Raw genomic sequence first — 45,932 nt, 5'->3', positions numbered from 1 at the left:
CCCGGTTCCAGAACGGCAAGATCGCCGCAAAGGTGCATGTCGTCTTCGACCCGAAGGCGGCGCTGCCGGTCTTCTACGAAGTCACGGCCGCCAACACCAACGACATCACCGTCGCCAAGGAGCGGCTGCCGGTCGAGAACGGCGCCACCTATATCTTCGACCTGGGCTATTACGACTTCGGCTTCTGGGCGGACCTCGACACGAAAGGCTGCACCTTCGTCACCCGCCTGAAGAAGAACACGTCCGTCACCGTCCTGGAGAACCGGGTCGTACCCAGCGGCAGCAATGTCATCGCCGACCAGGTCGTTCGCCTGCCCATGCGCATGGCGCGCAACCGCCACAACCCTTTCGACAGGCCTGGTCGGATGGTCACCGTCACCCTGGACACCGGAAAGGTCCTGCGCCTGTTCAGCAACGACCTGGAAAGTCCGGCCGCCGAGATCTCCGAGCTCTACAGGACACGCTGGCAGATCGAGCTGTTCTTCCGGTGGATCAAGCAGAACCTCAGGATACGGCACTTCCTCGGCCGATCCGAAAACGCCGTCCGCCTCCAGGTTGCCACGGCGATCATCACCTACCTCCTGCTCAAGCTCATGCACCGCGCCTCCAGGACGAAAAAGGCGTTCGGTCACTTCACCAGAAGCATTCAGCATGCCCTATTCCACCGCATCGAGGTGGCGACACTCGTCAATCGCATCGAACGAAGAGACAGGAAGCGAACACCCGAAACCGGCCCGCAACTCGAACTCAAACTCACATGAGCAAGCAATGTGCCGGACAGCACTGGGCCTGACCCGAGGATCGTGGCAAGACGGTGAAGCCGCGCGGCGTCCCTGTCCCGTCGTGCCCCTCGGGCCAAGCCCGAGGGCGACGGCAACAGGGAGGCGCGTCGAAGAGAAAAGATTATGCGAACCCTGTCGGCCTTGAGGGCGAGGGAGTGGCCCGGGCCGTCAGAGCTGGTCGGCGCCGGCGACGAAGCCGCCGCCATCGATCACGACGGCCTGGCCGGTGATGAACGAGGCCGCATCCGACGACAGGAACAGGACCAGCTGCGCGATTTCCGCAGGGTCGCTGATGCGGCCCATCGGGATCATCGGGATCACCGTGTCCCGCGCGCCCTGCGCGCTGCCGAACATGTCGGTCAGCAGCGGCGTCATCACCGACCCCGGCGCGATGGCGTTCACCCGGATGTTCTTCCGCGCCACCTCAAGCGCGACGGAATTGGTGAGGCCGATCACCCCCCACTTGCTTGCGCAGTAGACGGCGGTGGTGGCGAAGCCCATCACGCCGAACAGCGACGAGGTGTTCACGATCGCGCCGCCGCCATGCTCGATCATGTGCGGCACCTGGTGGCGCAGCCCGTTGAAGATGCCCTTCAGGTTCACGTCCATCAGCAGGTCGTAGTCGGCATCTTCCAGGTCCTGCACCGGCGCGGTCTTGCCCGATACGCCGGCATTGTTGAACGCCACGTCGACCCGGCCCAGCCGGTCGAAGGCATTGCGGTGCAGGGCCGCCATGGCGCTGCCGTCGCGGACATCGGCTTCCTCGAACACGGCGTCCGCCCCCAGGTCGCGCAACTCCGTCAGCAGGCTTTCGCCCTGCGCCGCGCCGATCCCGGAGGTGTAGAGACTGGCTCCCGCCCTGGCGAAGGCCAGCGCCGTGGCGCGGCCGATGCCGGTTGTCGCGCCGATCAACAGGACGCCCTTGCCGGAAAAATCGTAAGTGACCTGCATTGCCTGCTCCTCCATCGCCTCCGCCGGGACGGCATCGGGTCCCGGCGCTTCCTGCCGACCCAGATAGCGCGAAGCTGGTACCGATAACAACCACAATGATGGCGGATCGCCCTGCGTTGTGGCGCTTGCCCCGCCCTCTCGCTGCGGACCGCAGGCATGGCGAGAGACTCTTCTGCCCCCGCTGAGCCTCGCCGCGCGGCGGTTCTGCGGGGAATCGGCCGAACGCCGTCAGGGGCGGAGGCAATGACCGGGCTGCCGGGCCGCAATCCTCCCGTCGCGGCCGCGTCGAGACGTCTTGTTTCCTTCGATGATTTGCGACATGATACCGGTACCAAGCGCGACCGGGAGCGACACGGAAGGCTGCCGGAGGAACCGGGGCAGGCCGCCCCGTTAACAGCCGATAGGGGGAGAAACCGGACATGAACAGATTGCTGCGTGCCACCGTGCTGGCCGGCGCGATGCTGGGTGCCACGATCGCCACGGCACAGGCGAAGACGCTCGGCATCGTCGCGCTGCTGGCCAACGATGCCCTGAACATCGCCGTCATCAACGGCGCCACCGATGCCGCCGAGAAGGCCGGCTGGGACGTCAAGGTGATCGACACCCAGGCCAGCGCCGACCAGGCCAATGCGGCGATGCGGACCTTCGTGACCCAGGGCGTCGATGCGATCTTCACCCTGGCCTTCGCGTCCAGTGCGCTCGGCTCCGGCATCGCCGCGGCGCGCGAGGCCGATATCCCGGTGGCTGCCTGGGGTGGCGAGATCGTGGACGGCATCGTGGTCACCACCAGCGGCCAGCAGGTGGGCGACGATTCGGTGAACTACCTGCTGGAAAAGGTCGGCGACAAGGCCAAGGTCCTGGCGCTGACCTTCCACCCCGGCAAGCTCTGCATCGACCGCGGCGTCGGCTTCGACGAAGGCGTGAAGGGCAAGGACGGGATCGAGGTCGATTATGCAGAGGTGGTCGTGCCCGGCCAGGTCCAGTTCGGCAATGCCACGGCCGCCGCCTGGCTGACCGCCAATCCTGGCAGCGACGGCACGCCGCTGGCGATCTGGTCCTGCTGGGACGAGCCGATGTCCGGCGCCGTCGCCGCGCTGCGCCAGGCGGGGCGCACCGACGTGGTGACGGTGTCGATCAACGGCAGCCTGCAGGCCCTCGACCTGGTGAAGAACGGCGACATGACCGCCACCGTCTGGCAGCCCGCCTATGAGGAAGGCAAGCAGGTGTTCGAGGCGATCCTCGCCGCCGAGGCGGCCGGCGATGCCTGGGAGCCGAAGGTGATCTCGATCCCCGGCGTCGTCGTGACGAAGGAGAATGTCGAGCAGTTCCTGGCAGACCATCCGGATGGCATGTGAGGTCGCGCCGGCACGCATGGTGGCCGAAGCGACGGATCCGGGGGGCGCGCCCGCGTCCCCCGGCGCCTGGCTGCAGATCCGCGGCCTGACGAAGCTCTTTGCAGGGGAACTGGCGCTGGACAGCGCCGATCTCGATGTCGAACTGGGTCGGGTGCACGGCCTGGTCGGCGCCAACGGTGCCGGCAAGTCGACCCTGATCCGCTGCCTGGCGGGGGTGACGGTGCCGAACCGCGGCAGCATCACGATCGCCGGGCAGGAACTGCACAAGGGCTCGCCGCAGGCCTCGGAGCGGGCCGGCCTGGCCTTCATCCACCAGGAACTGAACCTGATCCCGCATTTCAGCGCGCTGCAGAACATGCTGCTCGGCGCGCCGAAGAAGACGCGGTTCGGGCTGATCGACTGGCGCCGCTCCGGTGTCGCCGCGCGGGCCGCGGCGGAGCGGGTGGGCATCCGCTTCCCGCTGGAGACCCGGGTCGCGGACCTTTCCGTGGCCGAGCGCTGGCTGGTGATGATCGGCAAGGCGCTGACCCGCGACGCCTCGATGATCGCGATGGACGAACCCACGGCCTCGCTCTCCGGTCCGGAGAGCGAGCAGCTGTTCGCGATCATCCGCGACCTCGCAGGCCAGGGGGTCGCCATCCTCTATGTCTCGCATCGCCTGGAAGAGGTGCTGGATCTCTGCGACCGGATCACCGTGCTGCGCGACGGCCGCATCGCCGCCGAGGCTGACCGCGGATCGATCGACAAGAAGGGCCTGGTGCACGCGATCATCGGCCATGACGTGCGACCGGTGCGCGACACCGACCGCTTCGCCGCCGATCGCAGCGCGGCGCCGGTCTTCTCCGTCCGCGGCCTGTCCTGGAAGGACCGGGTGCGCGATGTCAGCCTCGACCTCTATCGCGGCGAGGTGCTGGCGCTGGGCGGGCTGGTCGGCGCGGGCCGTACCGAGCTGGCGCATCTCGCCGCCGGGGTGGCCCGGCCCGACGGCGGGCATCTGGAACTGCATGGCCGGCCGCTCCGCCTGTCGAGCGAGGCCGCGGCGGTCGCCGCCGGCATCGCCCTGGTGCCGGAGGAACGCCGTTCGCAGGGGCTGATGCTGCAGCAGTCGGTGGGCTTCAACATCAACGTGGCGACCCTGGACCGGATCCTTTCCGTGCCCGGCCTGCCCTTCGTCTCCGGCCGCAAGGGACGGCAGCAGGCAGACCGGCTGATCGGCGAACTGGGGATCAAGACGCCGTCGGCGGCGGCGAAGATCGGCGGCCTGTCGGGCGGCAACCAGCAGAAGGCGCTGATCGCGCGCTGGCTGCCGGCCGGCCTGAAGCTGCTGATCCTCGACGAGCCGTCGCGCGGCGTCGATGTCGGCGCGCGCGAGGAGATCCATGCCGCGATCCGGGCGCTCGCCCGGTCCGGCGTCGGGGTCCTGGTGATCTCGTCGGACGTCGAGGAACTGGTGCTGCTGGCCGACCGGGTCCTGGTGATGCGCGAAGGGCGGATCACCGGCGAACTGACCGGCGCGGGCATCACCGAGGCCGCGATCATCGAACTCAGCTACCACGACATGCAGGACGCCGCAGGGCCGGCGAGAGGGGGAGAGACAGCGTGATGGCCGATCAGGGCGCGACTTCCGGACAGGGCCCGAACTCCGGACAGGGCCCCAACTCCGAACAGGGAGTGGCGGCGATGGAGGCGCGCGCGGCGCGGCGGTCGTCGGCGACACGCACGCTGCTGGTCCTGCTGTCGCGCTACGGCACCATCGTCGGCCTGCTGGCGATGATCTTCTTCTTCTGGCTGAACGCGCCGGACATCTTCCTGTCGCGCGCCAACATCATAAACATCCTCAGCCAGGCTTCGCTGACGGCGATCATCGCCTGCGGGCTGACCTATGCCCTGGTGGTGGGGGAATTCGACCTGAGCATCGGCTTCGTCGCCAGCTTCGTCGGCCTGATCGTCACCGGGCTGATGGCGCATGAAGGGCTGCCGATCTGGCTGAGCATCATCCTGGCGCTGATGATCGGCTGCGGGATCGGCGGCATCAACGGCGTGCTGGTGACCAAGATCCGCATCAATGCGGTGATCACCACCCTGGGCATCGGCACGATGCTGAGCGGCATCGGCTTCACCTACAGCCGCTTCCCCATCGCCTCCGGCATCCCGCGCGATTTCACCGAGATCGCGCTGAGCCGGCCGATCCTCGACCTGCCGACACCGGTGCTGATCATGGCGGCCGTGCTGGTGCTGCTCTGGGTGATCCTGAACAGGACCGATTTCGGCCAGCGCATGCAGGCCGTCGGCGCCAATATCGAGGCGGCGCGCCTGTCGGGCATCCGGGTGGACCTGGTGAAGATCCTGGCCTTCGTCACCGCCGGCTTCTGCGCCGCGATGACCGGCATCCTCCTGTCGGCGCTGCTGGGCAGCGGCACCCTGGGCGCGGGCGACGGCTACCTGCTCGACGCCTTTGCGGCCGTGTTCCTGGGCTCGGCGACCCTGAAGGAGGGCGAGTTCCACATCGTCGGCACCCTGGTCGGCGTGCTGATCCTGGCCGTCGGCTTCAACGGCCTCAGCATCTTCGGCGCGCCGACCCATTTCCAGCCAATCTTCAAGGGCGGGATCCTGATCCTGGCCGTGGGTATGTCGGCCCTGGCCCGGCGCTACGCGGCCAACCTGTAGCAACGGAACCGCCGGCCTGCGCTGTCCGCCCGGCGGACCTGCGGCCGCGCGGCCGGGGCGGGCATCGCCCACCAGGCACCGATGGCGGCGGCGGGCTGGCGCGCAGATGGAGGGCGACGATCCGTTCCCGGCCGGCACCGTCGCGTTCCAGGTGGGCCAGGCACAGGTGCAGCGCAAAGGGCAGGCGCTCGTCGCAGGCTTCCCGCAGCCCGGCTGGCACATGCGGCGAGCAGCGCCAGTCGCACATTGCCCGGCAGCCGGCTTCCAGGTGGGCACCGGTCTCCGCCAGGCGTCCGGCCCGAAGCAGATTGCTGGCGGCGTTCTGCCCGGCCACCAGCAACGGAGCGGCGGCGCGCCTGGGCTTCTGCGCCAGCGTGACCCGTGAGGTCCACCTGCCGCTATCCCCTGTCTCCCACATTCTCCGCTGTGCCCTCATCCGCGCAGGCGCCTCATGGCGTGCGCCCGCGCGATCGGCGTGCCCGTCGCTCACCGCTGCCGGGCATCAGCAGAAATTGTCGATATATGAAATCATATCAAAATATTGACAATATGAGATTTGGCGGCCTAACCTTCAGAGGTCAGGGTCGAATGGCCCCAAGGGTGCCGGAGAAGGCGCCAGGCGATGCTGCGGCAGCGCGACAGAACGAAAAGAAAAGAGGGAGGGAGGTTCCCATGGCGACCATCACGCATGTCCTGTTGGGCGGGCTGGCTGCCGCCGGTATCGCGCTGGCGGCGCTGCCCGGTACCGCGGGCGCCGATACCCTGGCCGATTTCAACGCCGGGGCCGCGCGCCTGTTCGCGGAGAAGACGGCGATGCAGGACCGGCTGCCCGACAGCGCGCCGATCGGCCATGCGGAAGGCCGGCGGATCGTCGTCGTGCCCTGCCTGATGGCGGCCGAAGGCTGCGCCCGGCAGACCCGCGGCATCCAGGAGGCAGGGCAGGCCCTGGGCTGGGAGGTGACCGTCATCGACGGGCAGGGCGATCCGTCGAAGATGGCCAATGCCGTGCAGCAGGCGATCAACCTGCAGGCCGACGGCCTGGCGATCCAGGTCATCGATGCCGCGGTGATCCTGGGCCCGCTGAAGCAGGCGCGCGCCGCCGGCATCCGCGTCGTGGCCTCCGGCTCGATCAACGCCGAGGATGTGATCGAGGCGAACTATCCCTCCAACGACACCATTGCCGATGACGGCTATGCGCTGGCGGCCGCCGCCTACAGCCTGGCGGGCAACCGGCTGAACCTGATCGAGATGCGGGGCGACGAATTCGGCGCCTGCGTCCTGCGCGCCGAAGGCACCCGCCGCTTCATCGACGAATGCCAGGCCGCCGGCGGCGATTGCGCCGTGATGGCGTCGGAGAACTTCCTGGTCACCGACCTCGCCACCCGCCTGCCGCAGCAGGTGGTCGGTCAGGTGCGCCGCAATCCCGGCTTCGACGTCCTCTGGTCCGCCTATGACGCCGGCCTGAACTTCATGATCCAGGGCCTGAAGGCGGCGGATCTGACCGACGAGGGGTTTGCCGTGGGCTTCGATGCCAATTCCGCCAATCTCGATATCATCCGCGCTGGCGGCTATCAGAAGGCCACCATCGGCATGCCGATGGAATGGCTCGGCTGGGCCCAGGTCGATGCGCTGAACCGGATGTTCCTGGGGCTGGCGCCCAATGACGGCGGCCTGCGTTCGAAGGTCCTGACCGCGGCGAACGTGCCGGCGGCGGGCGGCTGGGAAGGCGATGTCGACTTCCGGTCTGCCTATCGGAAGAGCTGGGGCGTCGAGTAGCCGGCCCTCCATCTGGCGCGAGGGCAGGGCCATGACGAAGCGGCTCGAGATCCGGAACCTCTCGAAGAGCTTTTCCGGCACCAGGGTGCTGAAAGGTGTTTCCTTCGACCTGATGCCCGGCGAGATCCATGCCCTGGTGGGCGAGAACGGCTGCGGCAAGTCGACCTTCATCAAATGCCTGGCGGGCGTCCATGACCCCGACCCGGGGGCTTCCGTCACCCTCGACGGGGCGGCTTTGACCCTGCCGCTCGACCCAGCCCGGGCGCTGGCATGCGGCTTCAGCTTCATCCACCAGGATCTGGGCCTGATCCCCGACCTGACCGTGATGGACAATATCGCGCTGGTCCGCGGTTTCAGCACGGGCATGGGCTGGCGGATCGACCGCAGGGCGGAGCGGCTGCGTGCCGCCGAGGCGCTCGCCGCATTCGGCGCCGGCATCGATCCGGAGGCGCGGATCGCCGACATCCCGCAGGCGGACCGCACGATCGTGGCGATCGCGCGCGCCTTCGCCCGCTCCGGACGGCAGGGCAGGGTTCTCGTCCTCGACGAACCGACCGCCGCCCTGCCGGCGGCGGACGTGGACAGGCTGTTCGACGCCCTGCGCCGCATCGCAGCCCAGGGCGTGGGCATGATCTACGTCTCGCATCGCCTGCAGGAGATCCTGCGGATCGCCGACCGGGTCACGGCGTTCCGCGACGGCGTCAATGTCGGCACCGCGCCGGTCGCCGGCATGGCCGAGGGCGACCTGGTGCGGATGATCGTCGGCCGTTCCCTCGATGCCATCCATCCGCCGGTCGCGGCGCGGCGGCGGCCGGCGCCGCTGCTGCAGGTGCGCGACCTTGCCGGGCGCAGGAACCGTGGTGCCAGCTTCGCCGTCGGGCAGGGCGAGATCGTCGGCCTGGCGGGTCTCCTGGCCTCCGGCCGCAGCGAGATCGCGCGCATGCTGTTCGGCCTGCAGCCGCCCGCCGGCGGCGAGATCCGCTTCTACGGGCATACCGTTGCCATCCGCGGCCCCGGCGAAGCCCTGGGGCTGGGGATCGGCCTGGTCCCGGAGGACCGGCTGACCCTGGGCGGCTTCCGCGAGATGAGCGTGGCGGCGAATATCAGCCTGCCGGACCTCGCCCCGTTCTGGCGCCGCCTGCGGCTGCGGGCCGGCGAGGAGCGGCGGGCGATGCAGGCGCTGGCCGACCGGTTCGGCGTGCGTCCCCGCGATGTCGGCGCGCGCTTCGGCACCCTGTCCGGCGGCAATCAGCAGAAGGCGATCATCGCCCGCGCCATGCGCCTGGAACCCCGCCTGCTGATCCTCGACGAACCCGTCCAGGGCGTCGATATCGGCGCCAAGGCGGAGATCCACGACCTGGTCCGGCAGGCCGCGGCACGGGGCACCGGCATCCTGCTGGTCGATTCCGACTTCGAGGATCTGGCACGGCTCTGCCACCGGGTGCTGGTCCTGCGCGACGGCCGGATCGCGGCGGAGCTGAGCGGCGATGCCCTGACCCGGCGCCGCATCCTGGAATGCGTCTTTGCCGGCCAGCCGCCCGGCGCCGCCGCAGACGGAGATGTCGCGGCATGACCGGAACCCCCTCCAGCAGTGCCGCCGCCCTGCCGGCCCCGGCGCGGCCGCTCGGCATGCGCCTGGCGGCCTGGGCGCTGCCGCTCATCCTGCTGCTGTTCGCGATCTTCTTCTCATTGGCGGAACCGCAGATCTTCCCGACCACCCGAACGATCGTCACCATCCTGCGCACCGAGTCGGTGGCGGCGATCCTGGCCATCGCCCTGGTCTTTCCCCTGGTGGTGGGCAAGTTCGACCTGTCGGTCGGTGCGGTCCTCGGCCTCGGGGCGATCCTCACCACCGGCCTGCCGTCGCTGCAGGGCCTGCCGCTGCTGCCTTCCATCGCCATCGCCATTGCCGCCTGCGGCACGATCGGCCTGGTCAACGGGCTGCTGGTGGCGCGGCTGGGGGTCACGTCGCTGGTGGCGACCCTTGGCAGTTCGGTGATCGTGACCGGCTGCGTGCTCTGGTACACCGGCGGCAACGTGCTCTACACCGGCATCCCGCGGGATCTGCCGCGGCTGGCGCAGGCCGACCTGGCCGGCATTCCGCTGCCGGCGATCTTCCTCGCCATTGTCGCGATCGCCGCCTGGTACGTCCTGGAGGCCACGCCGCTCGGCCGCTACTTCCATGCGGTCGGCGGCTCGGCGGAGGCGGCCCGGCTGTCCGGCCTGAAGGTCGAGCGCCTGACGATCATCGCCTTCGTGATCTCCGGCCTGCTGGCGGGCTTCGCCGGGGTGCTGCAATCGGCGCAGCTGGGCTCCGGCAACCCGAATGTCGGCCCGCCCTTCCTGCTGCCGGCCTTCGCCTCCGCCTTCCTGGGCGCCACCGCGGTGAGGATCGGCACCTTCAATGTCTGGGGAACCGTGATCGCCGTTTTCACGGTGGCCGTCGGTATCAACGGGCTGCAGCTGATGGGGGTCGAGTTCTTCGTCGGCCCGATCTTCCAGGGCGCCGCGCTGCTGGCCGCCGTGATCGCCACCCGGCAACTGATGCGCAAGAGAAGCTAGAGAGGCACCGATGAAACGGGAGGAAGCAATGGGCAGGACAACGGGGATCAGGGTTCGCGACACGATCCTGTGGTTCGACGATTCCGGCGAGAGCGACCTGCCGGTCGTGCTCTGCCTGCATTCGCTCTGGCTCGACCGGACGATGTTCGACGGCTTCGCAGCGGCCGCCAGGGGCCGCTTCCGTGTCGTCCGGCCCGATTTCCGCGGCCAGGGGCAGAGCGCGCCCGCCACCGAGGAGGTGGTGACGATGGAGGAATGCGCCGACGATATGGAGGCCTTCATCGAGGCGCTCGGGCTGAAGGAGGTGCACCTGCTCGCCCAGTCGATGGGGGGCGATGTCGCGCTGCGGCTGGTCGCGAAGCGGCCGGACCTGTTCGCCTCGCTCACCATGGCCGGCTCCTCCGCGCGCGGCGAGCCGGAGGAGCAGATGGCCTGGATCGAGAGCTATATCGAAAGCGCCCGCCGGCAGGGCGGCTTCAAGGGCGAGAATCTCGACACCCTGATGGGCATCATGTTCGGCGAGAGCACGCGCAACGACCCCAGCCGGCAGGCGATGCTGCAGCACTGGCGCGACCGGATGTCGGCGACCAACCTGTCCCTCTGGCCGGCGATCCTCGGCGTTGGCTACCGGAAGGGCATCCTGCACCTGCTGTCCGGCATCGCCACGCCGACCCTGATCATCTCCGGTGCGGAAGATCCGGTGCGGCCGCCGGCCTGGTCGGACGAGGTCGCCGCCGGGCTGCAGAACGCGCGGCTGGTGCGGGTGCCGAAGGTCGGGCACAGCCCGACCCTGGAAGCACCGGAGCAGGTGCTGCCGCAGATCCTCGACTTCATCGGCGAGCGGGCGCTGGCCGCGACCGCCTGACCTCGCCGGGCGGCCGGCACTTTCGCAGGCCGGGCCCCGCTGATAGAGGAAAAGCGCCCGGCCGGGGCGCAGGTCTTGGGGGAGGGGAATGGACGGTACGCCGGAAAGTGAGCCGCGGCGCAAGGGTACCGCGCCGACATTGCAGACCGTGGATCGGGCGCTGTCCTTCCTGGAACATGTCGCCGCCTGCCAGGAGCCGCCGACGGTGCAGCAGGTCGCCGATTCCCTGGGCCTGAACATCACCACCGGCTATCACATGATGCGCACCCTGGCGAAGCGCGGCTATCTGCGGCGCCTGAGCGGCGGCAAGCTGGTGGTGGGGGAGGCGATCGGACCCCTGTTCCGGTCCTACCGGCTGCGCCTCAACGTCAACCAGGAACTGACCGACATCGTCCGGGCGCTGTCGGCGGCGACCGGCGAGACGGCCTTCTATTCGGTACCGGCCGGCGAGTCCGTCCTGCTGGAGATCCTGGTCGAGGGCTCCCATCAGCTTCGCGTGGGCGGCCTGTTCGTCGGCTCCACCGGCAATGAGCATCGGCGCGCCTCCGCCCGGGCCATCCTGCCCTTCCTGGACGAGGCCCGCCGCGAGGCGATCCTGGCCAAGAGCCTGGCGAACCTGCAGAAGAGCGAGGCGCGCCAGGCCCGCAAGGCCTTCGACGCGGCGATCGCCGAGACCCGGCAGCGCGGCTGGTCGTCCGATGGCGGCGACATCGTGCAGGGGATCACCAGCATCGGCTGGCCGGTCTTCGACGGCTATGGCGCCATCGCCGGTTCCATCGGCCTGATCGTCCCGACCCTGCGCCTGGAGCGGTCCGGCGAGATGCTGATGGCGGAGGGCGCGAAGGCGGCCGGGCGGGTCATGGACGTGCTTCGCAACTCCATGACCGGATGACCGTGCCGGCCGGTGCCGGCCCCTGGTGCATGGCAGCGGGCCTCATTCGGCGACCTGCGGCCGTACCTCCTCGGCGAAGCGCTGCATCGCCTCAAGGCTCTCCGCCAGGCTGCCCCGCCGGAAGTCGAGCACCAGTTCGCTGACGCCGAGGGCGGCCAGACCGGCGATATCCTCCGCCAGCTGCGCGTCCGTGCCGGTCAGGAGATGCCGGTCGACATCGCCTAGGTCCAGCGGATGGGTGGCGCTGAACCACGGCGCCCAGTAGGCGAGGGTGATCGTCGCCGGGTCGCGGCCGGCCTTCTCCGACAGCGCCCGAAGCCGGTCGAGATGGGCGGCATAGCGGTCCAGGCTGTTGAGCGGATGCTTCGGATTTGCGCCGATCGGGTACCAGCCGTCGCCCAGCTCCACGGTGCGCCGCAGCGCCCGCGGGCTCTCGCCGCCGACCCAGACCGGGATGCCGCCGGGCTGCGCCGGCTTCGGCGCGAAATGGATCTCGCGGAAACGCTCGTAGGCACCGTCGAAGGCGGGCGCCGGGTTGGTCCACAGCTCGCGGAAAATGCGCAGATATTCGTCGGTGACCGCGCCGCGCTCGTCGAACGGCTCGGTGCCGATGGCCTCGAACTCCGCGCGCAGCCAACCGGTGCCGACGCCCAGGATGGTGCGGCCCCCGGACAGATGGTCCAGGGTCGCCAGCGCCTTGGCGGTATGCACCGGCCGGCGGTGCGGCACCACCATGATCGACGACAGCAGCCGCATGCTGGTGGTGGTGGCGGCCAGCCAGGTCATCAGGGTCAGCTGTTCCAGGCATTCGCCGCCGGCGGCGCCGGGCCAGTCGCCTTCCTGGCTGTAGGGGTAGGGGGAATCGATGCTGTGCGGCACCAGCAGGTGGTCCGGCACGGCCAGGATGGTGAAGCCCAGCTCCTCGCCCCGCCTGGCCAGGGCGGCCAGGTCCCGGGCATTGGCGAGCGGCCCGCGTGTCGGCATGCTGAATCCGTACTGCATCCTCGTCTCCTCCATTCCCCGCGGCCGCGCCGCTGCCGGCGATCGCGGCAGGCGGTGGGGAGATTCGGCCGCAAAGCCGCGATCGCCGCAAGCGGGCGGGCGGCCGCTGCGGCCGCCCGCCCTGCCGGGCCGCTGTCAGGCGGCGCGGTAGCCGCCCTGGCGCTCGAGCATCCAGCCGGGATATTCGCGCGGCAGGGCGCTGGCCGCGTCGAGGGCGGCAAGATCGCCGGGTTCCAGCCGGACCTCGGCCGCGGCGATGTTCTCCTGCAGCTGCGGCACCCGGGTGGCGCCGACGATGACGGAACTGACCGCCTCCTGGTGCATTAGCCAGGCCAGCGCGACCTGGGCGACGGTACAGCCCCGCGTGTCGGCGACCTGCCGCATCGCCGCGATCACGCCGCTGCCGCGGCTGCGGTCGACCGGCGGGAAGTCGAAGCCGGTGCGCCGGCCTTCTTCGGCACCGCCCGCGCCATCCTCCGGATCGTACTTGCCGCTGAGATAGCCGCCGGCGAGCGGACTCCAGACCATCAGGCCGATCCGTTCCGACAGCAGCATCGGCACCACATCGCGCTCCAGGTCGCGGCCGGCCAGGCTGTAGTAGGCCTGCAGCGACAGGATCGGCGCCAGGCGCCGTGCCTCGGCGATGCCCACGGCCTTCACGACCTGCCAGGCCGCCCAGTTCGACAGGCCCAGATAGCGCACATGGCCGTGGCGGACGAGGGTATCCAAAGCCTCCAGGGTCTCGTCGATCGGGGTGGCCGGGTCGAAGCCATGGATCTGGTAGAGGTCGATATGATCCAGGCCGAGCCGGCGCAGGCTGGCCTGCGCCTGGCTGAGGATATGGCCGCGCGAGGCGCCGCGCGCGTTCTGCCCCTCGCCCATCGGGCCGAGCACCTTGGTGGCGATCACCACCTCGTCGCGCGGCACGCCCAGGCGCTTCAGCACCTCGCCGAGAATCTCCTCGCTGCGGCCGCCGGCATAGATGTTGGCGGTGTCGATGAAGTTGATGCCGGCGTCCAGCGCCGTCTTCACCAGCGGCGCCGCCTCGTCGGGCCCCAGCCGGCCGATGCGGCCCCACATGTCCTGGCTGCCGCCGAATGTCATGGTGCCGAGGCAGAGCTCGGAAACGAACAGGCCGCTACGGCCGAGAGGGCGCATGCGCATGGCAGATCTCCTTGGAAGGTCGGGGGAAGGTCGGGGGAAGGTCGGGTGCCGGGAAGCTGCGGCACCGAGTGAGATCTGGTCGCTGCGGTCTGCGGGCGGCACGCCGATCCGCTCAAGCATCTGCACGATCCTCTCAAGCAGGCCCCGGGGCAGATGCGCCTGCGCCCGAAATCGGGCAAGACATGGCCATGGATCCTGGACTGACAGACCTCGCCGCACTGATCGACAGGCAATGGCAGCGCCATGGCCGGGAGACGCCGATCGAGGGACTTCACCTGACTCGCACGGAGGCGCCGAGCGGTCCGATCCACTCGATCTATCGCCCGTCCTTCATCCTGGTGGCGCAGGGGGCGAAGGCGACCGTGCTCGGCGCCCGGACCTTCCGCTATGAAGCGGGCCGCTGCCTGATCTCCGCGATCGACGTGCCGGTCGCGGCGCGGATCACAGAGGCAAGCGCCGCGCGCCCCTACCTGGCGCTCGCCCTGGCCATCGAGCCCGCGATGATCGCCGAGCTGGCAGTCGCGGAGGCGGCGGGGTTGGCGCAGCAGCCGGCCTTTGCCGCCCTGGCCGTCGCCGACCTCGACCCCGCCCTGTACGATCCTCTCGCGCGGCTCCTGGCGCTGCTCGATACGCCGCACGACCGTGCGGTCATCGAACCGCTGATCCGACGGGAGATCGTCTGGCGGCTGCTGGGCGGGGCGCTGGGCCCGATGCTGCGGCAGGTCGGCCTGGTCAACGGCCATGCCGCGCGCATCGCCCGGGCGACGGCCTGGATTCGCGCCCACTATGCGGAACCGCTGCGGGTCGCCGACCTGGCCGCACAGGTGCATATGAGCGTTCCGACCTTCCACCGGCATTTCAAGGCGGTCACGACGATGACCCCGGTCGGCTTCCAGAAGCAGGTGCGGCTGCAGGAGGCGCGGCGACGGTTGCTGGCCGCCGAAAGCGTCGCGCGCGTCGGCCATGCCATCGGCTATGAGAGCCTGTCCCAGTTCAACCGCGACTACCGGCGGCTGTTCGGGGCGCCGCCGGGCCGCGACGGCGCCGCGATCCGCGCGCGCCTGGTGGCCGAGCCGGCCCTGCCATAGCCTCCCGCGGTCAAGGCCCAACCGGCATCGATGCGCTGCGGCGGAGGGCTGCAGTTTCGCCTTTGCGGTCGAAACGGGGCGTCGCACATGGTATCGTTTCCTATCCGTCAGGCTGCGACGGGCCTCTGGCACCCGCCGTCCGGCGATCACGCAGGACCCTCCGGGCGTTCCCCGCCCGGATCATGTTCCTGGGGGGGAGAGGGCGAAGCTCTGGCCGGCGCGGCAATAGGCGTTGACCTTCGGGCCGGGTTTCGGCATCTTGAACCAGAATCAATGACTTAAACCGGCCTCTTGAAGTTCCGCAGAAGAAAACGTGCGAAACATCCTATGATTGCCACATGAATATCCCGACCTGGTGCACCCTTTCGCCCCGGCAAGACGGACCCTTGCGCAGCGCCGTCGCCCTTGTGGTTGCCGGATTCATCGGATGCTCGATCGGAGGCGGCCTGCTCTATGCCGCCACCAAGCCGCCACTGTCGGACCGACAGGCGTCGGCGCCGGCCGCTGCCGCGCGGCCCGATACCGCCGCCGCGGAACGGGAATCGGAGGTCGGCCGCACCGAGGCGGCCCGGATCGCCGAGCAGCTTCGCCCCGGACCGAATGCGGTGGCGATGCTGTTCCAGCAGCCGCAGCTCTGGCCGACCCTGGACAACAGCCTTCCGGAAGGCGGTGCCGCCGGGACCGGTCTGCCGGACGCCGCGTTGCCCGGCAACCCGATCGAGGTGGGCCTGAGCCAGGCCGCCCTGCCGCGCTTCGACAAGGTCCTGAAGGTGGAGCGCGGCGACACCCTGATCCAGATGCTCACCGGTGCGGGCGCCAGCGTCAGCGAGGCCCATCTGGCGGTGAAGGCCCTTTCCACCGTCTATGACCCGCGCCGGCTGAAGCTGGGCCAGGAACTGACCCTGACCTTCGACGCGCCGCCGCCGGACGAGGCGCTCGCGGACGAGGAGGAGGGCGAGCCCAAGCCGCTTCTCGCCGCCGTCCGCCTGGACGCCTCGACGATCAAGGACGTGATCGTGCAGCGCGACGGGGAGGATTTCGTCGCGCAGGAAGAGATGCTGGAACTGACCCGGACGCAGGCCGTCGCGAACGGGGAGATCCGCTCCAGCCTCTATGTTTCCGCCGAACGTGGCGGCGTTCCGGTCGACGTGCTGCGCCGGCTGGTCCGCCTGTTCAGCTATGACGTCGATTTCGAGCGCGACCTGCGCGAGGGCGACCGCTACATGGTCTTCTTCGAGGAGGACCTGTCGCCCGACGGCGATCCGGTGCGCTATGGCGAGATCCTGGCCGCCAGCATGAACGTCAACGGCCGCGAGCTGCTCTACTACCGCTTCACCCCGCCCGGTTCCGACGAGCCCGACTATTTCTCTCCGGACGGCAAGAGCGTGCGCAAGGCATTGCTGCGCACGCCGGTGGATGCCACCCGGATCTCCTCCGGCTTCGGCCGGCGCAAGCATCCGATCCTGGGCTATACCCGCATGCACAAGGGGCTGGACTTTGCCGCCTCCACCGGTACGCCGATCCGTGCCGCCGGCGACGGCGTGGTCGAGAAGGCCGGCTGGTTCGGCGGCTATGGCAAGTATGTGCGGATCCGCCACAACGGCACCTATTCCACCGCCTATGCCCATATGTCGCGCCTGCGGGTGAAGCCGGGCCAGCGGGTCAAGCAGGGCCAGGTGATCGGCAATGTCGGCTCCACCGGCCGGTCGACCGGCCCGCACCTGCACTACGAGGTGATGGTGAAGGGCAAGCAGGTGAACCCGATGAAGGTGACCCTGCCGCTGGCCAAGGAGCTGAAAGGCAAGGCCCTGGCCGCCTTCCTGGAGGCGAAGGGCCGGATCGATTCCCAGATCCGCGTCCAGAGCGAGATGCAGACCGTCTCCCTCGGCCATGCCCATTTCGGTCCCAGCCGCCCGGGCGACGACCGGCTCGGCGGGGAGACCGACCAGCACTAGCGGACAACCGCACGTTAGGGGGCTGCGCCGCGGCCACGTGCCCGCAGGCGCAGGACGATAGGGGTCGTTCCCGCGGAACCCGGTTCCGATGGGAACGGCCCCTATCGTTATTCGGGCGTCCTTCACTGGCCGCGCGGGCGCTGGCTGCGCGGGCGTCACCATGCCGCGCCGACAGGCGGTGGCACAGGGGCTAGGGTCTGCGAATTGTTCGCATCTTCTGGATGGCCCCATGACGAAATCCGGGAACCCACGCTTCCACCTGTCCCGCCGCGCCCTGCTGGCCGGCGCCGTCGCCATGGGCGGCGGGCTGGCGGCCCTGCCGCTGCGTGGCGTGGAAGGCGAGGCGCGGCCGCGCACGGTCCTACGGGCCGCGGAGGTGGAGCGCCGCCTGGTGCCCGACCAGCCGGCACCCAGCCGGCTGCGGCTCTACAACGGCGAGGTGATGCCGGTCCTGCGGCTGCGCCGCGGACAGATGGCGGAGCTGCGGCTGGAGAACGGCCTGCCGGACGAACACACCACCATCCACTGGCACGGCCTGCGCATCCCCCATGGCATGGACGGGGTTCCCTACATCACCCAGCCGCCGGTGGAGCCGGGCGAGAACTTCACCTACCGCTTCGCTCCGCCGGACGCGGGTACCTTCTTCTTTCATCCCCATTGCAACACCGTGGAGCAGCTGGGCCGCGGCCTGGCCGGCGTGCTGATCGTGGAGGATCCGGAGGAACCGGCCGTCGATGCCGACCTGGTGCTCGCCTACAAGGACTGGCGGCTGAACCCGGACGGCAGCCTGGGGCCGTTCCTGACCCTGAAGGGGGCCGCCGGCCCGGGCACCCATGGCAGCCTGCAAAGTGTCAACGGCCTGCCGCTGAAGGGGGAGGCGGCCCCGGATTTCGCCGTGCCGGCGGGCGGCGATCTGCGGCTGCGGCTGCTGAACCTGGACGTGACCCGGCTGCTCGACCTCTATGTCGTGGGTGCCGATGCCTGGCTGATCGCGACCGATGGCATGGCCCTGCCGCCGCTGCCCCTGTCGGCGCTGCCCTACAGCGCCTGGCGCCTGGGGCCGGCGATGCGGGCCGACCTCGCCCTGCGCATGCCGGCGGAACCGGGCGCGGTGGTGGAACTGCGCAACCTGCGCGGCACCCGGCCGGACCTGATCGCCCGGCTGCGGGCCGCCGGCCCGGCCCTGGCCCGGCCGCCCTTCGTGCCGCCGGCCCTGCCGGGGCCGCACCTGCCGGAACCCCGGCTGGACGGGGCACCGGTGGTGCCGATGGCGTTCGAGACCGTCGCCACCCGGTCGCCCGCGCCGCCGGCGCTGGCCGGCCTGCCGTTCGCCGACGATCTCTGCCTGGCGCCGCGCACCCTCTGGGCGATCAACGGCCGCACCTGGCCGGAACAGGGCCATGCACATCCGCCGGAACCGCTGGCGGCGCTGCGCCAGGGCCGCAGCTACATCCTGGAGCTCGACAACCGGTCAAAGCAGATCCACCCGATCCACCTGCACGGCCACAGCTTCAAGGTGCTGTCCAGCTCCACCGATCCCGACCTGCCGGTGCATTGGGCCGACACCACCCTGGTCGGTCCGGGCGAGCGCCGCCGCATCGCCCTGGTCGCCGACAATCCGGGCGACTGGATGTTCCACTGCCACATCATCGAACACCAGGAGACCGGGATGATGGGCCTGCTGCGGGTGGGGTAGGCAAAGGAAAGGGGCCGCTTCCCTGCCGGGAAGCGGCCCCGATCTTCCGCACAACGGTACGAACGGTCAGGCGGCCTGGGCGGTCAGGGTCTCGCCGTTCAGGGTGAGGCCCTGGGCATCGGCGCCGACGGTGACGGTATCGCCGTCGTTCACCGCGCCTTCCAGGATCTTCACCGCCAGCGGGTCCTGCAGCTGGCGCTGAATCACGCGCTTCAGCGGCCGCGCGCCATAGGCCGGGTCGTAGCCGGCATCGGCCAGCCAGTCGACCGCCGCCGGCTGCACGTCCAGCTCGATCTTGCGGTCCTTCAGCAGGGCTGCCAGGCGCTGCAGCTGGATCGCCACGATGCCGCCCATCTCCGACCGGCCCAGCCGGTGGAACAGGATCATGTCGTCCAGCCGGTTCAGGAATTCCGGCCGGAAGCTGGCCCGCACCACCTCCATCACCTGCTCGCGCACGGCGGACGAGTCCTCGTCCTCGCCCAGGGCGGCGAGATATTCGCTGCCCAGGTTGGAGGTCATGATGATCAGGGTGTTGCGAAAGTCGACCGTATGCCCCTGGCCATCGGTCAGCCGCCCGTCGTCCAGCACCTGCAGCAGGACGTTGAAGACGTCCGGATGGGCCTTCTCCACCTCGTCGAACAGGATCACCTGGTAAGGACGCCGCCGCACCGCTTCCGTCAGGGCGCCGCCCTCGTCATAGCCGACATAGCCGGGCGGGGCGCCGATCAGGCGGCTGACGGCATGCTTCTCCATGAACTCCGACATGTCCATGCGGACCATCGCCTGGTCGTCGTCGAACAGGAACGCCGCCAGCGCCTTGGCCAGCTCCGTCTTGCCGACACCCGTCGGGCCCAGGAACAGGAACGAGCCCAGCGGCCGGTTCGGGTCCTGCAGGCCGGCACGGGCACGGCGCACGGCGTTGGAGACCGCCTTCAGCGCGTCTTCCTGGCCGATCACGCGTTGACGCAGGCTGTCCTCCATGCGGATCAGCTTGTCGCGCTCGCCCTCCAGCATCTTCTCCACCGGGATCCCGGTCCAGCGGGACACGACACCGGCGATGTCCTGGTCGGTCACCGCCTCGCGCACCATGTGCGGTGCCGAATCCGCGCCCTCGCCGCCGGAGGATTCCGCACCGGCCAGCTTCTTCTCCAGCCCGGGGATCACCTCGTACTGCAGCTTGCCGGCCTCCTCCAGCCGGCCCTCGCGCATCGCCGCCTCCAGCTGGTGGCGGGCGGCGGACAGCTGGTCCTTCATCTCGGACGCGGAACCGAGCTTCGCCTTCTCCGCCTCCCAGGCGGTCGTCAGTTCGCGCGACCGGGTTTCCAGTTCCGCGATCTCGCCGTCCAGCTTCTTCAGCCGCTCCTTCGACCCGGTATCGCTCTCCTTCTTCAGCGCCTCGCGCTCGATCTTCAGCTGAATCAGGCGGCGGTCGATCTCGTCTACCTCCTCCGGCTTGGAATCCACCTGCATGCGCAGGCGCGACGCGGCCTCGTCGACCAGGTCGATCGCCTTGTCGGGCAGGAAGCGGTCGGTGATGTAGCGGTTCGACAGGGTCGCCGCGGAGACGATCGCGGCATCGGTGATGCGCACCTTGTGGTGCACCTCGTAGCGATCCTTCAGGCCGCGCAGGATGGAGATCGTGTCCTCCACGCTCGGCTCGGAGACGAAGACCATCTGGAAGCGCCGCGCCAGGGCGGCGTCCTTCTCGATATACTTGCGGTACTCGTCCAGGGTGGTGGCGCCGACGCAGTGCAGCTCGCCGCGCGCCAGGGCGGGCTTCAGCAGGTTGGAGGCATCCATCGCGCCATCCGCCTTGCCGGCACCGACCAGGGTGTGCAGTTCGTCGATGAACAGGATGATCTCGCCCGCCGCGGACTCGATCTCCGACAGCACCGCCTTCAGCCGCTCCTCGAACTCGCCGCGGAACTTCGCGCCCGCGATCAGGGCGCCCAGGTCCAGCGACAGCAGGCGCTTGCGGGTCAGGCTCTCCGGTACGTCGCGCGCGGCGATGCGCAGCGCCAGGCCCTCGACGATGGCGGTCTTGCCGACGCCGGGCTCGCCGATCAGCACCGGATTGTTCTTGGTGCGGCGCGACAGGACCTGGATCGTGCGGCGGATCTCCTCGTCGCGGCCGATGACCGGGTCCAGCTTGCCCTCGCGCGCGGCCTCGGTCAGGTCGCGGGCATATTTCTTCAGTGCGTCATAGCCGGACTCGGCGGAGGCGCTGTCCGCGGTGCGGCCCTTGCGCAGCTCGTCAATCGCCTGGTTCAGCCCCTGCGGGGTCGCGCCGGCATCGGCCAGCGCCTTCTGGGCGCCGGTGCCGCTGGCCATCGATATCGCCTGCAGCAGGCGTTCCACGGTGACGAAGCTGTCGCCGGCTTTCTCCGCCAGCTTCTCGGCACTGTCGAACAGGCGCGCGGTCTCCGGCGCCAGGTGCAGCTGTCCGGCACCCGAGCCTTCCACCTTCGGCAGCTTGTTCAGTTCGGCGTTCACCGCCAGCTGGGCCTTGCCCGGGTCCCCGCCCGCGCTGCGGATCAGGTTGGCGGCCATGCCCTCCTTGTCGTCCAGGAGCACCTTCAGCACATGTTCCGGCGTGAACCGCTGGTGGCCCTCCCGCAGGGCAAGGGTCTGCGCAGACTGCAGGAAACCCTGGCTGCGCTCCGAATATTTCTCGAAATTCATTTCTGTCCCTCCTGAGGCGACGACGGACAGAACCTCCCGATTGCGGCAAGGTCCCCGCCCGACCTATCGGATATGGTGGTGCAATATTGCAACACAAGGGTCTGGCCGCAGCTTAAAATGCCGCAGCGGAGAGGCGGGTCGGCGACAATCCTGCCGGGCGAAAACCCCACGAAAAAGGGCGGCGCCGCTGGTCGCGACGCCGCCCTGTTCTTGCGCTCCGGCGGTTGCTGCCGGCCGGCAGCCGCCCGTCAGGCGGCCGCTTCCTCGGTCTCGCCGCCGCCGTTGTTCTCTCCGGAGGCATCCTCGGCTTCCGCGGTCTGGCTGGCCGCGGCGGCCTGCTCGGTCCGGCTGCTGCGGCGGCGCCGCGGCTGCCGCGCCGGGCGGCCTTCGCCCTTGCCGCCGTCGCCCCGGTTGCCGTCGCCGCGCGACGCCTCGGCCCGGTTGCCATCCTCCTGCGGTTCCTCGCCCGCGGACGCATTGTTCCGGGGAGCATTGTCGCGGGAAGCATTGTCGCGGGAAGCATTGTCGCGGGAAGCGTTCTCGCGGGGGGCATTGTCACGGGCGGCATGGCCGCGGCCACCCTGGGCCCGGGGGGCCTCGGCGCGGGCGTCGTCGTCGCTGCCGTCATTGCCGTCGTCGTCGGACCGGGCCTGCCGGCCGCCGTCGCGCTGGCGCGGCTGGTCCAGGTCGAGCTGCGGCGACTGGCCGCCCGAGCCGCCGCCGGCATTGCCGCCGACATTGCCGTTCTGGCCGCTGGCCTGGTCCTCGTCCTCGTCGTCGTCATAGCCGCCGCCGGACCCGTTCGGTCCGCCGCCGCCATTGCCCTGGTTGGAGGCACCGCGCTGGTTCGGCTGCCGCGGCGTGACAAGGCCGTTGGCCAGCATGATCCGGTAGTAGTGCTCAGCATGCTGGAGATGGCTTTCCGCGGCGATCCGGTCGCCGCTGGCGCTGGCGTCCCGGGCGAGCTGGCAGTAGCGCTCGAAGATATGGCTCGCCGACCCGCGGATCTTCACATCCGGGCCGTTCGAATCGTAGCTGCGGTTGGCATTGTTCGGATGCGGCCGACGTCCGCCGGAGCGGTTGCCGCGTGCCCGTTTCTGATTAACAGGTCTCATTCCGGTTCCGTTGAATCCATTGCCCGTTCAAGTGGCTCACATGGCCGGCAGCGGTCGGCAGTTCGCCGATGGCCCTGCAGGCCGGGGGTGGCGGGCCATCCTGCGGCCTCTCTTGGCCGCAGCCCGCCGCTCTCGCCTGCCATCGACAGGCGGTGCTTGCGCTTGCGATTGCGTCCGACTTGTCTAAGTCAGTCCCCAATCTGTCCCAAGCCGCCCGACACGGCCGGCAGCCTGTCCACCCGCGCCGCAGCCGGACACCTGTCCGGCCGTTCCGTCATCGCCGGATCCCGGCCATCGCGGGTTCCGGGCATCGCGGGCCTATGGCTGCGCCTTCGCGCGGCTCGATCGTCGCCGTCCCCACAGCTGCGACGATCCGGTCATCATCGGCGGCCATGCCGCCAGCATCCGCTCCAGATACGCGATCTTCCGCGGAAGCGCCCCGAAGGGAATCTTCGCTCCTGTCCGGCACGGCAGGCTTCCGCGCCGGGCGCAGGAATGCGGCAGGTCAGTCGCTATGACCCGGCAGGACGCTGCCGCCACGACCCCAGCTGGTCGATAGATCCGTTGCCTGCAGTGCGCGGTGCCGACCGGTCCCCATATCGGCCGCCGGCCCATCCGGGCCCGGCCTTCGGCAACCGCTGATGCCCCGCCGCGCTGGCATCTCCGCCGCGCGGCCCGACCGTCGGCTTGTCGACGGTTCCCCGGCATTTCTGCCCCCGGCACGCTGTGACAGTAGCGGCTGGCCGCCCGGATTCCAAGCACCAAATGCGCAAGCGGCCTGCGGCGGCAATCAGAATTCCGCCAGCAGGGCGCGCGGGCGGCCGGCGAGGTCGTCGGCGGCGACGACCCGCTTCGCAGCGGCCGCTTCCAGCAGGCCGGTCACCGCTGCGGCTGTCGCTGCGTCCACCTCCAGCGCCGCCAGGCCGCCGGGCCGCAGCAGGCGGCGCAGGTCCGGCACGATCCGCCGATAGGCATCCAGCCCATCCTGACCGCCGTCCAGGGCCAGCGGCGGGTCGTGGTCGCGCACCTCCGGCATCAGCGCCGGCAGCGCGCCACTGGCGATATAGGGCGGGTTGCTGACAAGGATATCGGCACACTGGTCCGTCAGCGCCAGGCCCCAGTCGCCCTGCAGGAAGCTGCTGCGACCCACAAGGCAAGCTGTGGCGGCATTGGCGCGTGCCACCGCCAGGGCGTCGGCGGACAGGTCGATGCCGATGCCGGTCGCGGCGGGCAGTTCCGCCAGCAGGGCCAGCAGCAGGCAGCCGCTGCCGGTGCCCAGGTCCAGGACGGTGCGGGGCGCCTGCCGGTCCGGCAGACGGGCCAGCACCTGTTCGACCAGCAGCTCGGTATCGGCGCGCGGGTCCAGGACCGCCGGAGTCACCGCCAGGTCCAGGGTCCAGAAGCCGCGCCGGCCGATGATCCGGGCGACGGGCTCGCGCGCGGCCCGGCGCCGCAGCATCTCCGCGAAGCGGCGCGCGGCCTCCGGCGGCAGCGGCGCGCCATGCGCCGCGCCGGCCGGGCCGTCCAGCCCGCAGGCCGCGGCCAGGAGCCACAGGGCGTCGCGCCCGGCATCCTCCACCCCGGCAGCGGCCAGGTTGGCGCGCGCCTCGGCCAGCAGCTGCCGGCGGTCGGCGGCGGGCCGAAGTTCGCCCACCGCCGTCACGCGGCATCCTCGGCGGCCAGCCGGGCGGCCTGGTCGTCGGCGATCAGTGCATCGACGAACTCGTCCAGCGCCTCGCCGGTCAGCACCTTGTCCAGCTTGTAAAGGGTCAGGTTCACCCGGTGGTCGGAGACGCGTCCCTGCGGAAAGTTGTAGGTGCGGATCCGCTCCGACCGGTCGCCGGAACCGACCTGGCCCTTGCGGGTCGCCGCCCGCTCCGCATCCGCCTGCTGGCGCTGCTGGTCGTAGAGCCGGGCACGCAGCACCTTCAGCGCCTTCGCCTTGTTGCGATGCTGCGACTTCTCGTCCTGCTGGGTGACCACGATGCCGGTGGGCAGGTGGGTGATGCGGACCGCGCTGTCGGTGGTGTTCACATGCTGCCCGCCGGCGCCGGAGGAGCGGTAGACGTCGATCCGCAAGTCCTCGTCGCGGACCTGGATATCCACCTCCTCCGCTTCCGGCAGCACCGCCACCGTGGCCGCGGAGGTGTGGATCCGGCCGCCGGCCTCGGTCTCCGGCACCCGCTGCACGCGGTGCACGCCGGATTCGTATTTCAGGCGCCGGAAGACGTCGCGGCCGGCCACCTCGGCGATCACCTCCCGCCAGCCGCCCAGGTCGGTTTCCGTGCCGTCCATCACGGTCAGCTTCCAGCCGTGCAGCTCGGCATAGCGCTGGTACATGCGCAGCAGGTCGGCGGCGAACAAAGCGGCCTCGTCGCCGCCGGTGCCGGCGCGGATCTCCAGGATCGCATTGCGGCTGTCGGCCTCGTCCTGCGGCAGCAGCAGGAACTGCAGCGCCCGCTCCGCCTCCGGCAGGCGCTCCTGCAGGCTGCGGCGCTCTGCTTCCGCGAGCTCCCGCATCTCCGCATCGCCGCCGGCCTCGGCCAGCATCGCCTCGGCATCCGCCAGCTCCGCCTGCAGGCGGCGATAGTCGGCAATGCCGGCGACCACCGGCTCCAGGCCGGAGAATTCCCGGCTCAGGTCGGCCAGCCTGTCCGGTGCGATATCGACACTGGCCAGCAGCGCCTGCACCTCGTCATAGCGGCGCAGGACCTGATCCAGCTTGGCGTTCGGCAGCATCGCAGGCGGTCCCTCAGGCGCTGTCGCCGAAGGCCGCGCCCAGACGGCCGGGCAGGGCGTCGAAGGCGATCTCCGCCTGGCTGCCGTCGTCCAGGTCGCGCACGGTGGCCTTGCCGGCGGCCAGCTCGTCGTCGCCGATCAGCACCGCGAAGCGGGCGCCGACCTTGTTGGCGCGCTTCAGCCGGCGGGACAGGTTGCCCTTGAAGGCCTCGTCCACCGCCAGCCCGGCCTTGCGCAGGTCGTGACCGATGGTCCAGGCCCGCCGCTCCGCCGCGGGCCCCAGAGGCACCAGGGCGACCGGCCGGTCGGGCTGCGCCGCCGCATCGGCCAGCATCGCCAGCCGCTCGATGCCGCCGCCCCAGCCGATGCCCGGGGTGTGCGGTCCGCCCAGCATCTCGATCAGCCCGTCATAGCGGCCGCCGGCGATCACCGCGCCCTGCGCGCCCAGCGCCTCGGTGATGAACTCGAAGGCGGTGTGGGTGTAGTAGTCCAGGCCGCGCACCAGGCGCGGATTGACCGTGAAGGGGATGCCCAGCACGGTCAGGCCGTCCTGCACCTCTGCCCAGAAGGCGGTGGCGTCCGCCCCCAGATAATCGCCGAAGCGGGGCGCGTCGGCGACGATCTCCCGGTCGCGCTCGACCTTGGAGTCCAGGATCCGCAATGGGTTGCGCTCCAGACGTGCCTGGCTGTCCGGCGACAGCTCGGCGCGGTGCGGCTCCAGATAGGCCAGCAGCGCCTCGCGATAGGCGGCGCGGCTTTCCGGGTCGCCCAGGGAATTGATCTCCAGGCGGCACTTCTCTGCGACCCCAAGCGCCTGCAGGATGTCCCAGGCGACGGCGATCACCTCGACATCGGCGCGCGGTTCCGGCGCGCCGATCAGCTCCAGGTCGATCTGGTGGAACTGCCGCTGCCGGCCCTTCTGGGGCCGTTCGTACCGGAACACCGGTCCGTTGGCGAAGACGCGCAGCGGCAGGTTCTGCTGCAGGCCGTTGCTGATCACGCCGCGGCAGATGCCGGCGGTGAATTCCGGGCGCAGGGTGATGCCTTCGCCGCCGCGATCGGTGAAGGAGTACATCTCCTTCGACACCACGTCCGAGGTTTCGCCCATGGTGCGGGCGAAGACCTCGGTGAACTCGAAGATCGGCGGCGCCGTCTCGCGATAGCCGTAGCGGCGCGACACGGAACGCGCCGTGTCGATCACCGCCGCATGGCGGGCGAAGTCGTCTGGCAAAAGGTCATGGGTGCCGCGGACGGGCTGCAGGCTGGCCAAATGTCTCTCCGATCTCGTGTCAGGTGGCGTCGGCCAGCGCCGACCGGCGCGCCTGCGGCGGCGTGTCGGTCCGGGCCGGGCCGGACGGGTCGTCGCCCGTCGCCGCACCGCTGGCGGCGGCCTCGATCTCCGCGGCCTTGGCTTCGACCAGCTGCGCCAGATGTTCCACCAGGTCTTCGTCCTGGAAGCGGTGGTGCGGCACCCCGGCGATATAGACCTGGTGGGTGCCGCGGCCGCCGCCGGTCAGGCCGATATCCGTCTCCCGCGCCTCGCCCGGGCCGTTCACGACGCAACCGATCACCGACACCGTCATCGGCGTGGTGACATGGGCCAGGCGTTCCTCCAGCGCGGCGACGGTGTCGATCACCTGGAACTGCTGCCGGGCGCAGGACGGGCAGGAGATCACGTTCACGCCGCGATGGCGCAGGCTCAGCGCCTTCAGCATGTCGAAGCCGACCTTCACCTCCTCCTCCGGCGGGGCGGAGAGGGAGACCCGCAGGGTGTCGCCGATCCCCGACCAGAGCAGCATGCCCAGCCCGATGGAGGACTTCACCGTGCCGGCGCGCAGGCCGCCGGCCTCGGTGATGCCGATATGCAGCGGATAGTCGCAGGCTTCCGCCAGGCCCTGATAGGCGGCGACCGCCAGGAACACGTCGGAGGCCTTCACGCTGATCTTGATCTCGCGGAAGTCCTGCTCCTCCAGCACGCGGATATGGTTCAGCGCGCTCTCGATCAGGGCCTCCGGGCAGGGCTCGCCGTGGCGCTCCAGGATGTCGCGCTCCAGCGAGCCGGCATTGACGCCGATGCGGATGCTGCAGCCGTTCGCCTTCGCGGCGCGCACCACCTCGGCCACCCGCTGGGCGGAGCCGATATTGCCCGGGTTGATGCGCAGGCAGGCGGCACCGGCATCGGCGGCCTCCAGCGCCCGGCGGTAGTGGAAATGGATGTCGGCGACGATCGGCACGCGGGCGGCGCGCACGATCTCCTTCAGTGCGGCGGTGCTGTCCTCGTCCGGGCAGGACACCCGGACGATGTCGGCGCCGACCTCCTCGCAGCGGCGGATCTGGTCGATCGTCGCCCCGGCGTCGGAGGTGCGGGTATTGGTCATCGTCTGCACCGTGATCGGTGCGCCGCCGCCGACCTTCACCGGGCCGACCGAGATCTGCCGGCTGACGCGCCGCTGGATGTCGCGATAGGGCCGGACGCTCATGTGAGGAACTCCTGATGGCATCGCGCCGCGTCCCGGGGGCGGCGCACGGCGCAAAGATGGTCAGATGGCGCGGCGGGAGCAAGCCCCGGCAAGGCCGACATCTTCCGGGGGACCGACGGCCTGGGGCAAACAGCCGGCGGGCGGCCGGCCGTCAGTTGACCAGCTGGCTGCCGTCGAGCAGGCGCTCGGGGTCCAGGGAGACGTTGCGTCGCACCGCGCCACGCGGCCCAAGGGAGGGGATCGCCTCGCCATCGACCTCGACCACGAGGCCGCCGGCATTGCCGGTCATCAGGACCAGGCCGGACTGGTTCGGCGCGCGATAGATGTCGCCCGCCTTCAGGACCCGGGTCAGCAGCAGGTTGCGCTGTGCATCCTCCACCTGCACCCAGGTATCGGCGTTGGCACGCAGCACGACCCGCGACTGCTCGGTGCCGAAGACACGGCCCTGGGCCGGCGCGTCGGCGGCGCCGCCCGCGGTCGGCGCGGCTTCGCCTGCCGGGTCGCCGGATGGCATGCCCGACCTGGCCTCGGTGGTGGTGACATTGCCGGCCGCCGCCATCTGTGCCGTGTCCCGTGTCTGACCGCTCTGGACCTGGCCCTCCTGCGGGGCCGGGTCGGAGGGCAGGGGCGGCGGTTCGCTGGCATCGGCGGCCGTGGCGTCGGTGGTCGCAGTATCGGGAGATGGGGTATCGATGGCTGCGGGATCGGCGCCGGGGTCAGCGCGGGTTTCGGCGGTGACGCCACCGGCGACAGTTCCGGTGGCCGGATCGGATTCTGCCACGGGCGCCGCGGTCGCGGCATCGGCGGCCGGTTCCCCGGCCCGCGCCGCAGCCGCCGTCTCTGCCGCGTCGGCGCCGCCGTTTCGCGCCAGGCGCATCTCCTCGCCGGTGGTGTCGCCACCGTCGCGGCGGTCGAGCAGGCCGGTGGCCGCGGTGCCGGCATCCGCTGCGGTGCCGCTGCCGGCGGCGGGCGCGTCGGCCGTGGGGCCACTCTCCGCCTGCAGGCGCGCCGGCACGTCGGGAACGATCGCGTCGAAGGAGACCAGATCCGTCTTCCAGCCGTACCAGCCCAGATAGCCGACGGCGGCGACGATGGTCACGACCGGCAACAGCCACAGTCCGGGGGTGCGGCCTTCCGGACGGACGGTCGGAAATTTCAGCTGCTGCTTGCGGGCGAAATCGTCGTCGTCCTCGGCCTTGTACTGGGCCACCACCTTGTCGGGATTGAGGTCGAGGAACTTGCCGTAGCTGCGCAGAAAGCCGAGGACGTAGCTGCGTCCGGGCAGCTGGCTGAAGCGGCCGCACTCGATGGCGGCGAGATAGCTCTCGCTGATGCGCAGGTGCGCGGCGACTTCCTGCAGTGTCAGCCCGCGGCGTTCCCGTGCCTGACGGAGGACGTCGCCAATCCCGCTGTATATGCCTGTGCCCCGGGCGTCGGGGTCCGGATCATGAAATCCCAGGTCTTTGCTCTTGCGCTGTTCGAGGAGCGCGATACGTCGCGACCGTTCGCTGGACATTCGGTGACACGCTGGCGTTACGAAGCTTCAGGTGACGATTGGGACCTGCCCCGTCATGCGGGCCGGTCCCAGCAACTTGCCCAGCCTGCATTGAAGAATGATAAATCCACCCGCCACTGTCCCGTAAATACACAGATTCCTGCGCATTTTCAAATGGCTATGCCGTTTTCGACAGCGAAATTCTTCAGGTCTCGCCGCAGGCTTCGATCGGGACGGTCCAGCAGATCGGCGGTCAGCCGTTCCAGGGGGCGAAGTTCCAGGCTGCGGATCATCGCCTTCACCGGACCGATCGAACCGGCGGTCATCGACAGGCGCCGCAGGCCAACCGCGATCGCGGCCATTGCGTCCAGCGGCCGGCCCGCCATCTCGCCGCAGAGGGTGACGGGCTTGCCGGCGGCCCGGCCGGCGGCGGCGATCTCCGCCAGCACCCGCAGGAAGGCGGGACCGACCGGGTCGTAGCGGTCGCCGGTCAGCTGGTTGCCGCGGTCGGCGGCGAACATGAACTGCGCCAGGTCGTTGGAGCCGATCGACAGGAAGTCGACCTCCCGCAGCAGCGCCGGCAGCTGGAACAGAAGCGACGGCACTTCAAGCATCGCGCCGACCTCCAGGCCGCGTGGCAGGTTGCGCCCCTGCCGGCGCAGCCGGTCATGCTCGGATTCCAGCACGCCCCGCGCCTCGACGAACTCGGTCACGTCGGTGACCATCGGGAACATGACCTTCAGGTCGCGCCCGGCGCCGGCGATCAACAGGGCGCGCACCTGGGTGCGCAGCAGGGCGGGACGGTCCAGGGCGATGCGGATCGCCCGCCAGCCCATCGCCGGGTTGGGTTCGTGGCGCTCGCCGATATAGGGCAATGTCTTGTCGCCGCCGACATCCAGGGTCCGGAACACGACCGGCCGGTCCTCCGCGGACTCCAGGATGCGGGCGTAGAGTTCCGTCTGCGTCTCCACCCGCGGAAAGGTGGCGCGGACCATGAACTCCAGCTCCGTGCGGTACAGGCCCACCCCCTCGGCGCCCGCCTCCGCCATGTGCGGCATGTCGACCAGCAGGCCGGCATTCATCAGCAGGGTGACCAGCGCCTCGTCCCGGGTGACCGCCGGCAGGTCGCGCTGCTGCTCGTAGATCGCGCGGCGCTGCTGGCGCATCTTCTGGTTCTGCTGGAAGGCCTGCAGGACATCGTCGGCCGGCCGCACGAAGACCTGGCCGTGATCGCCGTCGACGATCACCGGGTCGTTCGGTTCAACCCGGCCGGTCACGTTGCGGCAGCCGCCGATCACCGGCACGCCGAGCGCACGGGCGACGATGGCGACATGGCTCATCGCCGAGCCATGCTCCAGCACCACGCCCTTGATATTCTCCCGGTCGAAGTCCAGCAGTTCCGCTGGTCCCAGATGCTCGGCGAAGACGATGGCGTCGGGCGGCAGCGCGGTGCCGCCGCTCAGCGCCTCGCCGCCGGCCAGATGGCGCATCAGGCGGTTCGCCAGATCCTCCAGGTCGGCCAGGCGGTCGCGCAGATAGGGGTCGGCGACATTCTCCATCCGGTGGCGCATGTCGATCTGCACCCGCTGCACCGCCGCCTCCGCAGTCAGCCCGGAATCGACGGCGACATGCAACTTGCGCAGCCAGCCGGAATCGTGTGCGAACATCTGGTAGGCTTCCAGGATGTCGCGGCTCTCGCCTACACGTGCATCCAGGTCGGAGACCATCGTGCCGATCGCGTCGCGCATCTCCGCCATCGCGGCGTTCAGCCGCTCGCGCTCATGTTCCGGGTCCTCCGCCAGGGCGCGGTGCAGGTCAGGCCGCGGCCGATGGAGGACCGCACGACCGATCGCAAGGCCTTCGGACAGGGTCCGCCCCTCCAGCCTGTGGGGTAGGGTGGCCTCCGCATCGATGCGGGCCAGCTCGTCGTTGGGGATGACCTCGCCCGCGCCGACGAACTCCGCCAGGACCATGGCGATGGTCTCCAGCGTCTCGATCTCTTCCTCGGCATAGTTGCGCTGGGTGCGGTTCTGGATCGCCAGCACGCCGATGATCCGGCCCTGCCGCAGCAGCGGTACGCCCAGCAGGGACAGGAAGGGCTCCTCGCCGGTTTCCGGACGGTGGGCGAATTTCGGGTGGTGCTGGGCGTCGGACAGGGCCAGCGGCCGGCCCCGCGCGGCGATGTCGCCGATCAGACCCTCACCGATATGCAGGCGCGTCGTGCCGATGGCGGCTGTGTTCAGGCCTTCGGTGGCATAGAGCACCAGTTCGCGGCCGGCCTGCAGCAGGTAGATGGAGCAGACCTCGGCCACCATGTTGCCGGCGATCAGCCGCACGATCTGCTTCAGGCGCGCATCGCCGTCGCTGTCGCCCGCCATCAGGGTGCGCAGCTGGCGCAGCAGTGCCCGCGGTCCGCCGGCTTCGGGCAGCAGGGCCATCAGACGGCACCGGCAGGCGGGTCGACGGGGCGGGCGCCGGCACGGCACACCGCCGGGACGGAACGGTCCGGTCCCGCGCCGGCCCCGGGGGCCGCCACGGCACCGCCTGTCCGCCCCTGCGCCATCTCAGGTCGTGGCGTCCAGACCGAAGGCCTGGTGCAGGCTGCGCACCGCCAGCTCGGTATAGTCCTGCGGGACCAGGACGCTGACCTTGATCTCGGACGTTGTGATCGCCTGGATGTTGATCCCCTTCTCCGCCAGGGTGCGGAACATGCTGGCCGCCACGCCGGCATGGCTGCGCATGCCGACCCCGACGACGGAGATCTTCACCACGTCGCTGGCCGGCAGCAGCCGCGCAAAGCCGATCTCGCCGGAAAGCTTCTGCAGGATCTCGGTCGCCCGGGCCAGGTCGGCGCGCGGCACGGTGAAGGTCAGGTCGGTGGCCTTGCCGTCGTCGGACACGCTCTGCACGATCATGTCGACATTGATGCCGGCATCGGCCAGCGGCACGAAAATGCCGGCGGCCACGCCGGGACGGTCGGAGACCCGCACCAGGGTGATCTTCGCCGCGTTGGTGTCGTAGGTGACACCGCTGACGACCTGTTCCTCCATGCCCTCATCCTCATCAACGACCATGGTCCCGGGCAGGTCGGAGCCCACCGCATCTTCCTGCATGCTGGACAGGACCTGCAACGGAACCTGATATTTCATCGCCAGTTCCACCGACCGGGTCTGCAGCACCTTGGCGCCGAGAGAGGCCAGTTCCAGCATCTCCTCGTAGGTTACCTTCTCCAGCCGCCGGGCGGCCGGAACGATGCGCGGGTCGGCGGTATAGACGCCGTCCACATCGGTATAGATGTCGCAGCGGTCGGCATTCAGCGCCGCCGCCACCGCCACCGCCGAGGTATCGGAGCCGCCGCGGCCCAGGGTGGCGGTGCGGTTGTCCGGCGCCAGGCCCTGGAAGCCGGTGATCACCGGCACCTGGCCTTCCGCCATCCGCTCGCGCAGGAGCCCGGTCTCGATCTCCAGGATGCGTGCCGCGCCATGTGCGCGATCGGTGCGGAGCGGCAGCTGCCAGCCCTGCCAGGAGCGCGCGTGGATGCCCGCCGCCTGCAGGGTCATGGCGAACAGTCCGGCACTGACCTGCTCCCCGGTCGCGACCACGGCATCATATTCGCGGGCATCGTGCATCGGCGCGACCTGCTGGCACAGGTCGACCAGGCGGTTGGTCTCCCCCGCCATGGCGGAGACCACCACGGCGACCTGATGCCCCGCCTTCAGCTCACGCGCGACCTTCTCCGCGGATTTGCGGATTCGCTCCACGGAACCGACCGAGGTGCCACCGAACTTAACAACCAGGCAGGCCATCGCTCCCCCACCATCACACCAGAACGCTGTTCCGCAAGGATCCGGCCCCGCCAGTACCAGTCCCGTCCCGCGCCCCATCCCCGGGGGCGCCGCCGCGCGCGTCCGCCTCGGCAAGCCTTGGGGGCATGCGGCATCTCAACCGGTTTGTCGCAGGAAACCGCGCGCTACATACTGGAGCGGATGCGGCGACGCAAGCGCGACCGCCGCCCGTTTCCGGCAACCGAAGGGAGGCCGCCGGCCCGTCCGGCAGGCAGCAGGCATGACGCAGACGGCGATCGACGGCTCCGCCCGCCAGGCGGGCGGCGGTGCGGCACAGGCGACGGCGGATGCCGCCGAGCTGGCGCGCTTCGGGGCCCTGTCGGCGGAAGCCTGGTGGGATCCGCAGGGCGAGATGGCGGGCCTGCACGCGATCAATCCGGCGCGGCTGACCTTCCTGCGCGACCGGATCTGCGTCCATTTCGGGCGCGACCCGTCCCTGCCGCGGCCGCTTGCCGGCCTGCGGGTGATCGATATCGGCTGCGGCGGTGGCCTTCTGTCGGAACCGCTGGCCAGGATGGGGGCGGAGGTGACGGGGCTCGACGCGGCGCCGGAGGCGATCGCCGTCGCCCGTGCCCATGCGGCGGAGGCCGGGCTGGAGATCCGCTACGAGGCGGCGGAGGCGGCGGCGCTGGTGCACCGCGGCCTGACCTTCGATGCGGTGCTGGCGATGGAGATCGTGGAGCATGTCGCGGCGCCGCAGGCTTTCCTGGCGGATTGCGCGGCACTGGTGCGGCCCGGCGGCTTCTTCGCCGCCGCCACCCTGTCACGCACACTGCGGGCTTTCGGCATGGCGATCCTGGGGGCGGAATACCTGCTGCGGCTGGTGCCGCCGGGCACCCATGACTGGCGGCGGTTTCTGAAGCCGCACGAACTGGCACGGATGATGCGGCATGCCGGGATCGGCCTGACCGATACCGCCGGCATCAGCTACGACCCGGTGAGCCGCGGCTGGCGGCTCAGCCGCGACCTGTCGGTGAACTACCTGGTATGCGGCAGCCGGCCGGCCTGACGGCAGGGCGCGCCGGCACCGGAGCGCCGGGCGGCGGCGCTCAGGCGTCGGGCAGGTCGACCCAGGGGATCACGCCGAACTCCACGCCTTCCTCTACCAGTTCCTCGGCCTCGTCCTTGGTGGTGTTGCCGTAGATGTTGCGCGGCTTGACCTCGCCATAGTGGATGCGGCGCGCCTCCTCGGCGAACCTGTCGCCGACATTGTCGGCATTCTTTTCCACCGCCTGGCGCATCTTGCGCAGCATCGCCACCGTGGCGGTGGCGCGCTCCACCTCCTCGCGGTTGGAGGGCCCCTTCCGGCTGGCCACGTTGGGCGCCATGATCGCCTTCTCGACCTTGTGGGAGCCGCAATGCGGACAGCTGACCTCGCCGGCCTTCTTCTGCTTGTCGAAGGCCGCGCTGTCGCGGAACCAGACCTCGAACTCATGCGCCTTGTGGCAACGAAGGGCGTATCTGATCATCCAGGCTACCGTTTCGGAAGCGCCGGGGCCGGACCGGAATGCGGCCTGCAGGCCGGTCCTGGCACTCGCGCTGCTCGACTGCTAATCCAGATCATGTGGCAGAAACCTGCGGGAAAACAAGTCTGCCCGAACCAGGGAAAGGGGGCATCCGCGCCATGACCGGTTCGCTCTCCGCCTCTGCAGGGGCCTCTGCCTGGCTGAAACGGCATGCAGGAATCGCGCCGCATGACGGGCCTGCCCTGGACCTCGCCTGCGGTGGCGGGCGCCAGGGGCGCTGGCTGCTGGCGGAGGGGCGGCAGGTGCTGTTCTGCGACCGCGACCTGTCCGGCACCGCGAATCTCGCCGGCCGGTCCGGCGCATGGCGTGTGCAGGCCGACCTCGAGGGCGGCGGCGAGCGCGGCGGCTGGCCGTTCCGCGACGGCAGTTTCGCACTGGTCGTGGTGGCGAACTACCTGTGGCGGCCGATCCTGGCCGACATCTTCGCCGCGCTGGCGCCGGGCGGGGTGCTTGTCTACGAGACCTTCATGGCCGGCAACGAACGCTTGGGCCGGCCGCGCAACCCCGACTTCCTGCTGCGGCCCGGCGAACTGCGCGACATCTGCCCGCCGGATCTCGAGATCCTGGGCTTCATGGAAGGCGAGGTGACGGAGCCGCGGCCGGCCATGCGCCAGGCCCTTGCCGCGCGGCGCTATTCCGCAGCCTGACCTTGGGCCGGGGAAGGCGGCGGCGGGGCGAAGTCCTGCTCGGTCTGCCAGGTAGGGACGCGGCCGCGGGCCTTCTCCACCTTCGCCAGGTCCAGGGTGGCGACCAGGGCGCAGGGCTCGGTGCCGGCCTGGGCGACGATCTCCCCCCAGGGCGCGACGATCGCGGAATGGCCATAGGTCTCCCGTCCGCCGGGATGCTCGCCGGTCTGTGCCGGGGCCAGGATGAAGGCGCCGGTCTCGATCGCCCGGGCGCGCAGCAGCACGTCCCAGTGCGCCGCGCCGGTGGGGCGGGTGAAGGCGGCGGGCACGGTGATCAGGCGTGCGCCGGCCTGGCCCAGCGCACGGTACAGGTGCGGGAAGCGCAGGTCGTAGCAGATCGTCAGGCCGATCCGGCCGAACGGTGCGTCATGCACGACGGCGCGGTCACCGGGGGCGAAGTTGCGGCTCTCCCGATAGCTCTCGGTGTCGCTGACGGTGACGTCGAACATGTGGATCTTGTCGTAGCGGGCGGCGATCCGGCCCTCCGGGTCGACCAGGAAGGAGCGGTTGTGGTTGCGCTCCTCCGCCGCATCGCGGATCCACAGCGAGCCGATTACCAGCCAGATGCCGCGTTCCCGCGCCAGCCCGGTCAGCGCCTGCAGCACCGGATGACCGTCCTCCGGCAGGCCGGCCGCCAGCACCTGCCTGCGGCCGGTGGTCATGAAGCCGGTATTCTCCGGCGTCAGCACCAGGGTCGCGCCGGCATCCGCCGCCTCGTGGATCAGGCGCCGCGCCTGGTCGGCATTGGCCCCGGCATCGTCGACGGCCGTCATCTGGACGCAGCCGACGGTCAGTTCCTCGCTCATCGGTCGCCTTCCTTCCGGCAATGGCCGGCCCGGATCAGGCCGGCTGCAGCATCGGGTCCAGCTTGCCCGCCCTCTCAAGCGCATAGAGTTCGTCGCAGCCGCCGACATGGGTCTCGCCGATGAAGATCTGCGGCACCGTGTGGCGGCCGCCGGCGCGCTGCATCATCTCCGCCCGCAGGTCGGGATCCATGCCCACGTCGATCTCGTTGAAGGCGGCGCCCTTGTCGGTCAGCAGCTTCTTCGCCCGGTAGCAGTAGGGGCACATCATGGTGGTGTAGATCGTGATCTCGGACATCTCGCGGCCATCGTCCTCAGGCTGTGCGGGTAGCGCCGTGCGGGCCAGCAGCCGTGTCGCCCGGCGTCGTTCATGTCTGGCGCTCAGGATATAGGGCGGACGGGATCCGGAACAACGCGTGCCGGCGCACCGGCCGCACCGGCCGCATTGGCCGCCGGCGCGTCCCGGTCGGCCACCACCCGCGCCAGGGCGATCACGTCGACCGCCGCGGCACCGCCGCGGCGCAGCACCCGGGCCGCCTCCTGCACGGTGGCGCCGGTGGTATAGACATCGTCGACCAGCAGGATGCGGCGGCCGGCGATCCGATCCGCCGCGGCATCGGATAGGGCGAAGGCGCCGGCGACGTTGCGGGCCCGGCGGCTGCGGCTGAGGCCGCCCTGGCTCGGTGTCGCCCGGCGGCGCAGCAGCAGCCCGGTCGCCGCCGGCCGGCCGGAGAGGCGGGCCAGCGCCTTCGCCAGCAGGGCGGACTGGTTGTAGCGCCGCCGCCACAGCCGCCAGCGGTGCAGCGGCACCGGCACGATCAGCTCCGCCTCGGCCAGCAGCGCCGGCGCCGCCGCGGCCATCCGCTGCGCCAGGGCCGCGGCCATGTCGGTGCGGTCGCCATGCTTGAAGGCCAGGATCAGCCGCCGCACCGTGCCGCCATAGACGAACGGCGCGCGGGCCCGGTCGAAGGGCGGCGGGTCGGCCAGGCAGGCGCCGCAGGACAGCTCCCCCGGCACCGGATGGTCGAACGGCAGGCCGCAATGCCGGCAATGCGGCGGCGTGATGAAGGCCAGAGCCGACCAGCAGGACGGGCAGAGGCCGCCCTGCTCCGCCACCGGCCGGTCGCAGCCCAGGCATTGCGGCGGCCAGAGCAGGTCGCGCACGGCGCCCCACAACTGCCGGCAGGCCATTGCGGCGGCCATCCGCCCTGTGCCGGCCGCCGTTTCGGCCGGCCCCTCGTCAATCCCTGGCGGAAGGCCCATATTCCCGCCCCATGAGCAGTTCCTCCCCCGCCGACGATGCCGTCGTCTTCGACCGCCGCCAGGTGCGGCGGCAGCGCGACCGCGCGGCCGCCGGCTATGGCGACCATGACTTCCTGAAGCGCGAGATCGGCGCCCGCCTGGCCGAACGGCTGGGCGACGTGAAGCGCCGCTTTCCGCTGGCCCTCGACCTGGGGGCCCATGACGGTACGCTTGCCGAGCCGCTGGCCGGCGTCAACGGCATCGAGACCCTGGTCCATGCCGACCTGTCGCCGGCGATGTGCGCCGCCGCGCGGGCCCGCGGCCTGCCCGCCGTCGCCGCGGACGAGGAGGCGCTGCCCTTTGCCGCCGGCGCCTTCGACCTCGTCGTCTCGGCCCTGTCCCTGCACTGGGTCAACGACCTGCCGGGCGCCCTGCTGCAGCTGAACCGGGTGCTGAAGCCGGACGGCCTGTTCCTGGCCGCGATGATCGGCGGGCACAGCCTGTCGGACCTGCGCGCCGCCTTCATGGAGGCGGAACTGGCGGTCACCGGCGGCGCCGCGCCCCGGGTCTCGCCAATGGTTGAGGTGCGCGACGCTGGCGCCCTGCTGCAGCGGGCGGGGTTCGCCCTGCCGGTGACCGACGGCGATCGGGTCACAGTGACCTGGCCCGACCCGCTGACCGCGATGCGGGAGCTGCAGGCGATGGCGGAGGGCAATGCGATGGCGGCCCGCCACCGCGCGCCGCTGCGCCGCGAGGTGCTGCTGCATGCCGCCTCGCTCTGGCTGGACCGCTGCGGCAATGCGGAGGGGCGGCTGACGGTCGAGTTCGACGTGATCTGGCTGACCGGCTGGCATCCCGACCCCGGCCAGCAGCAGCCGCTGCGCCCCGGCAGCGCGAAGACCCGCCTGGCCGATGCCCTGGGCACCGACGAGATCCGCCTGCCGACCGACCCGCCCCGGGGCGGCGGAACCGTCTGACCGCAGGTCAGTGCAGCCGCACCATCGGCGGCCGCTTCTCCTCCGCGACGGCCTCCGCCGCGCGTGCCTTCGCCAGCTCCGCCTGCCGCCGCTGCCAGCGGTCGATCCGCCGGGTCGCGGCAAGCCAGATCGGGCTCGCGGCGGTGGAGAGCGCGATCAGCGCCACCAGGTAGTCATATTCCTCCCGCCCGATCACCCCGGCATCCAGCGCCTGGTTCCCCAGCACGAAGGAAAAGGTGCCGATCGGGACCAGCACGGTGCCGCAGAGCAGCGCCCGCTCCCAGGGCACCCGCATGACACGCAGGGTGAAGACATTGCCGACGGTCTTCAGCAGCAGGGCCAGTACCAGAAGCAGCAGCAGCTCGCCCCAATGCGCCCGCAGGAACTGGTAGTCGATCAGCAGGCCGATGGAGAGGAAGAAGACCATCAAGAGGATGTCCTTCACCGGCTCCGTCGTCTCCACGAAGTCCTTGCGGTGGGCCGAATTGCCGATGATCAGCCCGGCGAGGAAGGCGCCGAAGGCGCCCGACAGGCCCAGATATTCCGCCCCGACCGCGAACAGGAAGGCGATCGACAGGCCGATCAGGGTCAGCAGGCCGCGATCGCCCGCCAGCCGTTCCAGCAGTTCCAGCTTCAGCCGCTTGCGCTTCGACAGGAAGGCGATGGTGGCGGCCAGGGCGGCCAGCGCCACCAGGATGTGGACCAGGGTGTCCAGACCCGGCAGGCCGCCGCCGCTGAGGCCGCCCAGGAACAGCAGCATCGGCACGATGGCCAGTTCCTGCGCCACCAGCAGGCCGACCGCGACCTTGCCGGTGTCGCTGCGCAGCTCGCCGACATCCTGCAGCATGCGGATGCTGACCGCGGTATTGGTGATCACCACGCAGAAACCCAGGGCCAGGCCGCCCAGGACGCTGTCGCCGGTGATCCAGCGGGCGCCGGTCATGGCGGCCACCGACAGCAGGATCTGCATCGCGGTGGCGGCCATCGCCACCAGCCAGACGGTGCGGAAGGCGCGCAGCGACAGCTCCATGCCGATGAAGAACACCAGCAGGGTGACGCCCAGCTCGGCCAGCAGGTTCACCGCATCCCGGTGGTCGATCAGGTTCAGGACCGACGGGCCCAGCACGAAGCCGGCCAGGATATAGCCGACCATCGCCGGCTGGCGCATGCGCATCATGACGATGCCCAGCACCGAGGCGGCGAAGCAGACCAGGGTGATCTCGACGATCTGGTGGTCGACGTGCATTTCTGTCCCCCCAGCCGGGGCCCGGTCCGGGGCCGTGGGCTAGAACGGCCCCATCTTTGATAGAACCGTTGTCGTTCTCGGGCTTGACCCGAGAACCCATTCCGCATGCCGTTCAGAGACCCCACGGCTGGCGGAATGGATCCCGGATCAAGTCCGGGATGACAATCGTGGATTCTATGCCGCCTTTACCTTTCCCGGGAACGCCCTAGGGCTGCAGGAGGTCGCGCAGCAGCGCGATCAGCGGCAGGTCGGCCGGGGGCATCGGCAGCTCGCGCATCCGGTTCGGGCGCACCCAACGCAGGGCCTGCCCCTCCCGCGGCGCGATGCTGCCCTGCCACTTGCGGCAGACATAGAGCGGCATCAGCAGGTGAAAGTCGTCATAGCCATGGCTGGCGAAGGTCAGCGGCGCCAGGCAGTCGGCCGAGACGTCGATCGACAGCTCCTCCGCCAGTTCGCGGATCAGCGCGGCCTCCGGCGTCTCGCCGGCCTCCACCTTGCCGCCCGGAAACTCCCACAGGCCGGCCATCGACTTGCCTTCCGGCCGCTGCGCCATCAGCACCCGGCCGTCCGCATCCACCAGGGCCGCCGCTGCGACCAGCACCATGCGCAGCGGCGCCACTCCTCCGGCCGGATCTCCCGTCACCGGCAGCCCCTCAGCTGCGATAGTCGGCGTTGATGTCGATATAGCCGCGGGTCAGGTCGCACGACCAGACTTCCGCGGCGCCGGGGCCGTCGCCGACCTGGACCGTGACGCGGACATCGCGCCCGGCGTAGTGGGCCGACGCCGCCGCCTCGTCATAGTCGGGCAGCACGCCGCCGCCGGCGGCCACCACCTGGTCGCCGATGCGGATCGTCAGCACCTCCGGGGGGATGTCGTAGCCGGACTTTCCCACCGCCATGGCGATGCGGCCCCAATTGGCGTCGCCGCCGGCCACGGCGGTCTTCACCAGCGGCGATTCCGCGATCTTCAGGGCGATCAGCCGGGCATCCCGGTCGCTGGGCGCGCCGGCGACCTTCACCGTCAGCAGCTTGGTCGCGCCTTCGCCGTCGGCCGCGATCTGCTTCGCCAGGTCGATGGCGATCCCGTGCAGGGCATGGCGGAACGCCGCCAGGCGATGGTCCGACAGGTCGTCGATCGCGGTGTTGCCGGCCGAACCGGTGGCGAACATCAGCGACATGTCGGAGGTCGACATGTCGCCGTCGACACTGATGCTGTTGAAGGACAGGTCGTTGGCTTCCCGCATCAGGTCGCGGATCAGCTCCGGCCCCAGGGCGGCGTCGGTGGCCAGGAAGGCCAGCATCGTCGCCATGTTCGGGGCAATCATGCCGGAGCCCTTTGCAATGCCGGCGATCCGCACCTTCGTGCCGTCGATCTCGGTCTCCGCCGCCGCACCCTTGATGAAGGTATCGGTGGTGGCGATCGCAGTCGCCGCCCGCGCCCAGGCTTCCGGCCCCCCGGGTCCGGCCGCGGCAGCCTTCGCCAGGTCCGCCATGACCTTTTCGACCGGCCCGGCATCGGGGACCTGGCCGATCACGCCGGTGGAGGAGAGGCAGACCTCGTCGGTGCGGCAGCCGGTCGCTTCCGCCACCGCCGCGGCACAGCGTTCGGCGAAACGCTCGCCGGGGGCGCCGGTCATCACGTTGGCATTGCCGGCATTGACCAGCAGGGCCCGTGCCCGGCCGCCGGGCAGGATGCGCCGCGTCCAGACCACCGGCACGCCGGGAATGGAGGAGGTGGTGGTCGCGCCGCCGACGGTGGTGCCTTCCGGGAAGGTCATCAGCAGCAGGTCGTCGCGGCCCTTGTAGCGCATGCCCGAAGCGCCGACGGCAATGCCGACGCCGGCGATGGCCGGAAGCTCGGGGAACCGCTCGGGCGCGAGCGGGGAGCGGGGATGCTTGGAAGCCATGGTCATCGGTCCCTGCGGGCCGCGGAAGCTGCGGCGCGCCGGACCCTAATGAGACGGGGGCCGGCGCGCAATATCGCACGCCGGCCCCCGCGATCGTTCCCGCGGGCGTGGTGGCGCCGGCTTGAACCTGCCGGCGGCGCTACTGCGCCGCGCCGGGTGCTGCCGGGGCGCCTTCCATGCGCTCGATCTGCGCCGTCGCCTTCAGGCGGTCGATCTCGGCCGCGATCGCGTCCTGGACGATCTCCTGCCGCAGTTCCGGGCGCAGCTCCTCCAGGCTGGGCGGGGCCGCCTTGCGGCGCTCCTCGGTCTTGATGACATGCCAGCCGAACTGGGTCTGCACCGGGCTCTCGTTATAGCTGCCGGGCTCCAGGGCGAAGGCGGCCTCGGAGAAGCTCGGCACCATCTGCTCCTTCTCGAAGAAGCCGAGGTCGCCGCCCTTGGACTTGGACGGGCCGATGGAATGCTCCTGCGCCGCCTCGGCAAAGTCCTTGCCGGCGTCCAGCTCGGCGATGATCTTCTTCGCCTCCTCCTCGCTCTCCACCAGGATGTGGCGGGCGCGGATCTCCTCCCGCTCGCCGAATTCCGCCTTCTTCGCCTCATAGGCGGCGGACAGCGCCTCGTCCGTCATCGCCTTTTCCGCCAGGTCCTGCAGGTAGAGCTGGGTCAGCAGCTTGCGCCGGCGCTGCGCCATTTGCTCGGCAAAGGCCTCGCTCTCGTCGACGCCGGCCTCGTCCGCGGCCTGGGCGACCAGCTCGGCGCTGATCACGTTGTCGAGAACCAGGCCGACCAGCATCGCCTGCGGCATCTGCTGCGCCTGCGGCGGCAGGTTCCGCATCTCTTCGGCGACGTCCTGCATGCGGATCTCGCGGCCGTTCACCCGCGCCACCACCTGCTTCATGTCGACTGCCGCCGGCTGTTCCGCGGCCTGTTCCGTCGCCGGCTTTTCGTCGGCCAGGGCCGGGCCGGCCGCCAGCGCGGCCACCGCCATGGCGCCGCCCAGGAAGGCGGCTTCCAGGCCGCGGGCACGGTGGCGGCGGCCCGAAGCGGCGCTGCCGGCGCGTGCGGCGGTCGGCTGGGTGTTGGTCCTGATACGCATGGATGGCTCCTTGGTTCCGGCGGGCCGGGAGGGCCCTGCCGGGTTGAAATCGTGCAGGCTGAAGGCGGGGAACCTGCGAGGTGATGCCGGGGTCAGACCTCGCCCCGGAATGTGGCGAGGCGATGGCGGCAATCTGTGCGCTTGATTGACAGTGTTTCGGGCACTCCTTATCTCAGACCCCGAAGCGGAAGGGTCGCGAGCCCACCGCGTTCCCCGATATTCCGCGCGAAAGAGATCCTCTTATGTTCGGCGCGCTGGCGCAGAAGTTCTTCGGCACGACAAACGACCGTATCGTCAAGGCCTACCGCAAGCGGATCGGCGCGATCAATGCGCTGGAGCCGGAGCTGGAGGCCCTGACGGACGAGGCCCTGCGCGAAAAGACCGCGGAATTCCGCCAGCGCCTGGCCGACGGCGCCGATCTCGACGATCTCCTCGTGGAGGCCTTCGCCGTGGTGCGCGAGGCGGCCAAGCGCACCCTCGGCCAGCGGCATTTCGACGTGCAGCTGATCGGCGGCATGGTGCTGCACGAGGGCAACATCTCGGAGATGAAGACGGGCGAGGGCAAGACCCTCGTCGGCACCCTGCCGGTCTATCTCAACGCCCTTGAAGGCAAGGGCGTGCACGTCGTCACGGTGAACGACTATCTGGCCCGCCGCGATGCCGCCTGGATGGGCGAGATCTACCAGTTTCTCGGCCTGACCGTCGGCGTGATCCTGCACGAGATGGACGACGAGCAGCGCCGCGCCGCCTATGCCTGCGACGTGACCTATGCCACCAACAACGAGCTGGGCTTCGACTATCTGCGCGACAACATGAAGTTCCAGCGCGCAGCGATGGTGCAGCGGCCGTTCAACTTCGGCATCGTCGACGAGGTCGACTCGATCCTGATCGACGAGGCGCGGACGCCGCTGATCATCTCCGGCCCCTCGGACGATTCCTCGGAAATGTACCGCCGGGTCGACGCCCTGATCCCGCAGCTGACCGAGGAGCATTACGAGAAGGACGAGAAGTCCCGCACCGTGAGCTTCACCGAGCCCGGCACCGAACGGATCGAGGAACTGCTGCGCGAGGCGGGGCTGCTGGAGGAAGGCGGCCTCTACGACATCGAGAACATCACCGCGGTCCACCATGTGAACCAGGCGCTGCGCGCCCACCACATGTTCGCCCGCGACACCGACTACATTGTCAAGGATGACAAGGTCATCATCATCGACGAGTTCACCGGTCGCATGATGGAGGGCCGCCGCTATTCGGAGGGCCTGCACCAGGCGCTGGAGGCGAAGGAGAAGGTGACCATCCAGGCGGAGAACCAGACCCTCGCCTCGATCACCTTCCAGAACTATTTCCGGCTCTACCCGAAGCTGGCCGGCATGACCGGCACGGCGATGACGGAAGCTGCGGAGTTCGCCGACATCTACAAGCTGGAGGTGGTGGAGATCCCCACCAACCTGCCGATCGCGCGCGAGGACCATGACGACGAGGTCTACCGCACCGCGAAGGAGAAGTACGACGCCATCGTCGAGGAACTGGCGGAAGCGCAGGAGCGCGGCCAGCCGGTGCTGGTGGGCACCACCTCGATCGACAAGTCGGAGCTTCTGTCCCGCCTGCTGAAGGAAAAGAAGGTCCGCCACAATGTGCTGAACGCCCGCTACCACGAGCAGGAGGCCCATATCGTCGCACAGGCCGGCCGCCTGGGCGCGGTGACGATCGCCACCAACATGGCCGGGCGCGGCACCGACATCCAGCTGGGCGGCAACCTGGACATGCGCATCGCCGACGAGGCGGCGCCGATCGAGGACGAGGCGAAGCGCCAGGCGAAGATCGCGGAGATCACGGCCGAGGTGGAGGCGGAGCGCGCGAAGGTGAAGGAGGCCGGCGGCCTCTACGTCATGGGCACCGAGCGGCACGAGAGCCGGCGTATCGACAACCAGCTGCGCGGCCGCTCCGGCCGGCAGGGCGATCCCGGCACCTCGAAGTTCTACCTGTCGCTGGAAGACGACCTGATGCGGATCTTCGGGTCGGAGCGCATGGACGGCATGCTGCGCAAGCTGGGCCTGCAGGAGGGCGAGGCGATCGCCCACCGCTGGATCAACAAGGCGCTGGAGAAGGCGCAGCAGAAGGTCGAGGCGCGGAACTACGACATCCGCAAGAACCTGCTGCGCTTCGACGATGTCATGAACGACCAGCGCAAGGTGATCTACGAGCAGCGCATCGAGCTGATGGAGGCCGAGGACGTCCAGGAGACGGTCGCCGACATGCGCCAGGACGTGATCGAGACCCTGGTCGCCCGCCACATCCCGGAAAAGGCCTATGCCGAGCAGTGGGATGCCGAGGGCCTGCGGGTCGAGGTGGAGCGCATCTTCGGCGTCAACCTGCCGATCCCGGACTGGGCCAAGGAAGAGGGCATCGCCGACGAGGAGATCCGCAGCCGCATCACCGACATGGCCGACCGCAAGGCGGCCGAGAAGGCGGCCAATTTCGGCCCCGACGTGATGCGGATGGTGGAGAAGAGCCTGCTGCTGCAGCTGCTGGACCAGAAGTGGAAGGAGCATCTGCATCACCTGGACCATCTGCGCCAGGCGGTCGGCCTGCGCGCCTATGCCCAGCGCGACCCGCTGAACGAATACAAGCGGGAGGCCTTCGACCTGTTCGAGTCCATGCTGGCCGGCCTGCGGGAGACGGTTACCCAGGTGCTCGCCCATGTGGAGATCCGCCCGCGCGAGGAGGAGGCGGCCGAACAGCAGCTGGCGATGCGCCAGCAGGCCGCCTTCGCCCGCATGCAAGAAAGCCATCCCGACCCGCAGGCGGCCGCCGCCACCGACGGCGCCGACCCGATGCCGCAAGGCAGCGACCGGGACGGCGAGCGGGCCGCGGCGCAGCCGCGCCGGGCCCAGGCCCAGCCGCAGGCAGCCACCCGCCAGCCGGCGGCACGGATGGACAAGAACGACCCCTCGACCTGGGGCCGGGTGCCGCGCAACGCCCCCTGTCCCTGCGGCTCCGGCAAGAAGTTCAAGCATTGCCACGGCGCCGTCGCGGCCGCGGGGCCGGCCGCCGAATAGGGCGTCGGGCCGGGGCTGATCCAGGGCGTTGCGGCGCCACCGCCTGTCCCGTCGTCCTCGGGCTCGACCCGAGGATCGTGGCAGGCCGGCGAGGCTGCACCGACAAGGCACTCCGCCGCGCGTTGACCGGTCCTCGGGTCGAGCCCTACGGGATTCACATATCTCTTCTCTTCGACACGCCTCCCTGCTGCCGTCGCCCTCGGGCTTATATGAGGCGGCTTGTGTCAAGGCGTTGCCGGTAGATTTGCAGCAGCTTTTTCTGTCGGGCGGGGCGCAGGT

General features: G+C 70.1%; 37 protein-coding genes. 17 read left to right on the top strand and 20 right to left on the bottom strand.

What is annotated here, in order from left to right:
- Positions 1-32: 32 nt before the first annotated feature.
- Positions 33-761: an IS4 family transposase gene (locus ACFOGJ_RS00310; protein ID WP_449288560.1), complete on the top strand. Its 729-nt coding sequence runs from the start codon at positions 33-35 to the stop codon at positions 759-761.
- A 189-nt stretch (positions 762-950) separates the two neighbouring features.
- On the opposite strand, the gene ACFOGJ_RS00305 is transcribed toward ACFOGJ_RS00310, so the two are convergent.
- Positions 951-1,733 carry an SDR family NAD(P)-dependent oxidoreductase gene (locus ACFOGJ_RS00305; protein ID WP_379897382.1) on the bottom strand — a complete coding sequence of 261 codons (783 nt, stop codon included), beginning with the start codon at positions 1,731-1,733 and terminating at the stop codon, positions 951-953.
- 419 nt (positions 1,734-2,152) lie between these two features.
- Here ACFOGJ_RS00305 and ACFOGJ_RS00300 point away from each other — a divergent pair, with 419 nt between their 5' ends.
- The 9 genes from ACFOGJ_RS00300 (at position 2,153) to ACFOGJ_RS00260 (ending at position 11,850) form a co-directional block, all read left to right on the top strand.
- Positions 2,153-3,088 carry a sugar ABC transporter substrate-binding protein gene (locus ACFOGJ_RS00300; RefSeq protein ID WP_379897380.1) on the top strand — a complete coding sequence of 312 codons (936 nt, stop codon included), beginning with the start codon at positions 2,153-2,155 and terminating at the stop codon, positions 3,086-3,088.
- Positions 3,078-4,691: a sugar ABC transporter ATP-binding protein gene (locus ACFOGJ_RS00295; RefSeq protein ID WP_379897379.1), complete on the top strand. Its 1,614-nt coding sequence runs from the start codon at positions 3,078-3,080 to the stop codon at positions 4,689-4,691. Before ACFOGJ_RS00300 ends, ACFOGJ_RS00295 begins: the two co-directional genes overlap by 11 nt.
- The gene (locus ACFOGJ_RS00290; protein WP_379897378.1) at positions 4,691-5,755 is read left to right on the top strand and encodes an ABC transporter permease; all 1,065 of its coding nucleotides are present in this window, start codon (positions 4,691-4,693) and stop codon (positions 5,753-5,755) included. Before ACFOGJ_RS00295 ends, ACFOGJ_RS00290 begins: the two co-directional genes overlap by 1 nt.
- Before the next feature lie 106 nt (positions 5,756-5,861).
- Entirely contained in the window at positions 5,862-6,140 is a 279-nt protein-coding gene (locus ACFOGJ_RS00285; RefSeq protein ID WP_379897377.1) for a hypothetical protein, read from the top strand.
- A gap of 287 nt (positions 6,141-6,427) precedes the next feature.
- Positions 6,428-7,531, top strand: coding sequence for a sugar ABC transporter substrate-binding protein (locus tag ACFOGJ_RS00280; protein WP_379897376.1), 1,104 nt, complete (start codon positions 6,428-6,430; stop codon positions 7,529-7,531).
- Between the two features lie 31 nt (positions 7,532-7,562).
- Positions 7,563-9,104: a sugar ABC transporter ATP-binding protein gene (locus ACFOGJ_RS00275; protein WP_379897374.1), complete on the top strand. Its 1,542-nt coding sequence runs from the start codon at positions 7,563-7,565 to the stop codon at positions 9,102-9,104.
- Positions 9,101-10,093 carry an ABC transporter permease gene (locus tag ACFOGJ_RS00270; protein ID WP_379897373.1) on the top strand — a complete coding sequence of 331 codons (993 nt, stop codon included), beginning with the start codon at positions 9,101-9,103 and terminating at the stop codon, positions 10,091-10,093. The genes ACFOGJ_RS00275 and ACFOGJ_RS00270 overlap by 4 nt, the downstream gene beginning before the upstream one ends.
- 28 nt (positions 10,094-10,121) lie before the next feature.
- Positions 10,122-10,958 carry an alpha/beta fold hydrolase gene (locus ACFOGJ_RS00265; RefSeq protein WP_379897372.1) on the top strand — a complete coding sequence of 279 codons (837 nt, stop codon included), beginning with the start codon at positions 10,122-10,124 and terminating at the stop codon, positions 10,956-10,958.
- An 88-nt stretch (positions 10,959-11,046) separates the two neighbouring features.
- Positions 11,047-11,850 carry an IclR family transcriptional regulator gene (locus tag ACFOGJ_RS00260; RefSeq protein WP_379897370.1) on the top strand — a complete coding sequence of 268 codons (804 nt, stop codon included), beginning with the start codon at positions 11,047-11,049 and terminating at the stop codon, positions 11,848-11,850.
- A 42-nt stretch (positions 11,851-11,892) separates the two neighbouring features.
- On the opposite strand, the gene ACFOGJ_RS00255 is transcribed toward ACFOGJ_RS00260, so the two are convergent.
- Together ACFOGJ_RS00255 and ACFOGJ_RS00250 are read right to left on the bottom strand one after the other, a co-directional pair.
- Positions 11,893-12,852: an LLM class F420-dependent oxidoreductase gene (locus ACFOGJ_RS00255; protein WP_379897369.1), complete on the bottom strand. Its 960-nt coding sequence runs from the start codon at positions 12,850-12,852 to the stop codon at positions 11,893-11,895.
- Positions 12,853-12,987: 135 nt separating this feature from the next.
- Entirely contained in the window at positions 12,988-14,016 is a 1,029-nt protein-coding gene (locus ACFOGJ_RS00250) for an aldo/keto reductase (protein WP_379897368.1), read from the bottom strand.
- A 188-nt stretch (positions 14,017-14,204) separates the two neighbouring features.
- Here ACFOGJ_RS00250 and ACFOGJ_RS00245 point away from each other — a divergent pair, with 188 nt between their 5' ends.
- From ACFOGJ_RS00245 to ACFOGJ_RS00235, 3 genes are all read left to right on the top strand, one after another.
- Complete coding sequence (locus ACFOGJ_RS00245) at positions 14,205-15,104, top strand: AraC family transcriptional regulator (protein ID WP_379897367.1); 900 nt, start codon at positions 14,205-14,207, stop codon at positions 15,102-15,104.
- Between the two features lie 386 nt (positions 15,105-15,490).
- On the top strand, positions 15,491-17,059 hold the full coding sequence (locus ACFOGJ_RS00240) for a M23 family metallopeptidase (protein ID WP_379897366.1): 1,569 nt from the start codon (positions 15,491-15,493) through the stop codon (positions 17,057-17,059).
- A gap of 229 nt (positions 17,060-17,288) precedes the next feature.
- Positions 17,289-18,755 carry a multicopper oxidase family protein gene (locus tag ACFOGJ_RS00235; protein WP_379897364.1) on the top strand — a complete coding sequence of 489 codons (1,467 nt, stop codon included), beginning with the start codon at positions 17,289-17,291 and terminating at the stop codon, positions 18,753-18,755.
- 66 nt (positions 18,756-18,821) lie between these two features.
- On the opposite strand, the gene clpB is transcribed toward ACFOGJ_RS00235, so the two are convergent.
- From clpB to ACFOGJ_RS00190, 9 genes are all read right to left on the bottom strand, one after another.
- The gene (clpB, locus tag ACFOGJ_RS00230; RefSeq protein WP_379897363.1) at positions 18,822-21,437 is read right to left on the bottom strand and encodes an ATP-dependent chaperone ClpB; all 2,616 of its coding nucleotides are present in this window, start codon (positions 21,435-21,437) and stop codon (positions 18,822-18,824) included.
- 248 nt (positions 21,438-21,685) lie between these two features.
- On the bottom strand, positions 21,686-22,552 hold the full coding sequence (locus ACFOGJ_RS00225) for a DUF4167 domain-containing protein (protein ID WP_379897362.1): 867 nt from the start codon (positions 22,550-22,552) through the stop codon (positions 21,686-21,688).
- A 790-nt stretch (positions 22,553-23,342) separates the two neighbouring features.
- The gene (prmC, locus tag ACFOGJ_RS00220) at positions 23,343-24,215 is read right to left on the bottom strand and encodes a peptide chain release factor N(5)-glutamine methyltransferase (protein ID WP_379897361.1); all 873 of its coding nucleotides are present in this window, start codon (positions 24,213-24,215) and stop codon (positions 23,343-23,345) included.
- The gene (prfA, locus tag ACFOGJ_RS00215) at positions 24,212-25,291 is read right to left on the bottom strand and encodes a peptide chain release factor 1 (RefSeq protein WP_379897360.1); all 1,080 of its coding nucleotides are present in this window, start codon (positions 25,289-25,291) and stop codon (positions 24,212-24,214) included. Before prfA ends, prmC begins: the two co-directional genes overlap by 4 nt.
- A gap of 13 nt (positions 25,292-25,304) precedes the next feature.
- Entirely contained in the window at positions 25,305-26,561 is a 1,257-nt protein-coding gene (gene hisS, locus ACFOGJ_RS00210; RefSeq protein WP_379897359.1) for a histidine--tRNA ligase, read from the bottom strand.
- A gap of 19 nt (positions 26,562-26,580) precedes the next feature.
- Positions 26,581-27,771 (bottom strand): flavodoxin-dependent (E)-4-hydroxy-3-methylbut-2-enyl-diphosphate synthase, encoded by a 1,191-nt coding sequence (gene ispG / locus ACFOGJ_RS00205; protein WP_379897357.1) that lies wholly within the window; start codon positions 27,769-27,771, stop codon positions 26,581-26,583.
- Between the two features lie 151 nt (positions 27,772-27,922).
- Positions 27,923-29,287 carry a helix-turn-helix domain-containing protein gene (locus tag ACFOGJ_RS00200; RefSeq protein WP_379897356.1) on the bottom strand — a complete coding sequence of 455 codons (1,365 nt, stop codon included), beginning with the start codon at positions 29,285-29,287 and terminating at the stop codon, positions 27,923-27,925.
- 149 nt (positions 29,288-29,436) lie between these two features.
- Entirely contained in the window at positions 29,437-31,704 is a 2,268-nt protein-coding gene (gene ptsP / locus ACFOGJ_RS00195; protein ID WP_379897355.1) for a phosphoenolpyruvate--protein phosphotransferase, read from the bottom strand.
- 126 nt (positions 31,705-31,830) lie between these two features.
- Positions 31,831-33,072 (bottom strand): aspartate kinase, encoded by a 1,242-nt coding sequence (locus ACFOGJ_RS00190; RefSeq protein ID WP_379897354.1) that lies wholly within the window; start codon positions 33,070-33,072, stop codon positions 31,831-31,833.
- Between the two features lie 259 nt (positions 33,073-33,331).
- On the opposite strand from ACFOGJ_RS00190, the gene ubiG reads away from it, so the two are divergent.
- Positions 33,332-34,120 (top strand): bifunctional 2-polyprenyl-6-hydroxyphenol methylase/3-demethylubiquinol 3-O-methyltransferase UbiG, encoded by a 789-nt coding sequence (gene ubiG / locus ACFOGJ_RS00185; protein ID WP_379897352.1) that lies wholly within the window; start codon positions 33,332-33,334, stop codon positions 34,118-34,120.
- A gap of 40 nt (positions 34,121-34,160) precedes the next feature.
- Here the strand turns inward: ubiG and ACFOGJ_RS00180 are convergent, their stop codons facing one another.
- Positions 34,161-34,580 (bottom strand): DUF1178 family protein, encoded by a 420-nt coding sequence (locus ACFOGJ_RS00180; protein ID WP_379897351.1) that lies wholly within the window; start codon positions 34,578-34,580, stop codon positions 34,161-34,163.
- Positions 34,581-34,735: 155 nt separating this feature from the next.
- On the opposite strand from ACFOGJ_RS00180, the gene ACFOGJ_RS00175 reads away from it, so the two are divergent.
- A complete protein-coding gene (locus ACFOGJ_RS00175; RefSeq protein WP_379897349.1) occupies positions 34,736-35,284 on the top strand; it encodes a class I SAM-dependent methyltransferase in 549 nt (182 codons plus the stop codon).
- Here ACFOGJ_RS00175 and ACFOGJ_RS00170 read toward each other — a convergent pair.
- The 3 genes from ACFOGJ_RS00170 to ACFOGJ_RS00160 all read right to left on the bottom strand — a co-directional run bounded on the left by ACFOGJ_RS00170 (position 35,269) and on the right by ACFOGJ_RS00160 (position 37,317).
- The gene (locus ACFOGJ_RS00170; protein ID WP_379897348.1) at positions 35,269-36,129 is read right to left on the bottom strand and encodes a carbon-nitrogen hydrolase family protein; all 861 of its coding nucleotides are present in this window, start codon (positions 36,127-36,129) and stop codon (positions 35,269-35,271) included. The two genes, ACFOGJ_RS00175 and ACFOGJ_RS00170, sit on opposite strands and share 16 nt — an antisense overlap.
- 34 nt (positions 36,130-36,163) lie before the next feature.
- A complete protein-coding gene (gene grxC, locus ACFOGJ_RS00165; RefSeq protein WP_379897347.1) occupies positions 36,164-36,424 on the bottom strand; it encodes a glutaredoxin 3 in 261 nt (86 codons plus the stop codon).
- Between the two features lie 83 nt (positions 36,425-36,507).
- A complete protein-coding gene (locus tag ACFOGJ_RS00160; RefSeq protein WP_379897346.1) occupies positions 36,508-37,317 on the bottom strand; it encodes a double zinc ribbon domain-containing protein in 810 nt (269 codons plus the stop codon).
- Positions 37,318-37,400: 83 nt separating this feature from the next.
- Between ACFOGJ_RS00160 and ACFOGJ_RS00155 the strand changes: the two genes are divergently transcribed.
- The gene (locus ACFOGJ_RS00155; RefSeq protein ID WP_379897345.1) at positions 37,401-38,345 is read left to right on the top strand and encodes a methyltransferase domain-containing protein; all 945 of its coding nucleotides are present in this window, start codon (positions 37,401-37,403) and stop codon (positions 38,343-38,345) included.
- A gap of 7 nt (positions 38,346-38,352) precedes the next feature.
- Here the strand turns inward: ACFOGJ_RS00155 and ACFOGJ_RS00150 are convergent, their stop codons facing one another.
- The 4 genes from ACFOGJ_RS00150 to ACFOGJ_RS00135 all read right to left on the bottom strand — a co-directional run bounded on the left by ACFOGJ_RS00150 (position 38,353) and on the right by ACFOGJ_RS00135 (position 42,594).
- Positions 38,353-39,591, bottom strand: coding sequence for a cation:proton antiporter domain-containing protein (locus ACFOGJ_RS00150; protein ID WP_379897344.1), 1,239 nt, complete (start codon positions 39,589-39,591; stop codon positions 38,353-38,355).
- A gap of 205 nt (positions 39,592-39,796) precedes the next feature.
- Complete coding sequence (locus ACFOGJ_RS00145) at positions 39,797-40,195, bottom strand: (deoxy)nucleoside triphosphate pyrophosphohydrolase (RefSeq protein ID WP_379897384.1); 399 nt, start codon at positions 40,193-40,195, stop codon at positions 39,797-39,799.
- Positions 40,196-40,244: 49 nt separating this feature from the next.
- Positions 40,245-41,504, bottom strand: coding sequence for a bifunctional glutamate N-acetyltransferase/amino-acid acetyltransferase ArgJ (gene argJ / locus ACFOGJ_RS00140; protein WP_379897343.1), 1,260 nt, complete (start codon positions 41,502-41,504; stop codon positions 40,245-40,247).
- A 133-nt stretch (positions 41,505-41,637) separates the two neighbouring features.
- The gene (locus ACFOGJ_RS00135; protein WP_379897342.1) at positions 41,638-42,594 is read right to left on the bottom strand and encodes a peptidylprolyl isomerase; all 957 of its coding nucleotides are present in this window, start codon (positions 42,592-42,594) and stop codon (positions 41,638-41,640) included.
- 242 nt (positions 42,595-42,836) lie between these two features.
- Here ACFOGJ_RS00135 and secA point away from each other — a divergent pair, with 242 nt between their 5' ends.
- The gene (gene secA, locus ACFOGJ_RS00130) at positions 42,837-45,653 is read left to right on the top strand and encodes a preprotein translocase subunit SecA (RefSeq protein ID WP_379897341.1); all 2,817 of its coding nucleotides are present in this window, start codon (positions 42,837-42,839) and stop codon (positions 45,651-45,653) included.
- Positions 45,654-45,932: the final 279 nt, after the last annotated feature.

Source organism: Marinibaculum pumilum (assembly GCF_042646425.1).
Taxonomy (GTDB): domain Bacteria; phylum Pseudomonadota; class Alphaproteobacteria; order Ferrovibrionales; family Ferrovibrionaceae; genus Marinibaculum; species Marinibaculum pumilum.
This window is presented reverse-complemented; position numbering and strand designations above follow the sequence as displayed.

What these genes read in the sequence shown, in the direction of transcription:
- ACFOGJ_RS00170 (WP_379897348.1), bottom strand. Translation starts at nt 36,129, where the DNA reads ATGAGCGAGGAACTGACCGTCGGCTGCGTCCAGATGACGGCCGTCGAC.
- ubiG (WP_379897352.1), top strand. Translation starts at nt 33,332, where the DNA reads ATGACGCAGACGGCGATCGACGGCTCCGCCCGCCAGGCGGGCGGCGGT.
- ACFOGJ_RS00150 (WP_379897344.1), bottom strand. Translation starts at nt 39,591, where the DNA reads ATGCACGTCGACCACCAGATCGTCGAGATCACCCTGGTCTGCTTCGCC.
- ACFOGJ_RS00275 (WP_379897374.1), top strand. Translation starts at nt 7,563, where the DNA reads ATGACGAAGCGGCTCGAGATCCGGAACCTCTCGAAGAGCTTTTCCGGC.
- ACFOGJ_RS00180 (WP_379897351.1), bottom strand. Translation starts at nt 34,580, where the DNA reads ATGATCAGATACGCCCTTCGTTGCCACAAGGCGCATGAGTTCGAGGTC.
- ACFOGJ_RS00135 (WP_379897342.1), bottom strand. Translation starts at nt 42,594, where the DNA reads ATGCGTATCAGGACCAACACCCAGCCGACCGCCGCACGCGCCGGCAGC.
- prfA (WP_379897360.1), bottom strand. Translation starts at nt 25,291, where the DNA reads ATGCTGCCGAACGCCAAGCTGGATCAGGTCCTGCGCCGCTATGACGAG.
- ACFOGJ_RS00160 (WP_379897346.1), bottom strand. Translation starts at nt 37,317, where the DNA reads ATGGCCTGCCGGCAGTTGTGGGGCGCCGTGCGCGACCTGCTCTGGCCG.
- clpB (WP_379897363.1), bottom strand. Translation starts at nt 21,437, where the DNA reads ATGAATTTCGAGAAATATTCGGAGCGCAGCCAGGGTTTCCTGCAGTCT.
- ACFOGJ_RS00280 (WP_379897376.1), top strand. Translation starts at nt 6,428, where the DNA reads ATGGCGACCATCACGCATGTCCTGTTGGGCGGGCTGGCTGCCGCCGGT.
- ACFOGJ_RS00235 (WP_379897364.1), top strand. Translation starts at nt 17,289, where the DNA reads ATGACGAAATCCGGGAACCCACGCTTCCACCTGTCCCGCCGCGCCCTG.
- ACFOGJ_RS00175 (WP_379897349.1), top strand. Translation starts at nt 34,736, where the DNA reads ATGACCGGTTCGCTCTCCGCCTCTGCAGGGGCCTCTGCCTGGCTGAAA.
- ACFOGJ_RS00260 (WP_379897370.1), top strand. Translation starts at nt 11,047, where the DNA reads ATGGACGGTACGCCGGAAAGTGAGCCGCGGCGCAAGGGTACCGCGCCG.
- secA (WP_379897341.1), top strand. Translation starts at nt 42,837, where the DNA reads ATGTTCGGCGCGCTGGCGCAGAAGTTCTTCGGCACGACAAACGACCGT.
- ACFOGJ_RS00255 (WP_379897369.1), bottom strand. Translation starts at nt 12,852, where the DNA reads ATGCAGTACGGATTCAGCATGCCGACACGCGGGCCGCTCGCCAATGCC.
- ACFOGJ_RS00245 (WP_379897367.1), top strand. Translation starts at nt 14,205, where the DNA reads ATGGATCCTGGACTGACAGACCTCGCCGCACTGATCGACAGGCAATGG.
- grxC (WP_379897347.1), bottom strand. Translation starts at nt 36,424, where the DNA reads ATGTCCGAGATCACGATCTACACCACCATGATGTGCCCCTACTGCTAC.
- ACFOGJ_RS00300 (WP_379897380.1), top strand. Translation starts at nt 2,153, where the DNA reads ATGAACAGATTGCTGCGTGCCACCGTGCTGGCCGGCGCGATGCTGGGT.
- ACFOGJ_RS00155 (WP_379897345.1), top strand. Translation starts at nt 37,401, where the DNA reads ATGAGCAGTTCCTCCCCCGCCGACGATGCCGTCGTCTTCGACCGCCGC.
- ptsP (WP_379897355.1), bottom strand. Translation starts at nt 31,704, where the DNA reads ATGGCCCTGCTGCCCGAAGCCGGCGGACCGCGGGCACTGCTGCGCCAG.
- ACFOGJ_RS00270 (WP_379897373.1), top strand. Translation starts at nt 9,101, where the DNA reads ATGACCGGAACCCCCTCCAGCAGTGCCGCCGCCCTGCCGGCCCCGGCG.
- ACFOGJ_RS00250 (WP_379897368.1), bottom strand. Translation starts at nt 14,016, where the DNA reads ATGCGCATGCGCCCTCTCGGCCGTAGCGGCCTGTTCGTTTCCGAGCTC.
- ispG (WP_379897357.1), bottom strand. Translation starts at nt 27,771, where the DNA reads ATGAGCGTCCGGCCCTATCGCGACATCCAGCGGCGCGTCAGCCGGCAG.
- ACFOGJ_RS00305 (WP_379897382.1), bottom strand. Translation starts at nt 1,733, where the DNA reads ATGCAGGTCACTTACGATTTTTCCGGCAAGGGCGTCCTGTTGATCGGC.
- ACFOGJ_RS00225 (WP_379897362.1), bottom strand. Translation starts at nt 22,552, where the DNA reads ATGAGACCTGTTAATCAGAAACGGGCACGCGGCAACCGCTCCGGCGGA.
- ACFOGJ_RS00295 (WP_379897379.1), top strand. Translation starts at nt 3,078, where the DNA reads ATGGCATGTGAGGTCGCGCCGGCACGCATGGTGGCCGAAGCGACGGAT.
- ACFOGJ_RS00190 (WP_379897354.1), bottom strand. Translation starts at nt 33,072, where the DNA reads ATGGCCTGCCTGGTTGTTAAGTTCGGTGGCACCTCGGTCGGTTCCGTG.
- argJ (WP_379897343.1), bottom strand. Translation starts at nt 41,504, where the DNA reads ATGACCATGGCTTCCAAGCATCCCCGCTCCCCGCTCGCGCCCGAGCGG.
- ACFOGJ_RS00290 (WP_379897378.1), top strand. Translation starts at nt 4,691, where the DNA reads ATGGCCGATCAGGGCGCGACTTCCGGACAGGGCCCGAACTCCGGACAG.
- ACFOGJ_RS00200 (WP_379897356.1), bottom strand. Translation starts at nt 29,287, where the DNA reads ATGTCCAGCGAACGGTCGCGACGTATCGCGCTCCTCGAACAGCGCAAG.
- ACFOGJ_RS00265 (WP_379897372.1), top strand. Translation starts at nt 10,122, where the DNA reads ATGGGCAGGACAACGGGGATCAGGGTTCGCGACACGATCCTGTGGTTC.
- ACFOGJ_RS00145 (WP_379897384.1), bottom strand. Translation starts at nt 40,195, where the DNA reads ATGGTGCTGGTCGCAGCGGCGGCCCTGGTGGATGCGGACGGCCGGGTG.
- ACFOGJ_RS00285 (WP_379897377.1), top strand. Translation starts at nt 5,862, where the DNA reads ATGGAGGGCGACGATCCGTTCCCGGCCGGCACCGTCGCGTTCCAGGTG.